Origin of the sequence: Methylobacterium gregans (assembly GCF_022179245.1) — a bacterium.
Taxonomy (GTDB): Bacteria; Pseudomonadota; Alphaproteobacteria; order Rhizobiales; family Beijerinckiaceae; genus Methylobacterium; species Methylobacterium gregans.
Genome location: NZ_BPQM01000011.1, coordinates 1 through 48,631, shown reverse-complemented (window position 1 = coordinate 48,631; position 48,631 = coordinate 1). Strand labels below are relative to the sequence as shown.

Sequence of the window (48,631 nt, the reverse complement as noted above, 5' to 3'; positions counted from 1 at the left end):
GTTGGGGTTTGCTCGGGCGGACCTTCGGAACGCCCGAGCAAACCCCAACAGGAGGTCACGATGACCGATCATGCCATCCCGCTGGATGTACCGAGCTGTCCCGAGAAGCCATGGTGCGACCGGTGAACGGTCTACCCGATGACACTGCCGACGATGCCTCGGGCCGTCCAGAGCACGACCCGCGCAGCTCAGCGCGAGCGTCCGAGGTCGTCGACCGAGAAGTGGGGCCTGAAGCGGTCATTCCCGTCGTCGAGGAACGCGCGTGGGTCGAGAAGCGCGCCGTCGAGACGGGTCGTGTCCGCGTCAGCACGCGCACCGAAACCAGGGAGCAGGTCCTGCGGGAGAGCCTGCGCGGTAACGCGGTGGGCGTCACCCGAATACCGATCGGCCGAACGCTGGCCGAGGGCGAGCCCGTCCCAGTCATGCGCGAGGAGGGCGGGGTGACGATCATCCCGGTCCTGGAAGAGATCCTCGTCGTCGAGAAGCGCCTCGTCCTCAAAGAAGAGGTGCACATCCGCCAGACCACGTCGGGTGAGGACGTCGAGGTGCCAGTGACGCTGCGCCGACAGCGCGCCGTGGTTGAGCGCGTGTCAGCAGACGGGCAGGTCACGCATGAAATCGAAGCACCATCAGATCAGGAGGCATCATCATGACCCAGACGGTTACTGCACTCTTCGACAAGCCCGCTGAGGCGCAGGCCGCGCAAACCAAGCTCGTGGCTGCCGGCATCCCCCAATCGGCAATCCGGCTGGTGCCCGGTGCGCAGACCACGCGCACGACCGGTTCCTACGACTACCAGCGCGACGAGGGCGGCTTCTGGGGAGCGCTCAAGAACCTCTTCATGCCGGAGGAGGACCGCTACGCCTACAGCGAGGGCCTGAGCCGCGGCGGCACGCTCCTGATTGTCTCCGTCGAACAGGGGCAGATCGAGACGGTCTACGACGTCGTCGAGCAGAACGGGTCGGTCGACCTGGACCAGCGCGAGGCTACGTGGCGTCAGGAGGGCTGGAGCGGTTACACGGCCGGCACGACCGCGGGAACTGGCACCACTGCAAGTGGCACCACGGGCGCTGCGGCTCTCCAGAGCGGCAGCGCTGGCACGGCCAAGGCGGGCGAGACCGATTACATCCCGGTCGTCGAGGAACGGCTCAACGTCGGCAAGCGCGTGGCCGAGACGGGACGCGTGCGCCTGCGCTCCTACGTGGTTGAGAAGCCGGTCGAGGAGCAGGTCACTCTCCGTGACGAGGTGGTGCACGTGGATCGCCGTCCCGTGGACCGTGCTCCGACCGCGGCCGACGAGGCCCTGTTCGAGGACAAGGTTATCGAGGCGACCGAGGTGCGTGAGCAGGCGGTGGTGTCGAAGGACGCCCGCGTGGTCGAGGAGGTCGGCATCCAAAAGGACGCCTCCCAGCGCACCGAGACGATCTCCGACACGGTGCGGCGCACCGAGGTCGAGGTCGAGGACGAGCGTGGCAGCGTGAGCCGCACCGGCGCCGAAGGCTCGACGGTCGCCGGCACGCGTAAGCCGGTTTGAGGAGCTCCTGCCGGGTTGCTCAGCCGGATCCCGGTTGAGCAACCTGCAGGACACCTCGTGCGCAGACCAATCCTCCCAAGCAGTCCCACCCGTCAAAATGCGTCAAGGCTTTACTATGCCCATGAACCGCAAACTTCTCTTCCTGCTGCCGGTCCTCGCTGCGTCCCCAGCCCTCGCTCAGACCACGGTGACGGGGAAGCCCGCGACCGGCGGCGCTACGAGCGCGACGCCCGGCGGTCAGAACGCTGTGACACGGCCGAATACGGATCATGCCCAGGACGGCAAGACGGCAAGCGCCGGTGCGTTCACGAACGTCAAGCTCGAGAAGGGAGCCAATAGCTTCACGGAGGGCGAGACACGGCGACGCTTGGAGAGGTCCGGCTTCCGCGAGATCAAGGATCTGAAGAAGGACGCCGACGGCATCTGGCGTGGCGCGGCGATGAGCGGGGACAGGGCGGTGAACGTCGGCCTCGACTTCAAGGGCAATGTTGCCGTGCAGTAGCCGAGATCAACCTGCCCCGCCTTCACCCACACGGAACGGAGATCCCCATGACGATGCGCACGCTCGCGGCAATGTTCGAGTCGTACGATGCGGCGGCTACGGCCGTGACGAAGCTGGAAGCCACCGGAGTGCCGCACAGCGACATCAGCTTGGTCAGCAACAAGGGCAACGGTGAGAGTGAAACGCGTGCGACGGCTGATCATGCGGTGAGCGGCGCAGGGACCGGCGCAACGATCGGCACCCTGGTCGGTGGTGGCGCTGGGTTGCTCGCGGGCCTTGGGTTGATGGCCATACCCGGCGTCGGGCCGGTCGTTGCTGCCGGCTGGCTGGTGGCCACCTTGACCGGTGCGGGCGTCGGCGCAGCCGCGGGTGGTCTCGCCGGATCGCTGACGGACGCCGGCGTCAGCGATGGCGATGCACATGCCTATGCCGAAGGTGTTCGTCGCGGCGGTACGCTCCTGACGGTCCGCGTCGACGAAGCGCGCTCCGATGACGTAGAGCGCATCCTGGTGGGTCACGGGGCGCTCGATCTCGACGAACGAGCGGCAGACTGGCAGCGGGATGGCTGGGCAGGTGAGTCCAACACGGTCAGCAGCGACACAGGCACGTCAGCCGGCTTTGAGACCCAAGCCAGCGCGACCGATCGTGCCGGCGAGATCGACAAGGGCACGCTGATTCGAAGCGACGCACGTCGACCGAGTGCGCGCCGAGTGCGGATCTACGATCATCCCGTTTGAGGTTTGGGTTGCCATCGAGCCGATGGATGAGCGCCCGTGTCTGCTGTGCTTCTCGTCCCGACCTGGCTTGCTCTGGAGATGCAACCCGAAAGAACGCGGCTGCCCCGCACAAGAAGCCATGCCATCGTCCTTTGCTAGCTCTTCGAGGTTCAACCCCTCTGATTTGGGTGGTTGCCCTAAAACATTGCATATCTTCACGCCTTCGTGTCGGATTTGTCGGAGTTGATCATGGAAGACCTTCACCCCAACACGCCGCGCGACCGCGGAGACCACAACGCCCCGCACACCAGCCCCGTCACGCCGGGCGAGGACGCGCGCTCCATCATGCTCAACAAGATCTCCTGGGGCGCGGTGCTTGCGGGTGTGGTCGTCGCCCTTGTGGTGCAGTTGCTCCTCAACCTCCTCGGCCTTGGCATCGGCGCGGCATCGCTCACAGCAGTAGGCGGCGACAACCCGTCCGCTCAGACCTTCTCCATCGGAGCGGGCCTGTGGTGGACGCTCTCCGGCGTCATCGCCTCCTTCGCCGGCGCATACGCAGCAGGCCGGCTCTCGGGCAAGCCGAAGGAGAACACCGCGGCTTGGCACGGGTTGACGGCCTGGGCCTTCACCACCCTGGTCATCTTCTACCTGCTGTCCTCGACCGTCGGCGGCGTGTTGGGTGGGGCCTTCAACTCGCTCAGCAGCGTGGCCAGCGGGTTGGCGAACACGGCCGGCGGTGCGGTGCAGACGGCAGCGCAAACGGCCGCGCCCTCGTTGTCGAAGGTTAGCGACCCGTTCGCCTCCATCGAGCAGTCGGTCCGCGGCGCTTCCGCCGGTCAGGACCCTGCGGCGGCGAAGGATGCGGCCGTCTCGGCCGTGCGTGCCGTCCTCACCGGCAACCCAGCCCAGGCCGACGCGGCGCGCAACCGCGCGGCCGAGGCTCTGGCCAAGGCGCAGAACATCTCGGTCGATCAGGCCAAGGGACAGGTGCAGCAGTACGAGCAGCAGTACCGCCAAGCGGCCGACAGCGCCAAAGAGCAGGCCAAGCAAGCGGCCGAGCTGACACGCAAGGCCGTCTCGCGTGGGGCCCTGTTCGGCTTCTTCGCGCTGGTGCTCGGCGCGGTCGCCTCGTGGTTCGGTGGACGCATGGGCGCTGTCCACCCGACCGTCACGGGCCCGAACCTCAACCCGCTGCAGCGCTGGCCGTGAGGAAAGCCCCTCAAGGATTGACGGGATCTGTCACCTTCCAGCAGGCCGGCGACTGCCTCTTCCATACTCTGCATGTCTGAACTCTCATGCCAGAGAGTTTGACCATTGAGGCGAGCTGGGTTGAAGAGCGCAGCGAGCACGCTCTTCAACCTTCACCGCTCTGCCTCGCGCGCTTGGCTGGTCGTTTCATTGAGAACCCTGACGGCGTCCTCGAAGCGGCCTTCCGCTTCGGCGTTGCGCAGGAAGGTGACCCGTTGCACCAGGATCTCGTGCGGCGTCGGCCGCTGCTGGAGCAGCAGCATGACTTCGTCGATGAACTCGGACAGCGGCATGTAGCCCGTTCGGGTGCTCTGACCAGGAGTGAGGTCGGTCTGCACGGCGGGCGGCACAAGTTCGATGACCTCGATCTTGCCCAACAGAGCTTCGCGTAGAGCAACCGTATAGCTGTGCATCGCGGCTTTGGTCGCCGAATAGGTCGGACTGGCTATCAGCGGGACGAACGCCAAGCCGGAGGTGACGTTGACCAGGGCGGCGTTGGGCTGGCGGCCCAGGTGCTCGACCAGAGCATTCGTCAACCGGATGGGGCCTAGCAGGTTGGTGGTGACCGTCGCCTCGGCGTCCTCAAGCTCGCGGTACCGACCGAGCTCCTCGAAGCGCATGATCCCGGCATTGTTCACCACCACGTTGAGGGCCGGATGCTCGGCTGTGACGCGCCGCACAAAGTCCGCGACGCCCTCGGCGCTGTCGGCATCGAACACCATGGCGTGCATGTTCGGGCGGTCGGCAATCGTCTGTTGCAGCGCCTCGATCCGACGGCCGGCCACGATGACGGTGTTGCCGAGAGCGTGCAAGCGGCGAGCGAGCGCTTGCCCGATACCGGAGCCTCCCCCTGTCACGAGGATAGTATTCCCTGAAATCTTCATAGGAGCGACCTTCGTTGTTGTCGTCGCAGAAATTGTGATCCATGCTCCCCATGCGGAAGGAGGCACTGAAAAGATTTATACGCACCGAACGGAGAGTGTCAGTTGAGCAGGGACTTAGAGGGTGCTGAGGTCAAGGCTCGTCGACAGCAAGAGCTCCCGCCCAAGGCCGATCCGGCCATTGAGGCGTTGGTTCACGACATCATCGGCAAGGTAGCCGATCGGTGGACCATGTTGATTCTCGAAGCCCTTCACGAGCACGGCACACTGCGCTTCACCCAGCTCGGCAAGGCCGTCGGACGTATCAGCCAGAAGATGCTGACGCAGACTGTGCGGCAGATGGAGCAGGACGGATTGGTGCGCCGCACCGTCCACCCGGTGATCCCCCCGCACGTGGACTACACGCTCACGCCGCTTGGTGAGAGCCTGGGGGCGGCGTTCTGCGGAGTGTGGATCTGGGCAGAGACCCACTATGTCGAGATTCAACAAGCACGCGAGGCATTCGCCGCTGGAAGAAGGGGCGCGCCACCGAGATGATAGAACAAGGAGTGAGACCCGCGATCCATCAAACCGGCTTGGGGGACAAACCCGTGAAGAACGGTCGCTCTCGCCGCGGCAATCGCGCCTGAGGTGACGGCGCGCGTGACCGACGTCATGAAGGGAGGGTACCGATGAGGAGCGTTGCCGCCGAACCATGCGCGACATGTCAGGGCCTTGCCTGGATCGCTGTCCGCACCGATGAGGTTAAAGCGTACCGAACGCGCTGGTTCGGAGCACGGCTCGTCCCGGGCCTGAACGACTGTCCAGCCTGCGTGCAGGTCCAATCACAACAAACTCCGTCGCAGCAGGCTCCGGAATTTGCTTCGGGGACACCCTCGCGGTCCGAGCATGATAACCCAAGGCAGGAATCGCGATAGCGACGGATACAAGGTGTAGCGCCGAGGCGAGTATGCCTGCATCAGGGCGTGGACCCGAAGATCCACTCCACTGCGCAACTTCACTGACGCCATTGGGGTAATGGCAGGCACCGCTCAGACGCGGGCCGTCTCATCATCCGCCTGGGGTACAACGCTAAGCCTGGGCTGTTGGGGTGCTCGCTCGCACTCCTGCCGCAAGACGTCGAGGCACGCCTCAACGGCTTGACGCAGCGAGGCGACGTAGTGATCCGCACCGACTTGGCGACGCAGGGTCTGGTCGGTGAGGATCGCGTCCTCGGCAGGCCATAGGCCCACGAGGATCGGCCTTCCTGGAAGCTTGCGCTTCAGCCGATCCAGCAGGAACCGGAGGTGAGCCGGATTCCCGCTGATGTCGAGATAGGAGATGCACACCATCGCCGCTCCCTCAACGTCCAGCGTGCGGATGTTGCCACGTGCGACAGCCTCATGGGGTACGACGCGCGCGCCGATGCCGTGCTTGCCCAGAAGTTGGGCCAGCATCGTGGAAGCGGCCTCGTCCAGCGGACCGCGGCCGGCGATGCACAGCACCGGGGCCTCGCCGCGCCAGATCGGCGGACGCTGCTCGGGCGGCGGGGCCTCACCCGGCACCGCCTCGTTCTTCGGATGCGCCTTCTCCGCGAGCGAACCTTCAGCCTCGCCCTTCTCAGAGCTTTTGCGATCGTCTTCCGGCTCCTCGTCGGAACGCGAGGCGAACTCCTCGACCAGGGATTGGGTGAGCGACCGGATCGTGTCGAGCTGCTGCGGGTTGAGGACGCCGCGCTGGTAGTCATTGGCGGCAAGCTGCAAGGCCTTTAGCGCGACCTCGTCGTAGTAGGAGGAGAGCGAGCGCTCCTTCAGCAGGAGCTCGGCCTGCTCCTGCGCCTCGTCCGGGTCACCCGCCAGCATGCGCTGGTAGAAGTTCTCCACCGGCGTGAGCGGCGGCCGGTCGCCCAGCAGCACGTCGAGGAACTCGAGCCGCTCCACGTGGCGGCCGAGGACGACCAAGCAGACCGTGAAGGGTGTGGCGAGGATGAGGCCGACCGGTCCCCACAGGAAGCCCCAGAACAGGGTCGAGACGATCACCGCGAAGGGCGAGAGACCCGTCGAGTGACCGTAGAGGAGCGGCTCGATGACGTGCCCGAACAGCGGTTCAACGATCAGGAAGAGGGCCGCCGTCCAGATCGCCATCGACCAGCCGGGATCGACGGCCGCCGCCAGCGCGACCGGGAGCAGGCCGGAGATGAAGGCCCCGATGTAGGGCACGAAGCGCATCAGGGCCGAGAACACGCCCCAGAGGATCGGGCTCGGCACGCCGATGGTCCACAGGCCCAGACCGATCAGCACGCCGAAGGCCGCGTTCATGCCGAGCTGTGCCAGGAAGTAGGTGCCGAGCCGGCCTGCGGCCTCATCCATAGCGACGGTGGTGCGGTGAAGGTCGTTGGCTCCGAATACGCGGATGATACGATCGCGCAGGTCCTCGCGCTGCATCAGGATGAACACCACGACGACGAGCACGATGCCGACCGTTGTCAGCGGCTCGACGATCGGGCCGAGCACCTTCTCGGCCAAGGTGATCGGCGAAGGATCGGGCTCCTGCACCTTGACCAGCACCGGCTTCGGGGCCTCGCCACCAGGGCCCCGTGCACCGGCGGCGGCACCCGATGCTGTGTCGGCCTTGTTCTGAGCTTCGCTGACCTGATGGCTGAGCCTGCGGAAAAGATCGTTGGCGCGTCCTAGCACCCCTTGTTGCAAGCCTTCGATCTTCTGCTGCACGGTTGTTTGGTACTGGGGCAGGTTCTTGGCCAAATCCGCCACCTGCAGGCCGATGACGCCGCCGATGCCGAGAATGACGCCGAGGGCGAGCAGCACGGCCGCGATGACGGACGGTACGCGCCCGAGATGGACGCGGCGCAGGAAACCGACGACTGGCGCGAGAACGAAACTCAGCAGGATCGCCAGCACCAGGGGAATGAAGACCTCTCGTCCGAGGTAGAGGGCTGCGACCACGACGACCGCCACCGCGAGTGTTGCGAGCCCAGACATGCCGGGCGTACCCGGCGGCGGAATGCGTGCGGATTGCGGTGAGGCAGCAGCCGGCGTCATGGCCATCAGGAGCTCCGCAGGACCATGGACGACCCGATGCCGTCCCGGTGCTGAGCCCTAACGCGCGAGGCGCTCTACACGTTCGGAAGCGGCGCAGCATCGCTTGTTACGCCTCAGTCGCAGCACGCGTCGCCGTCATCACCTTCTGGTGCCGATCCGGTTCACGCCCAGGCGTGCCAACATCACGGCCAGCCGTATCGAATGCCGTTCCCGCGACAACCCGACGCTACTTGCTGTGTTCAAGAAAAACCCGGCTTCGCGGCAACGCAGCCCCTCAGATCCAGCGGTCGTGGCACGCGTTGAGGGTCTCGGGCAATTTGTCTCACCATGCGATAGTTTGGTTTTAAGGTCGCAGTTTAATCTGTTAAGTACAGCACGTGGGGTGCCCCGGGCTGGAAATACGACTCAGGAATCTTCAGTGGCTACAATCGAATTGATCGAATGTACGGGCGCTATCGTCTGCGCCTACGTCTCGAACAACCCTGTCCCGGCTTCCGAGCTGCCGGCGTTGATCGCGCGCGTGCATGCCACGCTGTTGAGCCTCGGCGGCGAGGTTGCGGTCGCTGCTGCCGTAGAGGTCGGCGTCGCGAAACCGACCGCGGCGCAGATCCGCAAGTCGCTCACGGATGACGGCATCGTCAGCTTCCTGGACGGCAAGACCTACAAGATCCTCAAGCGCCACCTCACGACGCACGGGCTTGATCCACGCTCCTACCGCGAGCGCTACGGCCTGCCGGACGGCTATCCGATGGTGGCTCCAGGCTACGCCGCTCGTCGCTCCGAACTCGCCAAGGCGATCGGCCTCGGCGGTCCGAGAGCTCTGGCCGGAGGCGCGCGGAAGCAGTCCGAGGGGCGCAGCCGTCACGCGCCCTGAGCGCTCGCGCGGATTGCACCACACCCGGGGCACTGTCCGCATTGTTGTTCCGACGGCCGCGCGCCTCCAGCATCGGTGCTCCCGTGAACAACGCTTCGGGGATGGCGCGGAACGCATCCGAAGAAGAGCGGCCCGATGCGTTTCGCGCCAAGCATGTCGGCACCAGCGAACCACACCCTGCTGAATTGAATTTGCAGGGACACTTTCGTCTGTCGAGCCGGACGACATCGTCGGTTGTCAGCAATCGTGCGCGAGAGGCCCCGGCGTTCACGCCTGGGGTGGAAGCACGTCAACCCACGTCGCTGAACAGACGGGGAACCCGTGATGCCTCTCGGCGGGTAGCGGGGACGCATCGCTGTGTCCTCGCTACCCGACTGGAGGATGTCCAGACCATTTGGGGATCGATTTCGGATCCGGGGGAGGCCATTTATCAACCGAGGCTGGAGGATGATCCTGCATCGCGCAGAGACACCATGCCATGCCAGCCCGCTCCGACATCCGCCGCATCGTCGCCTACGCTCGATCACCGCTCTGCCTAGCCGGCTCGAGCCTGCTCATGCTCGTGGGCCTGTGCGCAGTCTCGGCGGTCATGCTCTGGAACATGCGCCTCGATGCCGCCCAGCGTTCCGCGATGGCATCGCACAGCCTCGTTCGCGTGCTCAGCCGGGACATCGCCCGCAACATCGAGATGTATGATCTCTCGCTCCGAGCCATCGTCGACGGCATGAGAATCCCGGCCGTCGCTCAGGCTTCGCCTGAGATCCGTCACATGATCCTGTTTGATCGCGCGACAACCGCGGAGAATTTCGGGCATACCCTTGTGTTCGATGCGACCGGCAAGCTCATCCTCAGCTCGCGCTCACTTGATGCTCCGGACCTCAACTATGCCGATCGCGAGTACTTCCAGTACCATGCGACTCACGCCGATCCGGGGCTGCACATCAGCAAGCCCATCGTCTCGCGCTTGACCGGGCGCAGGGTCTTGGTACTCAGCCGCCGCCTGTCCCACCCCGACGGCTCGTTCGCAGGCGTTGCTCTCGGCTCCGTCTACCTCGACTACTTCCGCCAACTCTTCGTCGCCGCAGGCGCTGATCGGATCGGTACCGTCGTGCTGTACGGGCCCGGAGGCACGATCCTGATGCGCTCGCCCTACGACGAGGAGCAGATCGGCCGCAGCGTGTGGGCCAGCGAGAGTTATCAGCGGTTCCTGGTAGCCAAGGAGGGGACCTTTGTCGGTCCATCCATGATCGTCGATGGGGCACGACGTTTCGTGTACGCTCATGTGGGCGAGTTGCCGCTGCAGCTCAGCATCTCGATCTCGCCGGACGAGATCTACGCCGAGTGGTGGCAAAGAGCGCTGGGTCTCGGCGGTGTGGTCATCGTTCTCTGCGGCCTTGCCGTCGTGCTGACGTGGTCGCTCTGCCATGAGTTGGCCCAGCGCAAGGCGGCCGAGCAGGCGACCGCGGCGCTCAACGCCGACCTGGCGCAAATGGCCATCACGGACTCGCTCACGGGCTTGTACAACCGTCGGCGCTTCGACGAGGTGCTGACGCGCGAGTTGCAACGCGCCGTGCGCGCGCACCAGCCGATCTCCTTGCTGATGCTGGATGCCGATCATTTCAAGAGCTTCAACGATCGATACGGGCACCAGCGGGGCGACGAGGCCCTGAAGCTGATTGCCCGCTCGATCGAGGCCGCGCTGGGCCGTCCATGCGACACGGCCTACCGCATCGGAGGCGAGGAGTTTGCCGTGATCCTTCCCGACACGGCCGAGGCCGGCGCTGAGATCGTCGCGACACGCATCCGGGAGATCGTGGAGGGCAGCCGGATGCCACACTCTGGCAACCCGCACAACGTTGTCACCGTGAGTTGCGGTGTGGTTGCTGCCGCGATGTGCACAATCCGTGATGCGGCGGCTCTGATCGCACTCGCTGACGCCGCCCTGTACGCTGCCAAGGACGCTGGACGGAACCGCATCCACGTTGCCGACCGCATCAAGCACGGGCTCCGGCTCATCGTGACAGGTTGATCACGGATCGGTTCAGATCACGTGACAGCTCCGCCTGCTGAAGCAGGCGGCTTCTCAGGACAGCTCCGCGGCAACCCGCCCGCTTCAGTCCTGAAGGCACGATGTCCCGGCCTTATCCAAAAGCCCGCTGATGCACAATCTTAGCCGCGGCAACGTCACGGTCCAGGACACAGCCACAGGTGCAGCGGTGCTGGCGTTCCTTGAGCGCCTTCGGCTTGATCGCACCACAGGACGGGCACGTCTGCGATGTGCCGCGCGGATCGACCAGCACGATCTCGGCCCCGGCGCTTGCAGCCCTGAACCGGACGAACTGGACGAGCGTACTCCACGCGGCGTCATGAACAGACCGGGCCAGCATACCTTTCTTGAGCCCGGTCAGATTGAGATCCTCAAACGCGATGCCCTGGTACCGTGACACCAGGGTTCGCGAGAGCTTGTGCAGGTGATCGCGCCGCTGCCGTGCGATCTTCGCGGAAGCCGCCGCCAATCGGGCCTTAGCCTTCAGGCGGCGGCGACTGCCGCGCTGGCACCGGGTAAGCGCGCGCTGGCGGCGTCGCTGTGCCGTATGCGCTCGGCGAGACGTGTGACATCAGACATCGCGATTGAGTCGGGTTCAATCAAGGGATGCGGATCGCCCAGCGGATTGCCTCAGGGTGTGTTTCCGAAGCCATTCGAATTCATTGCGGTTCAACGTTTTGCGGAAGGTATCGCTGCGGATCGCCGGCCCTACAAGGGCTTGAGGGACGAGAAACATCGGACCTGTGCGGCTCTCCAACAAAGTTTGCAACAATATGCCGAGCGGCGTGGCCAATCGAAATCTATGAAATTTGAAATCGAATGCATAGCGACGGAGTGCGTCACTTCGTGCGGCATCATCGGCTGCTATAATGGTGCGCCTTAATCGATCATTAGCCTGTTCGGGTTAAGTCTCGAGTGCGCCGACGCGAGCTGCGAGTAGGCCGCGCTCGTTTAACCTCTGCTGTCCATTACTTCGGCTGCCGTAAGGCAGAGCCGCTATCAGGAAAGCCGCGATGTTCTCCAAGCTGCGCGAGCACGCCGACTTCAAGGCCAAGCTGGAAGCGCTCAACCGCTCGCTGGCCACCATCGAGTTCACGCCGGACGGCACCATCCTGGACGCGAACGACAACTTCCTGGCCGCCGTCGGCTACACGCGTGCCGAGATCGCCGGGCAGCACCACCGCATCTTCATGGAGCCGACCGACGCCGAAGAGGCTGCCTACACGGCGTTCTGGGCCGACCTGCGCGCCGGCAAGTTCCAGGCTGCCGAGTACCGCCGCCTCGCCAAGGGCGGGCGCGAGATCTGGATCCAGGCCACCTACAACCCGATCCTCGACGGCGCTGGCCGAACGCGCAAGGTGGTGAAGTTCGCCACCGACATCACTGCCCAGAAGCAGCGCAACGCCGACTATGAAGGGCAGATCGGTGCGATCAACAAGGCGCAGGCCGTCATCCATTTCGCGCTCGACGGCACCATCCTGGACGCCAACCAGAATTTCCTCGACACGGTCGGCTACCCCGTCGAGGCGGTGCGCGGCCAGCACCACCGCATGTTCGTCGCGCTCGAGCATGCGGCCAGCTGGGAGTACGCTGACTTTTGGCAGCGCCTGAACCGGGGCGAGTTCCAATCGGGCGAGTACAAGCGCCAGGCGAAGGGCGGGCGCGAGATCTGGCTGCAGGCGAGCTACAATCCGGTCTTCGACGCGTCCGGCCGGCCCTTCAAGGTCGTCAAGTACGCTACCGACATCACGGCGGAGAAGCTGCGCACCGCCGACGTGGCCGGTCAGATCGAGGCGATCGGGCGCTCGCAGGCGGTCATCGCCTTCACGGTGGATGGTACGATCCTCGAGGCCAATCAGAACTTCCTCGACGCGGTGGGCTACGCACTGACAGAGGTGCAGGGCCGGCACCATCAGATGTTCGTCGAACCCGAGCACGCGGCAAGCCGCGAGTACCAGGCGTTCTGGGCCGACCTGCGCCGGGGCGAGTATCGCTCAGGGGTGTACAAGCGGCGCGGCCGGAACGGACGCGAAATCTGGCTCCAGGCGACCTACAACCCGATCTTCGACATGTCGGGGCGGCCGTTCAAGGTGGTGAAGTACGCCTCCGACATCACCGCCAACGTGCAGGCGCGACTGGAGGCGACAGCTGCGACCAAGCAGACGCTCGACAACGTTCAGGCTGTGGCCTCGGCCGCCGAGGAGATGAGCGCCTCGGTGCGCGAGATCAGTGGCAACATGGCGCAATCGAAGGCGGCGGTGGACGACATCCACCAGCGTACCCAGGCGGCCGACCAGGCGACCACGCAACTGCAGGAGGCAGCGCAGGCGATGGACGGGGTGGTGCAGACCATCACCAAGGTGGCCGAGCAGATCAACCTCCTGGCGCTCAACGCCACGATCGAGTCGGCGCGGGCGGGTGAGGCCGGCAAGGGCTTTGCCGTCGTGGCGGGCGAGGTAAAGAGCCTGGCCAGCCAGACCACGGCAGCGACCGCGCGGATCTCGGACCAGATTGTCCAGATGCAGCGGATCTCGGGCGACGTCGTGGGTCTGCTCGCCACGATCAGCGAGACGGTCACGACGGTGCAGAGCTATGTGACGGGCGTGGCCGGCGCGATTGAACAGCAGAGTGCGGTGACGCAGGAGATCTCGACCAGCATGCAGACGGCTGCGGATGGGGTGGCCAGCATCAGCCGCAGCCTCGACCGCGTCGCGATTGGGGGCATTTGACCGGCTACGTCAACGACGTCGAGTTCGGCGTCACGCGGGACCAGTTCGGCGAGCCCTGCGATGAGGCTGGCCCCACGCTTGAGCGCTACAAGCAGGGGGAGCGCTTTCCGAGCCGGTGGATCGTACAGTGAGCATCACGATGTTCGAACCCGCCGCGAACGCGACGTCCATGACGCCGTCCGGATCGGCAACAAACTTGGGAGGTCGGGTGATCGGCTGTGAACCAGTCGGGCCGTCGGCCTTGTTGTGCGGAACCGCCGCCGCCCTTAAAGGCTACCCGCCCGAAGCGGGAGCGACTCGTGACTCGACCTGCGCCAAGTTCTTTTTCTCGCGAGGCCTTGGAGGCAGAGGTTCTTCGACTGCGCGAGCGCGACGCACGCTTCAGCACGATCTTGCAGACGATTGAGGCTGCGTTCGCCATCATCGAGGTCAAGTTCGACGTCGACGACCGGCCAGTGGACTACCGCTTTCTCGAGGCCAACCCAGCCTTCGAGCGAGAGACGGGCGTCGACCTTCAGGGCAGATGGGTCACTGAGTTCGCCCCGAACCTGGAGCGGTTCTGGTTCGAAACGTACGGACGTGTCGCCAAGACCCGGGAGCCCGAGAACTTCGAGAGCTACGCCGAGGCGTTCCAGCGCTGGTTCGACGTCCGGGCTGTTCCGGTCGGCAATCCGGCCGAGCGACAGATCGCGATCATCTTCAACGACGTGACCGCGCGCCGCGGTGGCGAGGAGCGCCTGCGTGCCAGCGAGGCGCTGGCGCGCGAGAACGTAGAACGCGTGCAACTGGCCCTCGCCGCCGGCGCGATCATCGGGACCTGGCACTGGGATCTGCCGACCGACCAATTCTCGGTCGACGAGGGCTTCGCGCGCTCCTTCGGCCTCGATCCGAATCTCGGCCGGGAGGGCATCCCGCTTGCAAAGATCGTGGAGACTGTCCATCCGGACGATCAGGTCGGCCTCGCTGCAGCGGTTAGTGAGGCGATCGCCCGCGGCGGAGCCTACGCACACCAGTACCGTGTGCGGCGCGCCGACGGACGCTACTACTGGATCGAGGCCAACGGCTGTGTCGACCACGCACCGGACGGCACCCCGCTCTCCTTCCCCGGCGTTCTCCTCGACGTCGAGGAGCGACGTGCCGTCGAGCAGGAGCGTGATCGCGCCGCAGCCGCCCTGCGGGCCCTCAACGAGACGCTGGAACAGCGTGTGGCAGAGCGGACCGCTGAGTTGATGCAGGCCGAGGAGCAACTGCGTCAGTCCCAGAAGATGGAGGCGGTAGGTCAACTGACAGGGGGCCTGGCGCACGACTTCAACAACTTGCTGGCCGGCATCTCCGGCAGCCTGGAGCTGATGAACACGCGCATCAGCCAGGGCCGCTTCGAGGACATCGACAAGTACATGGTCGCCGCACAAGGGGCGGCCAGACGCGCCGCAGCCCTCACGCACCGACTCCTCGCCTTCTCACGGCGGCAGACGCTTGCTCCCAAAGCGACCAACGTGAACACCCTGATCAGCGGTATGCTCGAGCTGATCCAGCGCACCGTGGGCCCGAGCGTGAAGGTGGAGACGGTCTACATGCCCGGCTTATGGCCGACGCTGGTGGACGCCTCGCAGCTCGAGAATGCGCTCTTGAACCTCTGCATCAACGCGCGCGACGCGATGCCGGAGGGCGGCAGAATTACGATCGAGACCGGCAACCGCTGGATCGATCGGCATGCGGCCAGGCAGCACGACACTGCAGCGCATGCGGAGCGGACCACGACCGCAACGCTGCCCAGAACATCGCTCATCTCGGATGCGAGACGCCGCGTCCGTCCGGGAATGGAAGCCCCGGCTTCTAAGCCGGTGAGGCATTACGACCAGCTGAAGAATCCTCCCGCCCGGCCGCGTACACATCAGGCCTGAGCACGATGCCAGTCGCTCCGTCGTCGCGGACGATCTCCTCGACACCGCCCGCTCTCAGAGCTGCGACCAGGCATCCCATCGTCCGGGGGTGTGGGACCTGTGTACCGTTCTCGTAGCGGACGACCACGAGCCGCTGCACGCCCGCCCGCTCAGCCAAGTCTGCTTGTGACCATCCGAGCGCGGTTCGTCCAGCCTTCAACAGACGGCGATCCATCCTATGAGGCCCGCTCACGAAAATGTGATCGCCGAAAAACGATACACTGTGTATCGTTTTCCACAGGCCGAGCTATCTTATGATGGTCCGCAACCGACGGAGCACCCAAGATATGCTCGATATCGATCCCGAACTCGTCGCCACAGCCCTCGAGCGAAACGGCGACTATCGTGTCTTGCGTCGTCACAAGCCTCGCCGCTCGTTTGATGTCCCTGGTGATGCCGAGGTCCGAAATGGCCTCATCATCGACTTGGAGACCACTGGCCTCGACCCCGCCTATCACGAAATCATCGAAGTGGGGATGTTGCCTTTCACTTATACTGTGGACGGGCGTTTGGTCGCGGCTGGCGTGCCATACGGCTCGTTTCAGCAGCCTTTCGGCCCGATCCTGCCCGAGATCACCCGGCTGACGGGAATCGATGCGGCCATGGTCGAGGGCAGGATGATCGATCGATCCCGGGTCGCTGCAATGGTGCACGAAGCCGATCTGGTGATCGCGCACAACTCGGCATTCGACCGGCGTTTCGCGGAAGACCTTTGCCCAGCGCTCGCGACGAAGCCGTGGGGGTGCTCGCTAACGATGGTGCCTTGGGCGGCAGAAGGCATGGGCAGCAAGCTCTGCTACATCGCGGCGGATCTCGGCTTCATCTACTCCGCGCACCGCGCGGTGGACGATTGCCAAGCCACGCTCGAGTGCCTCGCGCGCCCGCTGCCACAGTCTGGGCGGACAGGGTTCAGCTTCTTGCTAGAGCAGGCCTTTGAACCGGTCTATCGCCTCAAGGCCATTCGTTCTCCGTTCGAGGCAAAAGACGCGCTTAAGGCACGGCGCTACCGATGGGACGACGGCAGCATCAGCAAGATGCGCTGCTGGTACAAAGATGTCCCTGAGGAAGAGATCGCCAGCGAACTCGCCTGGCTACGTCTCGAGGTTTATCGCCACGAAGTCGACATTCCGATCGTACGGGTCACGCCCTACGACCGCTTCTCCAGCCGGGCCTGATCCGATGACAGTCCGCTCCAACCAAACCCTTGCCCTGACCCAATCGGGGTTCAGCGAGGCGCAGGCCAACGCGCTCGCCACCACAATCGAGCGTACAGCCGCAGGCGCAGTCAACGATCTACGCCACGACCTCGAAGCCTGGCACGTCTATCTGGCGATGTACCTCCTGATCCAGATCAGCATCGTCCTACTCGTCATGCTGTTCGTGCAAGCCTTACGGGAGCCCGCATATCGAGCCGTCACAGGCTTCGCGGCCCCTCAAACCGGTCTCATGAGCCGGCCATCATCGGCGATTCATGGTGAATCGCCAGTAAACCTTACTCGATTCGTAACGTCCCAAACCTGAATCGTCCTGTTCCGACGCAAAAAGTCGAGTCGGGGCAAGCGCTTGAATCGAAAGCGATTCCTGACGAATCGCATCGGTCATGGCGTTCCTGATCGTCGCCCACGAGGATGATGCTGCTGGTAGCAAGCCGAGTTTTACGCTTAAGTTTCGGAGCCAGCGGCGGCAGAGGCCCGCCAACCACGAGACAGGAGACCACACCGCGCAACGCAGACTGTGATCCAGCGGGATCACCAGGGGACACCCGACAGCAATCGGATGCACCCCGTCGGTGATGACCCGAATGCCGACTCGCAACCCCAAGAAGCCTGTCGGCCATCCCAACCAAGAGGATGCTGTGACCGCTCGGTGCGTTGAATCGCACCGGACTGGCACATGCTGAAGCGTCGCATGTCGATGCCAGCGATGCAAGCACCTGCGCCAGGTTTTGAGGGCCGAACCGGCTCCCAGACAGTCCCGGCATCCTCCCGTCCACCGAAGCCCGGCCGTCATCCAGCCTGCGACGCATCGTGTCGCAGATCCCTGACGGCTGTCCGCTCCCCTCGCGTCGCCGACCGGCAACGCGATCCCAAACGAGAGGATAACCCATGGCCACGGTTCAAAACCCCGCCAACGTGACCGCTACGAACTGCCATACCGACGCGAAGCCCTATACGCCCGTGCAACTCAGCAGGGCATCCCGGAAGCCCTCCTTGCGTTCGAAAGGCTCACTCAGAGGAGCCTTCGTCATCCCCGGCGAACTGCGCCAGATCCTCGTTGAAAGTCGCATCGAGAAGACCTGCGCGCTCTGGCTCTCGACACTCTCGGATGTCGTCCAGCTCGACGACCAGCCCGCCGCCGTTCACTTCGTCCGTCCAGACGGCACGCTCAACCAGCACACCTTCGACTTCCTGGCTCATTTCAGCAATGGCCGGCGGATCTTCTTCGCGGTCAAGGATGAAGCGCGCGCCGTCAAGTACGACGCCATGGGCTTCCTGGCGCACATTGCTCCCCAGATCCCGAAGAGCCGCGCCGATGGCGTGATGCTCTACACGGAGCGGACGATCTCGCCGGCCGCGCAGCACAACGCGAGCCTGTTCCACGCCGTCCAGCGCGATCGCGAACACCCCGCCGACGCGGTCGTCGGCGATGTCATCGCGACGATCCAAGGCGCGGTGCAGATCGCCGACATCGTTCGGGCTAGCGGATACGGGGCGTTGGCGTTCCGCGCTGTCGTCCGCCTTATACAGCAGCGTGTGCTCCTGCTGACTGCGGACGAGCGAATTGACTACGCAACGCGTGTCACGGTCGCCGCCCGCCACATCGGGGAGGGCGCATGACGAGCCCAAAGCCTCTCTCGGCCGGGGCGCGTCAGCGCCTCGGCGTCACGGATGCGATCACCATCGACGGCGTCGCATATCGCGTCACCGGCGAGGCGGACGGTGGCTACGTTCTTCAAAACGTGGAGACCGCGCTGCACGAGAGCTTTGAGCACGCGCGCTTGGCGGCCCTTTCGCTGGCCGGTCGTCTCGAGATCAGCGTCGGGCACTACGCCCCGATCACAGTGCGGACCCGCATGATGGCGGGTGCGGGATCGGTTGCGGCACTGCCGGTCAAGGACCAGCAGGCGATCGCCTGGAAGCTCGAATGGATCACCACGTTTCTCGAGGTCGAAGCCGAGCAGCACAACGAAGACGCGAATAGGCCGCCACGCGAGCGCAAGGCGCGCCGAATGCGCTCGAACAAGGGTCTGGAGGAGGCTCTTGTCGAAGTGGGTGCGAGAGTTCAGGCGCGCGCCAACGCCCGCGCACAACCGCTCGCCGAAGACGGCACCCTGCGCAAACCGCGCAAGACCCGCGCCGGCACCAGGGTTGATAGCTGCTGCGGCCCCGGGCCTCGCAGGTTTCGGGAGTGGCTCAACGACTACGAGGCGGCCTGCCATAATCCGCTCGTGCTCCGCCCGAAGACGGCACGGTGCGGCAATCGTACGCCCCGCTATGCGGCGGAGGTCGAACGTGTCCTGCAAGAACATGCGGAGATGTTCGCGCAGGAGAAGAACCGGTCCGTAGCGCAGTGTCACCGGAAACTGCGGGCTGCCCTCGACGCGCTCAATGCCAAGCGCAAGGCTGAGGGCCTCCCGCCCTATCCCGTCCCGTCGGACCGGACGCTCTCCCGGCGGATTGACGCCCTCGACGTGTTCCTCGTGGAGGCCAAGCGCCTGGGCGTCGACCGGGCGACCCGCAAGCATCGCTTCATCGTCGGCAAAGCCGAGGCGCTGCGTCCAGGCCAAAGGGTCGAGATGGACGAATGGAAGATCGACCTGTTCTTCCTGCTGTCCCAGACCGACCTGCTGAAGGATTTGACCGAGGAGCAACTCGATGAGCTGAAGAAGCGCCGCTGGTTCCTGTGCGTCGCCATAGACGTGGCCACGCGCTGCGTCCTCGGCATGCGGGTCGACGAGACGGCTTCCGTGCGCAATGCCATCTCGACCCTTGAGATGGTCGTGTCCGATAAAGGCGACCTCGCAGCCGCCGTCGGGGCGGTCACGCCATGCCGCCACATGGCCCTGCGCCCGGAGGACGTGGCCACCGACAGCGGCGGTTCGTTCATCGACCCCCGGTTTCACCTCGCGGTGATCGGTCTCGGCAGCGGTCACGACATCCCGCCGGCCGGGATGCCACACCTGCGCGGCACCATCGAGCGCCTGTTCCGGACGCTGTCCTTACAGCTCGTGCGAGAATTCACCGGGCAGACGTTCAGCAACGTGGTCGCCCGAGGCGATTACCCGGCTCTGCAAAGGGTGAGCATAACAGTTGAGGACTTCGTCCTCGCCGCCCTGCGCTACGCTCTGGACGTCTACCACAACACGCCGCATGCGGGACTCGGTGGCGAGACACCGGCCAACGCTTGGAACCGGCTGACCGACCTCTACGGCGTGATTCCGATCCCCGGCCGCAACGAGCGGCGGGCGATCTTCGGACTGCGTTTCGAGCGCGTGCTCGGTCGGCACGGCCTGCGCTTCATGGGCCTGCACTACGGCGGCGACGTCCTGCGCGACCTCTACCTGAAGCGCGGGGGCATCCGCGTGCCCATACGGGTCGACCCCCAGGACATCGGCGCGCTCTCGGTCGAGATCGAGGGCACTTGGCACGAAGTCCGGGCGGCTACGACAGGCTTCGACGGCGTCAGCCTCGCCGAGCATCAAGCGCTCTGCGAACAGCTCGCCAAGCGCTACGCCAACGAGGCGCTGCTGACGCAGGACATCGTCTTCGAGGCGCTCCGAGCCATCCAAGGGCGGGCGTCCGCGGCGGAAAAAGCGGCGACCTTTCTCGCGCGCTTCGCGGAGCCGGAGGACGTCGCCCGGGCAGAACACAACCTGCGCACGTTCACGATCCCGAGCGACGCGGATTTCGCCAACGCGCCCGCCGTGGATCCGTTCACCAGCGTCATTCCGACCAGTGGCGCACCACTTCCCGACCCAGTCGAGGACACGCCGGCGACACCGAAGCCGAAGCTGTCGCGGCGGCCGTCCACGCCTGAGGCCCCAACGACGCCTGCGCCCCGGAAAGGCCCCGGCATCGGCTTCGAGGACTGACGTCCAACGACGCGCCCGTGCCGACCGGTACAGGAGCACCCCCAACCCCATGCACCTGCTGGAGCCAACCGTGTTGACGCCCGAGGACCACCAGAACACCGACCCGTCCGCCAACCTCTTCAGCGACTTGAACCCGAACGAGCTCGAACGCCTGCAGCGCCTTGAAATGGTCAAGAGCAAGTACGTCACCTCCGCCAACGACGCACGATTGAGATACGAGTTCAATCGCCTGCTCAGGCATGCTGGCTTCCGGGCCAACACGACGATGGCCCGTTCGCGAAACAACCGGCGGGAAGGCCGCTTGCTCGTGCTGACCGCGCCCAGTGGGGCCGGCAAAACCCGCAGCTTGCTCAGGACGATCCGGCGGCATCCAAAACTGGCAGGCTACGATCCGGAAGGCACGGACGGACCGGTCACACTCGTCAACGTTCCCTCACCATGCACGCTCAAGCAACTCGGACGGGATACCATCGCCCGGGCCGGATACCCGCTCGCGCGCGATTTGCCCGAAGCCATGACTTGGGAGAAGGTCCGAGACCAGCTTGATGCCGGCAATAAGCTCATCGTCTGTTACGACGAGATGCAACACATCACACAGACTCCGAACATCGACGAGCACCGGAAGGTCGCAAACACCATCAAAGACATGATGATCAACCCGGATTGGCGCATATCCGTAATCGTCTGTGGCCTGCCGAGCGTCGCCCAGTTCATCCGTAGTGAGATCCAGCTCGAGCGCCGCGCCCGCTTCGTCACCCTCAAACCCCTTCGCTCTCCCGACGACAATGCCGACATCGCCGCAGTGATCGCGGGCCTCGCGCAGATTGCCGGCCTCTCGGTCGAAGCCGGTGTCGAGGCGGACCTCGCACCACGTCTGATCCACGCGGCCGGGAACCTGTTCGGGATCGCCATCGAGATCACGCACGATGCGATCGAGGTCGCACTGGATGCGGAAACCTTCGACGCTGACCCAGCCGATGACACGCTCTCGCTGCGCGCTGCCCCGTTCGCTGCACCCAGGGCCATCCTCACGCGCGATCACTTCGCCGAGGCGCTGGAGAGACGCATCGGCTGCAGCGATGAAGAGAACCCCTTCGTCAGCGGCGATTGGCTAGCGACGCTCGCGCCCAAGCCTGAGCCGGCTGCAAAGACGCCGCGCAAAAAAGCGTCCTCACCGCGCCCGCAGGAACGTCGCCCGTGAGACCACGCCTTGCCATCCGCTGCGATCTCATCGCCGACGAGTCCGTACCGAGCTGGGTTTCACGCTTGGCAGCGTGCAATCGCGTCAGATCTGCGAATGAGTTCTGCCTGGATATGGGCTTGAAGTTCCAAGCCTGCGCTAACGGTAGGCCGGAGGCTTTGGTCAAGCTTAGCAAGTTGACCGGGACCTCCCTGGACGCATTGGAGCGGGCCAGCATCGTCCAGTCCGGTCAGAACTTCATGCTCCGTGGCGAGCGCTTCACCAAGCGCATGCTCCGCCGCCTCAAAGTCCGTGTCTGCCCGTCTTGCCTGAACACCGATCTCGAAGTGGCGGCGGCCACGCGCGCGCACGCGATCTACGGCCGCACTCTCTGGCAGCTCTCCGTCATTCGCACATGTCCCATCCACACATGCGCGCTCGTTCCAATCGCGGACAGCGCCGCCCATGCACGACACGACTTCACTCTGAACTTGCGGGATCACCAGAAGCGTATTCGAGAGCTCGCTCAGAGACCGATCCCACAACACCCCTCCGCCCTCGAGGCCTACGTGATGGATCGGCTGGACCGTCGGCCGACCGGAGCACCCTGGCTGGATCACCTGGATCTCAACATCGCGATCGCGACGTGCGAGTTGCTCGGAGCCTCGATGACCCTCGGCGCGACCGCCGATATCTCGACCCTATCGGACACCGAACTGCACGGCATCGGCCATGCCGGCTTCGAGGTTGCACGCACGGGTGAAGCCGGCATCCGAGCCGCGCTCTCACAGATGCAAGCGAGCTACGTCTCGCGACGAACTGGGCGCACAGGCCCGCGCGCCGTCTTCGGTCCGATCTACTGGTCCGTCGCGCACAAGAACCGGGATCCCGGCTTCGGGCCCGTCCGGGACCTCTTACGCCGTCACATCATCGAGACGATGCCCGTCGGCCCGGGCGACGTCGTTCTCAACCACCGTGTCGAGAAAAGGGTTCTCCACTCGATCCGTACCGCGGCCCGTGAAACGGGACGCCATCCCAAGCGGCTCAGGAAGATTCTCGCCGCCGCCGGGCTGATAGCGAGCGACCACAGCAAGTACTCCAGCCGGAACGTTCTCTTCGATGCCGAGGCCGCTCGCCATCTTCTCGGCGAGAGCGACAATAAAATCAGCATCGCAGCGATTGCGAGTTACTTGGGCAGTGATCGCCGACAAGCCAACATGCTCATTCGCGGGGGCTACATCCGGCCGCGCATCGACCACTCTGGCAAACACGATACGCATCGGAAAACCTACGCAAAGCGTGACTTGGACGCTCTTTTCGGTGATATCTATCGTCGCGCGCACGTCACAAAGACATATGACGAACCCATCTGCGATGTCCTGCGCGCGGCCTCGAACAGCGGCATTCCCGCCGTGGACATCCTTGCGCTCATCCAACAGGGCAAACTGTCCTGGATCGGTAGAAAGCCCGGGCCAACGGGTTACCCATCGGTCCTCGTCGATAGCTCCGAGATCAAGCGGATCGTCTGGGGGTCGGGGTCCGAGGGGGTGACGATGGCGGATGCCACCGCCAGCTTGGCCACATCGCGATCGGTCGTCGTCGCGCTCGTCCGAGAAGGCTATCTGTCGCAAAGCGCGGCCAGCCGCCCCGCATCCAGTCGCGGACTTCGGATGGTCGACCGGCAGAGTCTCGAGGAATTTCAGAGGACGTACGTATCGTTTACCGAGCTTTGCCGAACAAAAAAACTGCGCTACACCGATATCATCGATCGGTTGAAAGAGACACCTCCCGCGATCGATAGGACAAGCGTCGGCGCGACATATTACTTGCGAGAACGCCTACCAGATCTATGAAACGCGAACGTCTTGATGAGATGCTTCGATCAGCCTCGGCAGCGCCGGGGCTTTTTTGTTATCTGCAGGAGAGGGCAGGAGAGGGCAAAGAGGGGAGGCGAGGCGTTCGGGCTGGGGTATGGTTCGTTCCCACCCATTGTATGCGTCGCTTTGGGGGGCTTTATGGGTAGGAATGAGAGACAGACCCCAAGAATTACAGCGCCTTACGAACAGGTGATGGAAATTCAATGGTTCGCGTTACAACGGGATCGTGTCGTCGAGCAGCAGCGTCGTCCGGTCCGCGACCGCGTCGAGCTTGACGAGCGCCAGACCGCCCTGCGCCAGCGCCAGGACGAGCATCAGCCCGAACAGCCCTGCCAACCATTGCTTGAGGTTGAGCGCCATCACACGATCCTTATAGTCCTAGGTCAAATTCGGAACGTAAAACCCTTAGAGATTCTGCGTTAACAATTATCAAATGGGCAAGCAGACCGAGAAACGGAGAAACAAAATTCGCCCGCGTTACACAGACGTTAATTCTGCTTACCCCCCCCAACTCCGAGCATTCGTCTCCGTATTCATTCAAGTCCCGGACCGGCAGTCTCCGGATACCTGCGCAGTCAGACCGGTCGCCATGGCGCGAACCAGTATCTCGAGTTGGACCCGCAGGGTCGCGACCGGCAGCGCCATGCGCTGCTCGTCAAGGCCGAGGGCGACGATGCCGTGGGTGGCCGAGAACAGGCTGCGGGCGAGCAGCCGGCATTCCGGCTCCGGCAGGTCGGGACGGAGCGCCGCCAGGGGACGCTCGATGCGGCTGAACAGGCGCGCCTGCTCGGCCACGTACCAGTCGGGCGCCCGCTGCCCCGGCGGCGGACGATGCCGGAAGAGCGCGTCCCAGCGCAGCGGATGCGCCCCGGCGAAGGCCAGATAGGCGAGGCCCAGCCGCACCAGTTCGTCGGCGGCCGCGGCCGGTCCGTCGATCGCACCGTCCGGCCGTTCCGCCGGCCCGAGAGCCGCATCGAACAGGTTCAGGGTGCGCAGGTTCACCGCGAGCGCCAGGGCGTCGAGGTCGGGGAACACCGTGTAGATCGCCCCGACCGCGCAGCCCGCCTCCCGCGCGAGGTCCCGCGCCCGGAGCGCGGCCAGCCCCTGCGCCGCGATGGTGCGCTCGGCGGCGGCCAGCAGAGCCTCCCGCAGGGCCGCGCGGCGCTCCTCGCGCCGATCCTCAGGCGCGTTGCCGGGGCGATCACCGACGCTCACGCGCCCGCTCCCGCGCACAGCAAATCCGGCGGCAAAGGTGTCGCAGCGCACTGAACATCGTTCATAACTCTGCGATCAAGCATTTCGTGAACGACGTTCAGAACATCGTTCGCGGAGTGGAGCGACCCCATGTTCAAGCTGTTCGAGACCTTGTTGCGTGGCCAGGCGGCGCGGGCCGCCGAGGAGATCTTCGATCGTAACGCGCTGCTGATCCTGGACCAGCAGATCCGCGAGACCCGGGCCGGGCTGGAGCGGGGTCGGCAGGCGCTCGCCGTGGCGGTGGCGGGCGACCGGGCCGAGGCACGCCGTCTGGAGGAGGCGGAGGCGCGCATCGTCGCGCTGGAGGCGCAGGCGGTCTCGGCCCTCCGGGGCGGTCGCGAGGATCTGGCCGGGGAGGCGGCCGCGGCGATCGCGGATCTGGAGGCCGAGCGCGACGCGCTCAAGGCGGCCCGGGCCCGCTTCGCCGCCGAGATCGGCCGGATCCGGGCGCGTGTCGCCGACGCGACGCGGCGGCAGGCCGAGCTGGAGCGGGGCCGGCGCGTCGCGGCCGCGCAGGAGGCGGTCCGACGCCTCGGCGCGGGGGCGCCCCGGCAGGACGCCGCCACCCTGCGCGAGGCCGAGGCGACGCTGGCGCGCCTGCGCGCGCTCCAGGCCGAGGCTGCCGATGCCGAGGCCGCGCTCGCGGAGGCCGAGCCCGGCCGGGACATCGGCGCGCGCCTGGAGCGGGCGGGGTTCGGCCCGGCCGGCGGACGGGCAGGGGGTGCCTCCGGGACGCCGACCGGCGGCGCGGTGCTGGAGCGCCTGCGCCGGCGCGCCGCCGAGCCGGCCTCCGAGCCCGCCTGACCCGACCGACGCATCCGTCCCTCCGATCCGACCTTCCGATCCGTCCCCGATCCGTCCCTCCGATCTCTTGGAGACACGACCATGACCCACGAGCAGACGCAGCAGCACTCCTCCGGCTGGGTGAGCTTCACCTACGCCTCGTTCATCGGCTCGGTCGCGATGGTGGCGCTCGGCATCGTGTTCATGCCGATCGACATCTGGCTCAAGGGCTACTTCGCCATGGGCACCGCGATGCTGATCCAGTCCTGCGTGACGATGACCAAGACGGTGCGCGACGTCCACGAATCGCGCCGCATGGTCAACCGCATTGAGGACGCCCGCACCGAGCGCCTGCTGATGACGGCGGGCAAGGAGTAGGGCAGGGCGCGCAGCGCCCCCGCTTGAGCGGCCCCCCGCATCCGCGGATACCGCGGGGGCCGCCGCGCGGAGGGCGGCGTTCGCGTAACGGATCTTCGTCCGGAATCTTCGGAGAGGCCTTTTGGAGATGCCTTTGGACGGAGTCTTGCGAGGAGGCCGCGCACGGACCTCGACACGGCCGGCAGCGCGCCGGGACATCGCCGCATGAGTCAGATCGCGAGCCACATCGCATGAGCCACACGGCCGCCGAACTCGAACATGCCGTGCGCGAGATCGCCGAGGAGATGCGGGAGCGGCCCGACCGCGGCGCGGTCGCGGACTACATCCCGGAACTCGCCACCGTCGATCCGCGCCGCTTCGGCCTCGCGGTGACCGACGCGGAGGGCCGCGTCGCGGCCGCGGGCGATGCGGACGTGCCCTTCTCGATCCAGAGCATCTCGAAGGTCTTCACCCTGACGCTGGCGCTCGGCATGGTCGGTGATCGGCTCTGGCGCCGGGTCGGGCGCGAGCCCTCGGGCAGCCCGTTCAACTCGATCGTCCAGCTGGAGCGCGAGCGCGGCATCCCGCGCAACCCCTTCATCAACGCGGGCGCGATCGCGGTGACCGACGTGATCCTCTCGGGCCATCAGCCGCGGGAGGCGCTCGGCGAGATCCTGCGCTTCATGCAGTTCCTGGGGCAGGATCCCGGCATCGTCATCGACGAGGCGGTGGCGGCCTCCGAGCAGCGCACGGGCTTCCGCAACGCGGCGCTGGCCAACTACATGAAGTCCTTCGGCGTGCTCGACAATCCGGTGGTCTACACGCTGGGCGTCTACTTCCACCACTGCGCCATCGCGATGTCCTGCCGCCAGCTCGCCACGGCCGGGCAGTTCCTGGCCCATGCGGGGCGCAACCCCGCGACGGGCCACTCGGTGATCTCCGCCGAGCGGGCGCGCCGCATCAACGCGATCATGCTCACCTGCGGCCACTACGACGGCTCGGGTGACTTCGCCTACCGGGTCGGCCTGCCCGGCAAGAGCGGGGTCGGGGGCGGCATCCTGGCGGTCGCTCCCGGCAAGGCCTCGATCGCGGTCTGGTCACCGGGGCTGGATGCGGCCGGCAACTCCCATCTCGGCCGCATCGCGCTGGAACACCTGACCAAGCGCATGGGCTGGTCGATCTTCGGGGTGTGAGGCGGGATCGGGTCGAACCGCTCGATCCGTCGAGCATGAAGCGTGACGTTCTCCCGGACGCCTGAGCATCAGCGGACGGTGATCCGCGATCCGGCGAAAGAGGTGCCGCGCAGCGGCTCGATCGTCAGCAACGTTGCAGGGTTCGGGCGTTTCGCGTCGTCCTGCACAGGATCCCCGCTCGCATTCCGCTCGCGCGCCAGGCGCCCGGGGAAGCGACAGCGCTCAGGCGGGAGCTGCAGCGCAAGCTCGGCGTCCCGTACGCCCCTACCGCCCCCGCGGGGTACGGTTGCGCTCGGCCTCTTCCTGGATCGCGGCCTCGTGGTACCCGCCGCTGTCGGCGGCGCAGACCTGCGGGGCCGGGACAGGCGCCGTCGCGCGAGCGGCCTGGCCGGCCCGGCCCCCGATCGGGAAGGTGTAGATCTCGGTGGTCGGGCGGTGAAAATCCGTGTTCATGAGGCTCGGCGCTCCCTGTCGGCGATAGGGTCCAACGCATCGGCGGCGCTGTCGATACGAAGATGCCCACTCTTTGCGCGTTCTGCACCCCATAAATCACTATTTGCCGGCAATTTGCGCACCAGGCCTCTTGCGAAATTCTCTGACGCCTGATCGCTCACGATTCCAAAGAACGCTGCCTCTTCGGTGTGCGATTTTGAAGCTTCCCTGACACTGCCCAGAAGGTAGGCATTAACCCGCATCGGGCAGAGGATGCCTCACCCGGGCGATATCAAGTCGCGGCGTTCCGGGCGGTTCCGTCGCCGAGGCGCCTTGTCCATCGCGGTCCGCGCCCGGACCGGAGGGTTTGGCACGGGCCGTGCTAGAGGGGCGCCGAGCCGTCGCTGGCGCGCGAGGCCGGCGTGCAGGGTCCGCGTTCTCCAGGACTTTTGTCAGGGTTTTGACGAGAGAATCACGATGACGAAGTACAAGCTCGAATATATCTGGCTCGATGGCTACACGCCGGTCCCGAACCTGCGCGGCAAGACCCAGATCAAGGAATTCTCCGAGTTCCCGACCCTCGAGCAGTTGCCGATGTGGGGCTTCGACGGCTCCTCGACCAAGCAGGCCGAGGGCGGCTCCTCCGACTGCATGCTGAAGCCGATCCGCCACTTCCCCGATCCGGCCCGCACCAACGGCGTGCTGGTGCTCTGCGAGGTGATGATGCCGGACGGCGTCACGCCGCACGAGTCCAACAAGCGCGCCACCATCCTCGACGACGAAGGCGCGTGGTTCGGCTTCGAGCAGGAGTACTTCCTCTACCAGAACGGCCGCCCGCTCGGCTTCCCCGAGAGCGGCTACCCGGCCCCGCAGGGCCCGTACTATTGCGGCGTCGGCGCCTCGAACGTCGGCCCCGTGGCGCGCAAGATCGTCGAGGAGCATCTCGACCTCTGCCTCGCCGCCGGCATCAACCACGAGGGCATCAACGCCGAGGTGGCCAAGGGCCAGTGGGAGTTCCAGATCTTCGGCAAGGGCTCCAAGAAGGCCGCCGACGAGATGTGGATGGCCCGCTACCTGCTCCAGCGCCTCTGCGAGACCTACGAGATCGACATCGAGTACCATTGCAAGCCGCTCGGCGACACCGACTGGAACGGCTCGGGCATGCACTGCAACTTCTCGACCGCCCATCTGCGGGAGGTCGGCGGCAAGGCCTATTTCGAGGCCCTTATGGCGGCCTTCGAGAAGAATCTGCACGACCACATCGCCGTCTACGGCCCGGACAACGACAAGCGCCTGACCGGCAAGCACGAGACCGCGCCCTGGAACAAGTTCTCCTACGGCGTGGCCGACCGCGGCGCCTCGGTCCGCGTGCCGCACTCCTTCGTGAAGAACGACTACAAGGGCTATCTCGAGGATCGCCGCCCGAACTCCATGGGCGACCCCTACCAGATCGCCAGCCAGGTGCTGAAGACGATCTCCGAGGTTCCGACCGGCGCCGCCGCGGCCGCCGCCTGATCTTCGCGGTGCCTTCGGGCGCCGCACCCGTGCCAGAGGGGGCCGGCGATCCGCGAGGGTCGCCGGCCTCTTCGTCTGTCGAGGCACCCTCGCGATGCCAGGACAGCGCAACCTGAGGGCTCCCGGTTAAGCCTAACCAAGCATAAACACCCCCGGGGAGCGTGACTTTCTTCCCAGCTCCGCCAAAACCTAAGATGGTCGATCGATCAGGGGAGCAGGACATGGACGAGCGGCGGCGGCACGGGCGGAACCGGACCTATCTGGGCGGCACGCTCACCTTCAACCATGGCCAGCAGACCCTGCCCTGCCACGTGCGCAATCTCGGCACGGCGGGCGCCCGGCTCGATTTCAGCGGGTCCGTGCCGCTGCCCGACGAGATCGATCTGGTGATCCCGCGGCGCGGGGAGCGCCACCGCGTGCGGATCGTCTGGCGGCGCGCGGACTGCCTCGGCGTGGCCTTCCTGCCGCGCGCCGCGAACCTGATCGACTTCGGCGAGGCGCGCCGCGCACGGACCTGACCCCTCGGGCGCGCGCCGCGAGGCTTGGCGCACTCCGCGCCGCACGGGGCGCGCGGTTCGGCGCAAGGACGGGGGGACCGGGAGGCCCCCGCGCCGCGCGACCCGAACGGCTCTAGCGGCGGTGCTTCGCCCGGCGCATGCAGGCGTGGTAGATCTGCCGCCCCAGGGCCTCGGGATCCAGGCCGCGCGGATTGGGCGCCGAGAAGACACGGCCGCGGGCCTCGTTGCGGCAGGCCGCGTCCTGCGGCCCGCGGATCGGCGGCTCCGCCCGCGCCCCGTCCGCGGCGAGCGCCGCCAGCGTCATCCCGAGACAGGCCCCGATCATCGCGCGCGTGCTGACCATTGTACGGTTCACCTCCCTGCGGCCCACGAGGGGCCGGTCCTGCGGCCCACGAGGGGCCGGTATTGCGGCCCGATGCGGGCCGGCGCCCGGAACAATAGTGCGTCCTGGCCGCGGAGGAAGCGGAGCCGGCGCGATATCGGTAGCCGCCTGCCCGCGACCCGCCACCGCCCCGCGATCGGCCGGTGCCGCACCGCCTCGTGCGCCGCATCAAGCCTGTACACCAACACTCTGGCAAAATGAGTGTTTCCATGCTTTGAAACAGCCTCTCGCGAGCGGCCGCAGCGGAGTCCTGCAACCCGCTGGGAAACCCTGTCTTTCGTGGCCTGGAGCGGCCCCGGGACGGATAGCCCCCCAACAGGACGGGCGCCGCGGATCGGGACCTCAGGGCATCACCCACAGGCAGCCGCCTGTCGCCTGGGCGAGGCACTCGTAGGGCGCGCCACCCACCATCGCGCGGTGCTCGACCGCGCCGATCGCGTCGCGCGGGACGAGGCGACAGCCGGGCTGGCTGGAGACCGCGGCGGCGGCGCGCACACGGTCCTCTCCCACGCGCGCGGCGAGCTGGCGCAGGGCAACGAGGCTCTCGCAGACCGGAACCGCATCGCGTGGCGCCTGGGCCGCCGCCGGATCAGCGGCGAGCAGCAGCAGGAGCGTACAGGGCAGGCGGCGCATCGCTCGTCTCCGCGCGGGTCGGGAGGCGGGGAGATGGAACGCGCCGGCCGAGCGCCAAGGGGCGCCCTCCACCGCGGATCCGTGGGTCCCGACACGGAAACGCCGCCCGTGCCCGGGAGGCGCGGACGGCGTTGACGGATCGTCGATCCGGAGCCGGGGCAGCGGCCCGAGCGGGCCGTGCCGTCTCAGCGCTTCGCCTTCGCCTTGGCCTTGCGGGCGGCGTAGCGGGCGTCGCGCGCCTCCTTCTTGGCGGCAAGCTCGGCGGCCTTGCGTTCCTGCAGGGCCTGGGCCTCCGCCTGCTCGCGGGCGATCTGGGCGGCGAGCTCAGCCTCCTCGCGGGCGCGCTTCTCCTCCGCGGCCTTCAGCTCGGCGGCGACGCGGGCGGCCTCGCGCTCGCGGGTGCGCTCCTCGCGGGCACGGGTCACCGCGGCGCGGGCCTCGGCCTTGGCCCGGACCTCAGGGTCGTCGGCCGGCGGCCGGGCCTTGAACTTGGCCAGCAGGGCGGCCTTGGCATTGGCGGAGTTCTGGCGGCGGTCGTCGAAGTTCCTGTAGTCGAATGCGCTCATCTGGCCTTTCTCGATCGGTGTTCGATAGCTCGTGCTGGCCCGCAGCCCCGCCGGACCGGATGGGTCGGGCTGGACGGTGGGCGCGGACCGCGAGCCGTAGGCTCGGTCCGTTCTCGAAGTGGGACGGACTGCCAATGACCCATGCGCCCGTCCGGCGCAACCGATGCCGGGCCCTGCGGAGCCCGTCTCGGTAACATTTGTCGTCCTTCCGACGAAAGTTTTCGCGACGGATGCCGAAATACCTCAGGCACGCGCCGATGGAGGCCCGGGCGTTCACCGCGTCGGGCCGCCACTTTGAATGGTATTGGAGGTAGGGTGTCGTACCCGCTCTCGCAAGGCTGCGCCGCCTCGTCCGGCGCAGCCCAGCCATCCCTCTATCGCGCGGGCGCGCGTCGGAAGGCTTGTGGACAGCCCTGTGGACGAGGCTTGCCGGGACCTCGGACGCGGGCGGCGCGTCCGGCTCGAGCGCGGCCTGCGGCGGCGTGCCAGGGGCACCCGAGGTTGCCGGGGCGGGCCCGCGCGGCTAGGCTCTTTCCCTCGCGGGTGGGGGCCTGCCTCGGATCGGACGGGCGCCAGCCCCCGCGGCCGGCCTCCCGGTCGCGGCGCGTCCGCGGTGCCGCTCGCCCCGAGCGCCCGCGCCGTGCCGGCACCTGAAGCGGGGGGCTTCAACCATGACGACCGCTCTGGCGGCTGCGAGCCCGCGGCCGGACCGCGCGTGAGGATGCGTGCACAGGCCGCGATCCGCCGGCCCGCGATCCGCGGGCTCGGTGGCGCCTGGGTCCTGGCGGCCGGGCTCGCGCTCGGCGGCCCGGCGCCGGCCGGCGCCTTCGACCTGTTCGGCCTGTTCGGCGAGAGCGAGGAGCCGCTCCAGCCCTCCGCTACGGCGCTCCCCTACGACGTGAAGATGCGCGGCGCGGACGACGACGCGCTCGTCACCGCCCTGCAGGACGCCTCCAGCCTGTACAAGCTGCGCCGCGAGCCGCCCCCGGACGGGGAGGGACTGGCGCGCCGGGGCGAGGCGGACCTGCGCAAGCTGCCGGAAGTCCTGGAGGGCTACGGCTACTACGCGGGCCGGGCCGCGGTGCGGGTCGGCGACGTGACGCTCGCGGGCGAGGCCTCGCTGGACCGGGCCGCCCGCTCGGCCGAGACCGACCGGGGCCGCGCCCTGGTGCCGGTGAAGATCGCGGTCGATCCGGGGCCCCTCTACCACCTGCGCCGCGTCGCGGTGCTGGACCGGGCCGGCCGGCCGCTGCCGCCCGAACTGATCCCCGAGCGCCTGACCCGGATCGAGCCCGACACCCCCGCCCGCTCGGCCGCCGTGCTCGCCCGGGAGGCGGCCGTGGTCGACCGCCTGCGCGGGCTCGGCCACCCCTTCGCCAAGGTGGTGACGCGCGACCCCGTGGTGGACGACGCCGCCCGTGTCATGGACGTGACCCTGACGGTCGATCCCGGGCCGAAGGCCGGGCTCGGGCCGGTCGCGGTGCGGGGCGCCGAGGGCGTCGACCCAGGCGTGATCCGCTCCTTCATCTACACGGAGCCGGGCGATCCCTACGCCCCGAAGGCCCTCGCCGACATGCGGAAAGCGCTGGCGAAGGTCGAGGCGCTGGGCTCCGTGCGGGTGCGCGAGGGGGAGGCGCTCGATGCCGAGGGCAACCTGCCGATCTTCGTGGACCTCACCGAGCGGCCGCAGAACCTGATCGGCGTCTCGGCCCGCTACTCGACGGTCGACGGGCCGGGCGTGCGGGCGACCTACACCAACCGCAACCTGTTCGGCGGGGCCGAGACGCTGCGTATCGACGCCGACCTCTACTATCTCGGCAACGACCTCTACGCGCGCCAGCGCAAGCTCGCAGGCATCGAGTCGAACGGGCTCGGCGGGCGGCTCGGCGCAACCTTTGTGAAGCCCGCCCTCTGGGGCAGCCGCACCGACCTCGTGATGAGCGCCTTCGCGGGCCGCGAGGCGCAGCAGAGCTACGTGGTCGATGCGGGCGGCGGCACGGTGGGCCTGCGCCAGCGCTTCTCCGATACCTTCTTCGCGCAACTGAACGTCGAGGGGCAGGCCGGCCGCTCGCAGGACGCGCTCGGCAAGGTCGATTACCGGCTGGTGGGCCTCGGCGCCTCGGTCGCCTACGACTCGACCGACAGCCTGCTCGACCCGACCCGGGGCGTGCGGCTCACGGCCTCCGCTACACCCTACGCGGGCTTCCTCGGCTCGGACCCGGCGATCTTCGTCGCGAAGGCGCAGGGCTCGACCTACTGGGCGCTCGACGAGGAGGCCCGCTACGTGCTCGCCGGCCGCCTCGGCTTCGGCTCGATCTCCGGCGCCTCGCTGGAGGAGATCCCGGCCAATATTCGCTTCTTCGCGGGCGGCGGCGGCTCGGTGCGCGGCTTCCCCTTCCGCACGCTGGGCCCCCGCGGGCCCTTCGGCCTGCCGGTCGGCGGCAAGAGCCTGCTGGAAGCCTCCGTCGAGGCGCGCATCAAGGTCACGGACACGATCGGCATCGTGCCCTTCTTCGACGCCGGCACGGCCTTCGCGGGCGCGCTGCCCGACTTCGACGAGCGCATCCGCACGGCGGTGGGTCTGGGCCTGCGCTACTATACCGGCATCGGCCCGATCCGCGTCGACGTCGCCTTCCCGCTCGACCGGATCAAGGGATACCGCGAGCCCCCGGCCGCCCTCTACATCAGCCTGGGACAGGCGTTCTGATGGTGTTCTCGAGGATTTTCGGACGGCACGCGCAGCTCTCCCTCCCCCCTCTGCGGGGGAGGGCGGCCCCTGTGTCAGCAGGGGTCGGGAGAGGGGAAGCCGGCTTCCGGCATGGGCGCAACGTCGATGCCGAGAGCAATCCTGCACCGTCGCTCCCCTCTCCCGTCGCCCTTCGGGCGCCACCCTCCCCCGCAGAGGGGGGAGGGCGGGTGTGGGTGGTCATCCTCGCGGGCCTTCTGGTCTTCACCCTCGCCGCGCCCGCAACCCGCGCCGCCGACGAGGGCGAGAAATCCGTGCTCGGCGGGCTCCTCTCCAAGGCGCTCTCGACCCCGTCCTCGCGCGTCGCCATCGGCGCGGTCGACGGGGCGCTCTCCTCCGACGCCACCATCCGCGACGTCGCGATCAGCGACCGCGACGGCGTCTGGCTGCGGCTCGACCGGGCCCGCATCGTCTGGCGGCGCCTCGCCCTGCTGTCGGGCCGATTGGAGGTCGACAGCCTGGAGATCGGCCGGATCGCGGTGCTGCGCCGGCCGATCCCCGCCGCCCACCCGCCGACCGAGGAGCCCGACGGCACCCTGCTGCCGGACCTGCCGGTCAAGGTCGAGGTGAAGGGCTTCCGCCTGGGCGAACTGGTCCTGGCCGAGCCCGTCGCGGGCCAGAACGCCCGGCTCGCGGCGAGCGGCAAGGTCAAGCTCGGCAACCCGGCCGAGGGGCTCGACCTCGACGTCAGCGTCAACCGGCTCGACGCGGGCGGCACCTTCGCGGCCCGGCTGCTCTTCGTGCCGCAGGGCGAGCGGCTGGAGGTGAAGACCGTGCTGAGCGAGCCCGCGGGCGGCCTGCTCTCCAAGGGTCTCAACGTGCCGGGCGAGCCGCCGATCGCCCTCGATCTCGACGGGCGCGGCACGCTCGACGCCTGGAACGCCCGGCTGACCTTCGACGCGGGCGAGGGCATCGGCGCGAAGGGCGGCGCCCGGATCTCGCGGGTCGGGGCGGAACGGCGACTCGCCCTCGATCTCGCGGCCCGGATCGAGGGCCTGCTGCCGGGCCCCGCCGCCGCGGTCTTCGCCGGCACGACGAAGCTCGACGGGGCGCTGGGCTTCGCCGACAGCGGGGCGCTGCGGATCGACCGGCTCGAACTCGCCTCCCGCACCGCGCGGCTGGAGGCCCGGGGCGCCCTGGACGCCGCGCGCAACGCCGATTTCCTGCTCCAGGCCCGCGCGGTGCCCACCGAGGGCGACGTCACCAAGACCGAGCGGGCCGAGATCCGCACGCTGGTGCTGGATGCCAGCCTCAAGGGCCCATTGAGCCGGCCCAAGGTGCTCGGCACGCTGCGCGCCGCGGGCCTGCGCGCTGAGGACAGCGCGCTCGACCGGATCGAGGCGAACATCCGGGCCGAGCCCGCCGACGCGCAGCGCTTCGCGCTGGCAGTCGACGCGAAGATGGAGGGGTTGGCGCTCGCCGACCCGGCCCTGCAGCGGGCGATCGGCGGCCGCGCCGCCCTCGATTTCGCCGGCAGCCTCGACCCCGACAACGTGCTCACCGTCGCGCGCCTCGCCCTGGAGGCGCCGACGCTCACCGCCACCTATGCGGGCCGAATCGGCCGCAACACCCTCTCGGGCACGGCGGAGGGCCGGCTCGGGGACGTCGCGGCCTTCTCCGGCCTCGCCGGGCGGCGCCTCGCGGGCAGCCTCGCGGGCACGGCCAGGCTCGGCGGCGACCCGGCCCGAAAGGCCGTCTCGGCCGAGGTGGACCTGCGCGCGGGCGACCTCGCGCTGGGCGAGCCGGTGCTCGACCGGCTGCTCGGCGAGACCCCGCGCTTCACGGGCCGCCTCTCCACCGTCTACGACGGCTACGGCTTCGATGCGGTGCGGCTCGAAGGCGCCCGCATGATCGCCCGCCTGGAGGGCCGCGCCACCGCGCGGCTCGCCGACGCCCGGACTGACATCGACCTGAAGGACCTCGCGGGGCTCGACGCGCGGCTCGGCGGCCGGGCCACCCTGTCGGGCCGGCTCACCGGCACCCTGGAGCGCCCCAACATCGCCGCCGTGATCGAGGCGCCGGAGGCGAGCGCGCTCGGCCGCCCGGTCCGGGCCCTGCGGGCGGACGCCACGGTGACGGACGCGCTGGGGCAAGCGGACGGCACCCTCAAGCTCGGCGGCAGCGTCGGCGGCAAGGTGCTGGCGGGCGACCTCCACCTCGCCCGGGCGGGAGCCGACTGGCAGCTCGACCGGCTGAATCTCGGCCTCGGCTCGGTGAATCTTGCCGGGCAGGGACGGCTCGCCGCGGAATCCTGGCTCGCCGAGGGCAATCTCGCCCTGAAGGCCGGCGACCTCGACGACCTCTCGGCCCTGGCGCTGACCCGCCTGGGCGGCAGCCTGGAGGCCGACCTCGCGCTCTCCCGCGCGGGCGGGCGCCAGGACGCAACGCTGAAGGCGCGCGGGGACCGGGTCCGCGCCGGGGAGATCGGCCTCGCCCGGCTCGACGCCGACATGCGCGGCACGGACCTGCGCGCCGCACCGCGCCTCGACGGGCGCCTGGAGGCCGACCGGCTGATCGCGGCGGGCGAGAGCCTCGACACGGTGCGCCTCACCGCGACCGGCGGCGGCCAAGCGACCGACCTTGTGCTGGCGGCCAAGGCCCGCGGCTTCGACCTCGACGGCGCCGCCCGGCTGATGCCGGGCCCGCCGCTCCGGCTGGCGCTCGCGCGCTTCAGCGCGGCGCGCGGGGCCGACCGGCTGGCGCTGGCGGCCCCCGCCACCCTGACCTTCGCGGAGGGCGCGGTCGCGGTGGACGACCTCGCGGTGATTGCGGGCACCGGCCGCCTGACGCTGGCCGGCCGGGCGGGGCGCGATGCCCTCGACCTGAAGCTCGGCATCCGGGCCCTGCCGCTGGCGCTCGCCCGCATCGCCAGCCCGAAGCTCCAGGTCTCCGGCACCCTCGACGGCGAGGCCGATCTCTCCGGCACGCCGGAGCGGCCGCGCGGCCGCTACAGCCTGAGCCTCGCCCGGGTGGTGACGCCCGAGACCCGCCGGGCCGGCCTGCCGCCCGTCGAGGCGCGCGCCGCCGGCACGATCAGCGACGGCCGCATCGGGATCGACGGGCGGGTGAGCGCGGGCCGGGGTGCGGAACTCACCCTCGGCGGCTCGCTGCCGATCGATCCCGACGAGGCCCTGGCCCTGACCGCCCGCGGCAGCCTCGACGCCGCGCTCGCCAACAGCCTGCTCAGCGCCACCGGCCAGCGGGTCGGCGGGCGCGTGGCGCTCGATGCCCGGATCGGCGGCACGCCCGCCGCGCCGCGCGCCGAGGGCGCCGCGACGCTCTCGGGCGGCAGCTTCACCGACCCGCTTCAGGGCATCCGCCTCACCGACATCCAGGGCCGGGCGGTCGGGCGCGGCGACACGATCGTGCTGGAACGCCTCACCGCCGCGACCCGCAACGGCGGCACGCTCGGGGTCGAGGGTCGCGTCGCGCTGGAGCCGGCCCGGGGTTTCCCGGGCAGCCTTCGCATCACCGGCCGGAACGCGGAGCTGGTCTCGAGCCCCCTCGTCACCGCGGTGGCGGGGCTCGACCTGAGCTTGAGCGGACCGCTCGCCGAGCGGCCGAAGATCACCGGCCGGGTCGATCTCGCCTCGGTCGAGGTCTCGGTGCCGGACCGACTCCCCGCCACCGTGAAGCCGCTGCCGGGCACGCGCCGGGTCAACACCACGCCGGAGGTGCGCGCCCGCCTCGCCAGCCGGCCGCAGGGCCGGCAGCTCGCCGCGGGCAAAAGGGGCCGGGCCGGGGCGCCCTTCGACGCCGCCCTGGATATCCAGGTGGAGGCGCCGAACCGCATCTTCGTGCGCGGGCGCGGCATCGACGCCGAGCTCGGCGGGTCGTTGCGCATCACCGGCTCCTCGCGGGATCCGGGGGCGACCGGCGCCTTCGCGATGCGCCGCGGCCGGCTCCAGATCATCGGCCAGCGCCTCGACTTCACCCGCGGGCGCCTGACCTTCGGGGGCGAGCTGACGCGGCCGGACCTCGACTTCCTGGCCGAGACCAAGGCGACCGACATCACGGCCCGCATCGCGGTGACTGGGCCGGCCAACCAGCCGAGCTTCGACATCTCCTCGGACCCGACCCTGCCGCAGGACGAGGTGCTTTCGCGGCTGCTGTTCAAGAAGGCCTCGGGCAGCCTGTCGCCGTTCCAGGCGCTGCAGCTGGCCCAGGCCGTGTCGCAGCTCTCAGGGGGAGCCGGGGGGCCGGACGTGTTCGAGGCGGCGCGCAAGGGGCTCGGCCTCGACAGCCTCGACGTCTCGACCGGCACCAGCGGCGGCCCGGCGGTCGGGGCCTCGCGCTACCTCTCGGACCGGCTCAGCGTGGGCGTGAAGGCTGGCGCCAAGCCCGCCGACACGGGGGCGGTCATCAACTACGACGTGACGCGCCGCGTGAAGGTCCAGGGCGAGGCCGGCAGCGACGGCCGCACAAGCCTCGGCGTCGGCGCCGAGTGGGAGTGGTAGGGCACTGAGCTGAAGTCCCGGATTCCAAAGGTCGAGACCTTTGGCGGGTGCAGGGTGGAACCCTGCATTTGCCTTCTCCGCCCCGGCAAAGCCGGGGCGGAGAAGGCAATCCCGGGGCTGCGCGCCCCGGACCCCGCCTGCAGCGCCTTTAGGCGCCGAAAGGGCCTTGGCCCTTGGGGATCCCAGACCTTGGGCTCCCCGGAACCTCAGATCGAGAACGACGTGCCGCAGCCGCAGGACGCCGTGGCCAGCGGGTTCACGATCTTGAAGGACTGGCCGATCAGGTCGTTCACAAAATCAATGGTCGAGCCGCTCATGTACTCGAGCGACACCGGGTCGATCACCACGGTCGCGCCGTCGCGCTCCACCGCCACGTCTTGGTCGACGCGGTCGCGGGCGATGTCGAAGGCGTAGGAGAAGCCCGAGCAGCCGCCGCCGTTGACGCTGATCCGCAGCACCGAGCCGGGCGGCTCGGCGCCCATGATCTCGTTGATGCGCCGGGCGGCGCGGGGGGTCAGGGTGATCTCGGTCATTGATGCACCGGACATGGGCTACCGGAAGGTGCTGTGCGTAAGCGGGCGCCCGGCGATTGCCGGACGCGCCGCGGCCCACAAGATATGGGCGACGGACGGGCCCCGCAACGCGGGCGAGGTTGGGGGTGTCATGCGGGTATCGGAGCGGAGAGGATCGCGTGCGGCCACCCGGTGAGCGCTGGCGCGCACCCTACGCCACGGATCCGGCGCGCACGCGCGGGCGGCTGATCCCCGAGCCGGCCTCGCCGACCCGCAGCGCCTTCCAGCGCGACCGCGACCGCATCGTCCACGCCACCGCCTTCCGGCGGCTCAAGCACAAGACCCAGGTCTTCGTGCACCACGAGGGCGACCACTACCGCACCCGCCTGACCCACACCCTGGAGGTCAGCCAGATCGCCCGCGCGCTCGCCCGCGCGCTCGGCCTCGACGAGGATCTGGCCGAGGCGCTCGCCCTCAGCCACGACCTCGGCCACACCTGCTTCGGCCATACGGGCGAGGACGCGCTCGACGCCTGCATGGCGCCCTACGGCGGGTTCGACCACAACGCCCAGGCCCTGCGCATCGTCACGCGGCTGGAGCGGCGCTACGCCGGCTTCGACGGGCTGAACCTCGCCTGGGAGACGCTGGAGGGGCTGGTCAAGCACAACGGCCCGCTGCTGGAGGCCGACGGCACGCCGACCCCACGCTACCGACAGGCGGGCATCCCGGCGGCGATCCTGGAATTCGACGCGCTCTTTCCCCTCGAACTCGCCCTCCACGCGGGCCCCGAGGCGCAGGTCGCCGCGCTCGCCGACGACATCGCCTACGACAGCCACGATCTCGACGACGGCCTGCGGGCCGGGCTGTTCGAGCTGGCGGATCTCGCGGAGGTGCCGTTCCTGAAGGGGCTGCTCGACGAGATCGACGGGCTCCACCCGAACCTCGAAACATCGCGCAAGATCCACGAGCTGGCCCGCCGGGTGATCACCCGCTTCGTCGAGGACCTGATCGGGCAGGGGGAGCGCCGCATCGCGGAACTCGGGCCGGCAAGCGTCGCGGACATCCGCGCGGCGGGCGCGCCGGTCATCGCCTTCTCGCCCGCCATCGCGGCGGCGGACGCCGACATCAAGCGCTTCCTCTACGCCCGGATGTACCGCCATCCCGGCGTGATGGCGGTGCGCGCCAAGGCGAACGCCATCGTGGCCGACCTGTTCGCGGCCTTCTCGGCCGACCCGGCCCGGATGCCCGAGGAGTGGAGCGCGGGGCTGAGCAACGCCTCCGAGGCCCGGGTAGCGCGGCGGATCAGCGACTACATCGCGGGCATGACCGACACCTACGCGGTGCTCGCCCACCGGAGCCTCTTCCGCTCGACGCCGGACCTGCACTGGTCCCCGCCGAGCCGCGGCCTGCCGCTCGCCGAGCCCTGAGGCCGGCGAGCGGGCGCGCGCCTACCAGCAGCCGCAACCGGCGCCGTAGCTGTAGCCGTAGGTAGGGGCGGCGTAGCCGTAGGACGGGTAGCTGTAGCCGACCGGGGCGTAGCCGTAGGAGCCGTAGCCGTTCGTGCCGTAATAGGGCGCCCCATAGCCGTAGGAGCCGGCCGCGAGCGTGCCCGCCGCCAGGCCCACGCCCAGGCCGATCCCCGCGCCGGCAAGACCAAGGCCGAGGCCCCGGCCGTAGCCGCGGCCACCGTAGAAGCCGCCGCGATAGCCGTAGCCGGCCGCGCGGTAGCCGTAGCCGCGCCCGCCATACCCGCCGTAGCCGAAGCCCCGGCCCGCGTAGCCGCGGTAGCCGCCATAGCCGAAGCCACGCCCGCCGTAGACGCCGCGGTGGCCCGCGAAGCCCCCGCCGTAACCGCCGCGATAGCCGCCGTAGCCGTAGGGGCCGGCCTCGGCGCTCGGCATCATCATCAGGCCGGCGCCGAGCGCCGCGCCAGCCAGAACAAGGGCCTTCATCTCGTGGTCTCCAGCGCGCGAAAACGGCGCGACACGCCAGTCAACGCAAACTTGGCCGTATCGGTTCAAGCCGGAACTCTACGCAGATCTTTGCGTCTCCGTGGACAACACAGTCCTGGCGAACCGTCCGACACCCGGCCGGGCAAGGGCGGGCGGCCCGCCATGATCGCGCCGCCGAGGTCCCCTGCCGTGACTTGAACCCGCCCCCTTGCTATGCGCGGGCGAGAGAAGGCACGCGCCGCCGCCCGTTCCAGGCGGCCCCTGCGACGGATCCGACGACACGACCATGAACATCTTCGCCCTGTTCGAGGCGCGCGTGCGCGAGGCCCTCGAAGCGCTGACCCGTTCCGGCACCCTGCCCGAGGGGCTCGACCTCGCCCGCGTGGTGGTCGAGCCGCCGCGCGACCCCGCCCACGGGGATCTGGCTACCAACGCCGCCCTGGTGCTGGCCAAGGAGGCGCGCGCCAACCCGAAGGCGCTCGGCGAGGCGCTCGCCGCGGAGCTGCGCGCCGACCCGCGGGTGACCGAGGCGAGCGTGGCCGGCCCGGGCTTCATCAACCTGCGGCTGGCGCCGCACGTCCTGCAGGACGTGGTGCGCTCGGCACTCGCCGACCCGGCGGGCTTCGGCCGGGCCAGGATGCCGGGCGGGCTCGTCAACATCGAGTACGTCTCGGCCAACCCCACGGGGCCGATGCATGTCGGCCACGGCCGCGGCGCGGTCTTCGGCGACGCGCTGGCGAACCTCCTCGTCGCGGCGGGCCGCGAGGTCGTGCGCGAGTACTACATCAACGACGCGGGCGCGCAGGTCGTGGTGCTGGCCCGCTCGGCCTACATCCGCTACCTCCAGGCGCTCGGCCGAAGCGACGCCGTGGTGGGGGAGGGGCTCTACCCGGGCGACTACCTGATCCCGGTGGGGCAGGCGCTGGCCGAGCGCCACGGCGATTCGCTCGCCGACACGCCGGAATCCGAGTGGCTGCCGGTCGTGCGCGACGCCGCGCTCGGCGCCATGATGGAGATGATCCGCGACGACCTCGCGGCCATCGGCATCCGGCACGACGTGTTCTTCTCCGAGCGCAAGCTCCAGGATAGCGGTGCGGTGGGCGAACTCCTCGGCGCGCTGCGCGCCCGCGGCCTCGTCTACGAGGGGCGCCTGCCTCCGCCCAAGGGCCAGTTGCCGGAGGATTGGGAGGACCGCGAGCAGACCCTGTTCCGCACGCGCGAGTTCGGCGACGACACCGACCGGCCGCTGCTGAAGTCGGACGGCACCTACACCTACTTCGCGGCCGACATCGCCTATCACCGGGACAAGTTCCTGCGCGGCGCCCGTGAGATGATCGACGTGCTGGGCGCCGACCACGGCGGCTACGTCAAGCGCATGCAGGCGGCCGTGAAGGCGGTGTCGGACGGCGAGGCCACCCTCGACGTGAAGCTCTGCCAGCTCGTGCGGCTGCTGCGGGCGGGCGAGCCCGTGAAGATGTCGAAGCGCGCGGGCGAGTTCGTGACGCTGCGCGAGGTCATCGACGAGGTCGGGCGCGACGCGATCCGCTTCATGATGCTCTACCGGAAGAACGACGCCACCCTCGATTTCGACCTCGCCAAGGTGGTCGAGCAGTCGAAGGACAACCCGGTCTTCTACGTGCAGTACGCCCATGCCCGGGCCCGCTCGGTGCAGCGGCAGGCGCGCGAGGCCTTCCCCGATACGGACTTCGCGGACGCCGCCGCGCTGGCGGAAGCCGACCTCGGCCGGCTCATCGATTCGGGGGAGATCGAGATGATGCGCCTCGTGGCGCAGTACCCCCGGGTGCTGGAGGCGGCCGCCGCCGCGCACGAGCCGCACCGCATCGCCTTCCATCTCTACGAAGTCGCAAGTTCGCTGCATAGTTTCTGGAACAAGGGCAAAGACTTGCCGCAATTACGGTTTGTTAATGCAACCGACCGAAAGTCGACCGAGGCGAGGCTGGCCCTCGTCGAGGCCGTGCGGAGCACGCTCGCTTCCGGTCTCGCAGTGCTGGGCGTCACCGCACCCGATGAGATGCGCTGAGGCCCGGATCGGCGTTAGAGGGAGATTGCTGCCATGACGAATGCCGCGCGCGCCCAGCTCGACCTCGAAGCCTTCGCGCGCGAGCTTCAGCAGCAGACCGGGGGCAAGCCCGGCGCTCCGGCGGGCAAGGATCCGCTCGCCGAGCTCGCCCGCATCGTCGGGCAGGACGACCCCTTCCGCGCCCTGCTGGCCGCCCGCGACGAGCGGCGCGGCGAGCAGGACCGCGCGGCGGAGCAGCCCGCCGCCCATCCATCCTGGCAGGGCCGCGCCGAGCCGAGCTTCGCCCCGGAGCAGCACTACGCCCCCGAGGCATCGCGCCCCACCCCGGCCGACGCCTTCGATCAGTATCTCGCCTCCGTCGAGCAGGCGCCGCCGGAGAGCTACGGCGAGGAGCCCGTCGTCGCCGACCAGCGCGGCCTGAAGCGTGTGCGGCCGCGCCGCCGGCTCGCCACGGTGGGCGCGGGCGTGGCCGTCGTCGCCGTCGCGGTGAGCGGCGCGCTCGCCTACAAGGGCCTCAGCGGCGGCCATTCGGGCGGCGTGCCGGTGATCCAGGCCGACACCGCCCCGCTCAAGGTCGCCCCGAAGGTCGCCGACGGCGTCGAGATCCCGGATCAGAACCGGCAGATCTACGAGCCGAAGGCGAAGGACAGCCAGATCCGCATCGTCAACCGCGAGGAGCAGCCGATCGACATCGGCCAGGCCGCCCGCGCGGCCCAGACCGGCACCGTGACCCCGGGCAGCGCCCCGCTCGACGCCTTCGGCGAGCCCCGCCGCGTGCGCACCGTGGCGGTGAAGCCCGACACGCCGCCGTCCACGGCGCCCGCGCCCCAGCGCCAGGCCGCCGACGAGGCGCCCCCCGCCTCGCCGATCCCCACCATGACGATGCCGACCGAGGAGCCGGCCCCGCGCGCCCGGCCCGCGCGCCTCGCTGCCGCGACGCCTCAGGCCCCGGCTCAGCCCGCCGCGCAGCCGGCGCCCGCGCCCGTCGCCCAGGAGGCCGCCGAGCAGCCGCGTCCGGCGCCGTCGATCCGCAAGGCGCCGCAGCGCCTCGCCTCCGCCTCGCCGGAGGCCGGCATCCCGGCCGAGCCCACCACCACGGCCGCGGCCGACACCCCCGCCGTGAGCAACGCCGCGGTCGGCGGCTTCTCGGTGCAGCTCGGCGTGCGCAACAGCGCGGGCGACGCCCAGGCGGCGTTCCGCGAGATGCAGCGCAAGTACAGCCAGCTCGCGGGCAAGCCCGAGCTGATCCGTCAGGCCGAGGTCAACGGCAAGAGCATCTTCCGCGTCCGCGTCGGGCCGCTCGCCAAGGCCGAGGCGACGAGCCTCTGCAGCGCGCTGCAGGGTGCGGGCGGCCAGTGCTTCGTGGCCAAGAACTGAGCCCGAAACCGAGCCGCGGCGCCTAGCGCGCCGGCCGCCCCTTCCCCCGAGTCCGGAACGCAACACCCGCCGGGCGGCATTGCCCGCGGGCGAGCGCTGCCCCGCTTTCGCCTTGCGGGCGGGGTTCCTCCGGCGGATCCTCCTCGGCTTCCCGGATCCCGATCCGGTCCCGTCCACCCCGCGCGAGCCCGTCCCGATGTCCTCCCGTGCCCTGATCCTCGGCTGCGCCGGCCGGACCCTCGCGCCGGAGGAGGCCGCCTTCTTCCGGGACGTGCGGCCCTGGGGCTTCATCCTGTTCAAGCGCAACATCGGCACGCCCGACGAGGTGCGGGCGCTGACCGCGGCGCTGCGCAACACGGTCGGCCGGGCCGACGCGCCGATCCTGATCGACCAGGAGGGCGGCCGGGTGCAGCGCATGGGCCCGCCGCACTGGCCGTCCTACCCGGCGGGCCGGGCCTACGCGCGCTTCGACGGGGCGGCCGCGGCGCTGGCCCGCCTCGGCGCCCGGCTGATGGCGCACGATCTGGCCGATGTCGGCATCAATGTCGATTGCGCGCCGGTGCTCGACGTGCCGGTGGCGGGCGCCCACGACATCATCGGCGACCGCGCCTACGGCACCACGCCCACGGCGGTGGCGGAGATCGGCCGGGCGGTCGCCGAGGGCCTGATGGCGGGCGGCGTGCTGCCGGTGATGAAGCACATCCCCGGCCACGGCCGCGCGGCCTGCGACAGCCATCACGGCCTTCCGCTGGTCGAGACCGACCTCGCCACCCTGGAGGCGCAGGATTTCGCGCCGTTCCGGGCGCTGGCCGACCTGCCGATGGCGATGAGCGCCCACGTGGTGTTCCGGGCCCTCGATCCGGAGCGGCCCGCGACCCAGTCGGCCACAGTGATCGAGCGGGTGATCCGCGGCGCCATCGGCTTCGACGGTCTGCTGATGACCGACGACCTCTCGATGCACGCCCTCCAGGGTCCGTTCCGGGCCCGCGCCGAGGCGGCCTTCGCGGCCGGCATCGACGTGGCGCTCCACTGCAACGGCGAGCGCGCCGAGATGGAGGCGGTCGCCGAGGGCGCGCCGCTGCTCGCGGGCGAGGCCCTGCGCCGGACCGAGGCGGCGCTCGCCCGCCTGAGCGGGGCGGGGGAGGGGCTCGACCTGCCCGAGGCCCGCGCCCGCTTCGCGGCGGCTTTGGGTCTGGCGGCCTGATTCGGGGCAAGGGCTCGCCGCGTATTCCCTCCCCCATCCCCGCCCTTCACAGCCGCGCCGGAGTGTCACCGCGCGCCCGGTAGCGGGCAGATTCGAAACGTTCTATACGGGCGCCAGGCTGCGCCGCGCGATCCCGGGTCGTCCAATTCGACCCTCGCGCACCTCCTGCTCGGGCACACCCGAGGCGGCGCGCGCTCCCGGGAGCGCAGTCCGGCCGAACACAGTCTTCGTGGCGCAGGATATGCCTGCGCGTGTTCGACAATCGCCAGCGAGGAAGACTCTAGCCGTGGCATCACTCGACAGCTTCAAGTCCCGCCAGACCCTGGAGGCCGGGGGCAAGACCTACACCTACTACTCGATCCCCGAGGCCCAGCAGAACGGCCTCGCCGACGCGGCCTCGCTGCCCTTCTCCATGAAGGTGCTGCTGGAGAACCTGCTGCGCTTCGAGGACGACCGCTCGGTCCGCAAGGCGGACGTCGAGGCCGCCGTGGCATGGCTCGGCAACCGCGGCAAGACCGAGACCGAGATCGCCTTCCGGCCCTCGCGCGTGCTGATGCAGGACTTCACCGGCGTGCCCGCCGTGGTGGATCTCGCCGCCATGCGCGATGCGATGGTCAATCTCGGCGGCGACCCGCAGAAGATCAACCCGCTCGTCCCCGTCGATCTCGTCATCGACCACTCGGTGATCGTGGACGAGTTCGGCACCCCGAAGGCGCTCGACGAGAACGTCGCGCTCGAATACGCTCGCAACGGCGAGCGCTACACCTTCCTAAAGTGGGGCCAGTCGGCCTTCGACAACTTCTCGGTCGTGCCGCCCGGCACCGGCATCTGCCACCAGGTCAACCTCGAATACCTGTCGCAGACCGTCTGGACCAAGAGCGAGGACGGCGCCGAGATCGCCTATCCGGACAGCCTCGTCGGCACCGATTCGCACACCACGATGGTCAACGGGCTGGCCGTGCTCGGCTGGGGCGTCGGCGGCATCGAGGCCGAGGCCGCGATGCTCGGCCAGCCGCTCTCGATGCTGATCCCCGAGGTCGTCGGCTTCAAGCTCTCCGGCAAGCTGCCCGAGGGCACGACCGCGACCGACCTCGTGCTCACCGTCACGCAGATGCTGCGCAAGAAGGGCGTGGTCGGCAAGTTCGTGGAGTTCTACGGCCCCGGCCTCGACGACATGCCGGTCGCCGACCGCGCCACCATCTCCAACATGGCGCCCGAGTACGGCGCGACCTGCGGCTTCTTCCCCGTCGATCAGAAGACCATCGACTTCCTGAAGGTCACCGGCCGCGCCGACGACCGCATCGCGCTGGTCGAGGCCTACGCGAAGGCGCAGGGCATGTGGCGCGACGCCGACACGCCGGACCCGGTCTTCACCGACACGCTCGAGCTCGACATGGGCGACGTGCAGCCCTCGCTCGCCGGCCCGAAGCGCCCGCAGGACCGCGTGCTGCTCGCCGACGCCAAGACGGGCTTCGCGGCCTCGATGGAGAGCGAGTTCAAGCGCGCCGCCGACATCGCCTCGCGCTACGCGGTGGAAGGCACGAACTACGACATCGGCCACGGCGACGTGGTGATCGCCGCGATCACGAGCTGCACCAACACCTCGAACCCGAGCGTGATGATCGGCGCGGGGCTGCTGGCCCGCAACGCGGTCGCCAAGGGCCTGACCTCGAAGCCCTGGGTGAAGACCTCGCTCGCGCCCGGCAGCCAGGTGGTCGCCGAATACCTGGAGAAGGCCGGCCTGCAGAAGCCCCTCGACCAGCTCGGCTTCAACCTCGTGGGCTTCGGCTGCACCACCTGCATCGGCAATTCGGGCCCGCTCCCGGCCCCGATCTCGAAGGCGATCAACGACAACGACGTGGTCGCGGCGGCCGTGCTCTCGGGCAACCGCAACTTCGAGGGCCGCGTGAACCCGGACGTCCGGGCGAACTACCTCGCCTCGCCGCCGCTGGTGGTGGCCTACGCGCTCGCCGGCTCGCTCCAGGTGGACCTGACCAAGGAGCCGCTCGGCAAGGGTAGCGACGGCCAGCCCGTCTACCTCCGGGACATCTGGCCCTCCTCGGCCGAGGTCGCCGCGTTCATCGAGCAGAACATCACCTCGGAGCTGTTCAAGAGCCGCTACGCCGACGTGTTCGGCGGCGACCAGAACTGGCGGGACGTCGAGGTCACCGAGGCCGAGACCTTCGCCTGGAACGGCGGCTCGACCTACGTCCAGAACCCGCCCTACTTCGTCGGCATGGAGAAGACCCCGGCTCCGGTCACCGACATCGAGGGCGCCCGGATCCTGGGCCTCTTCCTCGACTCGATCACCACCGACCACATCTCGCCCGCGGGCAACATCCGCGCGGCCTCGCCGGCCGGCGAGTACCTGCAGTCGCATCAGGTGCGGGTGCAGGACTTCAACCAGTACGGCACCCGCCGCGGCAACCACGAGGTGATGATGCGGGGCACCTTCGCCAACATCCGCATCAAGAACCAGATGGTGAAGGACGCCGCCGGCAACGTGGTCGAGGGCGGGTGGACGCACTTCCAGCCCACCGGCGAGAAGATGTTCATCTACGACGCGGCGCAGAAATACGCCGAGGCCGGCACGCCGCTGGTGATCTTCGCCGGCAAGGAGTACGGCACCGGCTCGTCGCGCGACTGGGCGGCCAAGGGCACGAAGCTGCTCGGTGTCCGCGCCGTGGTGGCGGAGAGCTTCGAGCGCATCCACCGCTCGAACCTCGTCGGTATGGGCGTGGTGCCGCTGGTCTTCCAGGGCGACACGAGTTGGCAGTCGCTCGGCCTGAAGGGCGACGAGACCGTCACGATCAAGGGGCTGGCCGGCGAGCTGAAGCCGCGCCAGACGCTGACCGCGGAGATCACGTCCGCCGACGGCTCGGTCAAGGAGGTCCCACTGACCTGCCGGATCGATACGCTCGACGAGCTCGAGTACTTCCGCAACGGCGGCATCCTTCCTTACGTGCTGCGCTCGCTCGCGGCGTAAGGCGGAAGCAGACCGCGATGTGACGAGGGCCGCGCCGGATGACCCGGCGCGGCCCTCGTCAC

The 48,631-nt window shown here is 68.6% G+C and carries 41 protein-coding genes and 1 pseudogene; 30 read left to right on the top strand and 12 right to left on the bottom strand.

Annotated features, from left to right (window positions below; all coding sequences use genetic code 11):
• The 5 genes from MFF54_RS02935 to MFF54_RS02915 form a co-directional block, all read left to right on the top strand.
• The coding region (locus MFF54_RS02935; RefSeq protein WP_373321087.1) for a YsnF/AvaK domain-containing protein at positions 1-653 on the top strand (653 nt) is incomplete at its 5' end.
• Positions 650-1,534 (top strand): YsnF/AvaK domain-containing protein, encoded by an 885-nt coding sequence (locus MFF54_RS02930; protein ID WP_238301152.1) that lies wholly within the window; start codon positions 650-652, stop codon positions 1,532-1,534. The genes MFF54_RS02935 and MFF54_RS02930, both read left to right, overlap by 4 nt.
• A gap of 34 nt (positions 1,535-1,568) precedes the next feature.
• On the top strand, positions 1,569-2,036 hold the full coding sequence (locus MFF54_RS02925; protein WP_306423946.1) for a hypothetical protein: 468 nt from the start codon (positions 1,569-1,571) through the stop codon (positions 2,034-2,036).
• 47 nt (positions 2,037-2,083) lie between these two features.
• Positions 2,084-2,773 (top strand): hypothetical protein, encoded by a 690-nt coding sequence (locus MFF54_RS02920; RefSeq protein ID WP_238301151.1) that lies wholly within the window; start codon positions 2,084-2,086, stop codon positions 2,771-2,773.
• Positions 2,774-3,001: 228 nt separating this feature from the next.
• Complete coding sequence (locus MFF54_RS02915) at positions 3,002-3,961, top strand: ATP synthase subunit B family protein (protein ID WP_238301150.1); 960 nt, start codon at positions 3,002-3,004, stop codon at positions 3,959-3,961.
• 152 nt (positions 3,962-4,113) lie between these two features.
• On the opposite strand, the gene MFF54_RS02910 is transcribed toward MFF54_RS02915, so the two are convergent.
• A complete protein-coding gene (locus MFF54_RS02910) occupies positions 4,114-4,884 on the bottom strand; it encodes an SDR family oxidoreductase (protein ID WP_238301149.1) in 771 nt (256 codons plus the stop codon).
• A 102-nt stretch (positions 4,885-4,986) separates the two neighbouring features.
• On the opposite strand from MFF54_RS02910, the gene MFF54_RS02905 reads away from it, so the two are divergent.
• Positions 4,987-5,418, top strand: coding sequence for a winged helix-turn-helix transcriptional regulator (locus MFF54_RS02905; RefSeq protein WP_238301148.1), 432 nt, complete (start codon positions 4,987-4,989; stop codon positions 5,416-5,418).
• Between the two features lie 494 nt (positions 5,419-5,912).
• Here the strand turns inward: MFF54_RS02905 and MFF54_RS02900 are convergent, their stop codons facing one another.
• Complete coding sequence (locus MFF54_RS02900) at positions 5,913-7,925, bottom strand: AI-2E family transporter (protein ID WP_370880124.1); 2,013 nt, start codon at positions 7,923-7,925, stop codon at positions 5,913-5,915.
• Between the two features lie 412 nt (positions 7,926-8,337).
• Between MFF54_RS02900 and MFF54_RS02895 the strand changes: the two genes are divergently transcribed.
• Both MFF54_RS02895 and MFF54_RS02890 read left to right on the top strand, forming a co-directional pair.
• Entirely contained in the window at positions 8,338-8,793 is a 456-nt protein-coding gene (locus MFF54_RS02895) for a Ros/MucR family transcriptional regulator (protein WP_238301146.1), read from the top strand.
• A 556-nt stretch (positions 8,794-9,349) separates the two neighbouring features.
• On the top strand, positions 9,350-10,822 hold the full coding sequence (locus MFF54_RS02890) for a sensor domain-containing diguanylate cyclase (RefSeq protein WP_238301145.1): 1,473 nt from the start codon (positions 9,350-9,352) through the stop codon (positions 10,820-10,822).
• Positions 10,823-10,934: 112 nt separating this feature from the next.
• Here the strand turns inward: MFF54_RS02890 and MFF54_RS02885 are convergent.
• Positions 10,935-11,339 (bottom strand): annotated as a pseudogene (locus MFF54_RS02885) (RNA-guided endonuclease InsQ/TnpB family protein); the annotation flags it as partial.
• Here MFF54_RS02885 and MFF54_RS02880 point away from each other — a divergent pair.
• From MFF54_RS02880 to MFF54_RS02870, 4 genes are all read left to right on the top strand, one after another.
• On the top strand, positions 11,265-11,723 hold the full coding sequence (locus MFF54_RS02880) for a hypothetical protein (RefSeq protein WP_238301144.1): 459 nt from the start codon (positions 11,265-11,267) through the stop codon (positions 11,721-11,723). The pseudogene MFF54_RS02885 and the gene MFF54_RS02880 sit on opposite strands and share 75 nt — an antisense overlap.
• Positions 11,724-11,853: 130 nt before the next feature.
• The gene (locus tag MFF54_RS02875; protein WP_238301143.1) at positions 11,854-13,569 is read left to right on the top strand and encodes a methyl-accepting chemotaxis protein; all 1,716 of its coding nucleotides are present in this window, start codon (positions 11,854-11,856) and stop codon (positions 13,567-13,569) included.
• Positions 13,566-13,700 (top strand): hypothetical protein, encoded by a 135-nt coding sequence (locus tag MFF54_RS27585; RefSeq protein ID WP_283206245.1) that lies wholly within the window; start codon positions 13,566-13,568, stop codon positions 13,698-13,700. The genes MFF54_RS02875 and MFF54_RS27585 overlap by 4 nt, the downstream gene beginning before the upstream one ends.
• 207 nt (positions 13,701-13,907) lie before the next feature.
• Complete coding sequence (locus tag MFF54_RS02870) at positions 13,908-15,473, top strand: PAS domain-containing protein (protein ID WP_417568570.1); 1,566 nt, start codon at positions 13,908-13,910, stop codon at positions 15,471-15,473.
• On the opposite strand, the gene MFF54_RS27765 is transcribed toward MFF54_RS02870, so the two are convergent.
• A complete protein-coding gene (locus tag MFF54_RS27765) occupies positions 15,406-15,687 on the bottom strand; it encodes a helix-turn-helix transcriptional regulator (RefSeq protein ID WP_370880123.1) in 282 nt (93 codons plus the stop codon). The two genes, MFF54_RS02870 and MFF54_RS27765, sit on opposite strands and share 68 nt — an antisense overlap.
• A 79-nt stretch (positions 15,688-15,766) precedes the next feature.
• Between MFF54_RS27765 and MFF54_RS02865 the strand changes: the two genes are divergently transcribed.
• From MFF54_RS02865 to MFF54_RS02840, 6 genes are all read left to right on the top strand, one after another.
• Positions 15,767-16,687, top strand: a complete 921-nt coding sequence (locus MFF54_RS02865; RefSeq protein ID WP_306423945.1) for a 3'-5' exonuclease — start codon at positions 15,767-15,769, stop codon at positions 16,685-16,687.
• Between the two features lie 4 nt (positions 16,688-16,691).
• A complete protein-coding gene (locus MFF54_RS02860; protein ID WP_238301141.1) occupies positions 16,692-17,033 on the top strand; it encodes a hypothetical protein in 342 nt (113 codons plus the stop codon).
• A 584-nt stretch (positions 17,034-17,617) separates the two neighbouring features.
• Positions 17,618-18,349: a hypothetical protein gene (locus MFF54_RS02855; RefSeq protein WP_238301140.1), complete on the top strand. Its 732-nt coding sequence runs from the start codon at positions 17,618-17,620 to the stop codon at positions 18,347-18,349.
• The gene (locus MFF54_RS02850; protein WP_238301139.1) at positions 18,346-20,604 is read left to right on the top strand and encodes a TnsB C-terminal domain-containing protein; all 2,259 of its coding nucleotides are present in this window, start codon (positions 18,346-18,348) and stop codon (positions 20,602-20,604) included. The genes MFF54_RS02855 and MFF54_RS02850 overlap by 4 nt, the downstream gene beginning before the upstream one ends.
• Before the next feature lie 49 nt (positions 20,605-20,653).
• Entirely contained in the window at positions 20,654-21,805 is a 1,152-nt protein-coding gene (locus tag MFF54_RS02845) for an ATP-binding protein (protein ID WP_238301138.1), read from the top strand.
• On the top strand, positions 21,802-23,637 hold the full coding sequence (locus tag MFF54_RS02840; protein WP_238301137.1) for a TniQ family protein: 1,836 nt from the start codon (positions 21,802-21,804) through the stop codon (positions 23,635-23,637). Before MFF54_RS02845 ends, MFF54_RS02840 begins: the two co-directional genes overlap by 4 nt.
• A gap of 237 nt (positions 23,638-23,874) precedes the next feature.
• On the opposite strand, the gene MFF54_RS02835 is transcribed toward MFF54_RS02840, so the two are convergent.
• Together MFF54_RS02835 and MFF54_RS02830 are read right to left on the bottom strand one after the other, a co-directional pair.
• Positions 23,875-24,021 (bottom strand): hypothetical protein, encoded by a 147-nt coding sequence (locus MFF54_RS02835; RefSeq protein ID WP_238301136.1) that lies wholly within the window; start codon positions 24,019-24,021, stop codon positions 23,875-23,877.
• 177 nt (positions 24,022-24,198) lie between these two features.
• Positions 24,199-24,876 (bottom strand): TetR/AcrR family transcriptional regulator, encoded by a 678-nt coding sequence (locus MFF54_RS02830; protein ID WP_238301135.1) that lies wholly within the window; start codon positions 24,874-24,876, stop codon positions 24,199-24,201.
• A gap of 129 nt (positions 24,877-25,005) precedes the next feature.
• On the opposite strand from MFF54_RS02830, the gene MFF54_RS02825 reads away from it, so the two are divergent.
• The 3 genes from MFF54_RS02825 to MFF54_RS02815 all read left to right on the top strand — a co-directional run bounded on the left by MFF54_RS02825 (position 25,006) and on the right by MFF54_RS02815 (position 27,248).
• The gene (locus MFF54_RS02825; RefSeq protein ID WP_238301134.1) at positions 25,006-25,719 is read left to right on the top strand and encodes a PspA/IM30 family protein; all 714 of its coding nucleotides are present in this window, start codon (positions 25,006-25,008) and stop codon (positions 25,717-25,719) included.
• 81 nt (positions 25,720-25,800) lie between these two features.
• On the top strand, positions 25,801-26,076 hold the full coding sequence (locus tag MFF54_RS02820) for a YiaA/YiaB family inner membrane protein (RefSeq protein WP_238301133.1): 276 nt from the start codon (positions 25,801-25,803) through the stop codon (positions 26,074-26,076).
• A 230-nt stretch (positions 26,077-26,306) separates the two neighbouring features.
• Complete coding sequence (locus MFF54_RS02815) at positions 26,307-27,248, top strand: glutaminase (RefSeq protein WP_238301132.1); 942 nt, start codon at positions 26,307-26,309, stop codon at positions 27,246-27,248.
• 264 nt (positions 27,249-27,512) lie between these two features.
• Here MFF54_RS02815 and MFF54_RS02810 read toward each other — a convergent pair whose 3' ends face one another.
• The gene (locus MFF54_RS02810) at positions 27,513-27,701 is read right to left on the bottom strand and encodes a DUF2735 domain-containing protein (protein WP_238301131.1); all 189 of its coding nucleotides are present in this window, start codon (positions 27,699-27,701) and stop codon (positions 27,513-27,515) included.
• A gap of 456 nt (positions 27,702-28,157) precedes the next feature.
• Here MFF54_RS02810 and MFF54_RS02805 point away from each other — a divergent pair, with 456 nt between their 5' ends.
• Together MFF54_RS02805 and MFF54_RS02800 are read left to right on the top strand one after the other, a co-directional pair.
• Complete coding sequence (locus MFF54_RS02805) at positions 28,158-29,195, top strand: glutamine synthetase beta-grasp domain-containing protein (protein WP_238301130.1); 1,038 nt, start codon at positions 28,158-28,160, stop codon at positions 29,193-29,195.
• A 221-nt stretch (positions 29,196-29,416) separates the two neighbouring features.
• A complete protein-coding gene (locus MFF54_RS02800; protein ID WP_238301129.1) occupies positions 29,417-29,713 on the top strand; it encodes a PilZ domain-containing protein in 297 nt (98 codons plus the stop codon).
• A 112-nt stretch (positions 29,714-29,825) separates the two neighbouring features.
• Here MFF54_RS02800 and MFF54_RS02795 read toward each other — a convergent pair whose 3' ends face one another.
• From MFF54_RS02795 to MFF54_RS02785, 3 genes are all read right to left on the bottom strand, one after another.
• On the bottom strand, positions 29,826-30,056 hold the full coding sequence (locus MFF54_RS02795) for a hypothetical protein (protein WP_238301128.1): 231 nt from the start codon (positions 30,054-30,056) through the stop codon (positions 29,826-29,828).
• A 381-nt stretch (positions 30,057-30,437) separates the two neighbouring features.
• Complete coding sequence (locus MFF54_RS02790) at positions 30,438-30,728, bottom strand: hypothetical protein (RefSeq protein WP_238301127.1); 291 nt, start codon at positions 30,726-30,728, stop codon at positions 30,438-30,440.
• A 185-nt stretch (positions 30,729-30,913) separates the two neighbouring features.
• A complete protein-coding gene (locus tag MFF54_RS02785; protein ID WP_238301125.1) occupies positions 30,914-31,294 on the bottom strand; it encodes a DUF6481 family protein in 381 nt (126 codons plus the stop codon).
• A gap of 721 nt (positions 31,295-32,015) precedes the next feature.
• Here MFF54_RS02785 and MFF54_RS02780 point away from each other — a divergent pair.
• Positions 32,016-34,001: an autotransporter assembly complex protein TamA gene (locus tag MFF54_RS02780; protein ID WP_238301123.1), complete on the top strand. Its 1,986-nt coding sequence runs from the start codon at positions 32,016-32,018 to the stop codon at positions 33,999-34,001.
• A 209-nt stretch (positions 34,002-34,210) separates the two neighbouring features.
• On the top strand, positions 34,211-38,497 hold the full coding sequence (locus tag MFF54_RS02775) for a translocation/assembly module TamB domain-containing protein (RefSeq protein WP_370880122.1): 4,287 nt from the start codon (positions 34,211-34,213) through the stop codon (positions 38,495-38,497).
• A gap of 206 nt (positions 38,498-38,703) precedes the next feature.
• On the opposite strand, the gene MFF54_RS02770 is transcribed toward MFF54_RS02775, so the two are convergent.
• The gene (locus MFF54_RS02770) at positions 38,704-39,030 is read right to left on the bottom strand and encodes a HesB/IscA family protein (protein ID WP_109952327.1); all 327 of its coding nucleotides are present in this window, start codon (positions 39,028-39,030) and stop codon (positions 38,704-38,706) included.
• Positions 39,031-39,188: 158 nt separating this feature from the next.
• Between MFF54_RS02770 and MFF54_RS02765 the strand changes: the two genes are divergently transcribed.
• Complete coding sequence (locus MFF54_RS02765) at positions 39,189-40,436, top strand: deoxyguanosinetriphosphate triphosphohydrolase (RefSeq protein ID WP_238301122.1); 1,248 nt, start codon at positions 39,189-39,191, stop codon at positions 40,434-40,436.
• 21 nt (positions 40,437-40,457) lie between these two features.
• Here the strand turns inward: MFF54_RS02765 and MFF54_RS02760 are convergent, their stop codons facing one another.
• Entirely contained in the window at positions 40,458-40,961 is a 504-nt protein-coding gene (locus tag MFF54_RS02760; protein ID WP_238301120.1) for a hypothetical protein, read from the bottom strand.
• 286 nt (positions 40,962-41,247) lie between these two features.
• Here MFF54_RS02760 and argS point away from each other — a divergent pair, with 286 nt between their 5' ends.
• The 4 genes from argS to acnA all read left to right on the top strand — a co-directional run bounded on the left by argS (position 41,248) and on the right by acnA (position 48,569).
• Positions 41,248-43,002: an arginine--tRNA ligase gene (argS, locus tag MFF54_RS02755; protein WP_238301118.1), complete on the top strand. Its 1,755-nt coding sequence runs from the start codon at positions 41,248-41,250 to the stop codon at positions 43,000-43,002.
• A gap of 33 nt (positions 43,003-43,035) precedes the next feature.
• Entirely contained in the window at positions 43,036-44,379 is a 1,344-nt protein-coding gene (locus MFF54_RS02750; RefSeq protein ID WP_238301117.1) for an SPOR domain-containing protein, read from the top strand.
• 196 nt (positions 44,380-44,575) lie between these two features.
• Positions 44,576-45,583 carry a beta-N-acetylhexosaminidase gene (nagZ, locus tag MFF54_RS02745; RefSeq protein WP_238301116.1) on the top strand — a complete coding sequence of 336 codons (1,008 nt, stop codon included), beginning with the start codon at positions 44,576-44,578 and terminating at the stop codon, positions 45,581-45,583.
• Positions 45,584-45,869: 286 nt separating this feature from the next.
• The gene (gene acnA, locus MFF54_RS02740) at positions 45,870-48,569 is read left to right on the top strand and encodes an aconitate hydratase AcnA (RefSeq protein WP_283206244.1); all 2,700 of its coding nucleotides are present in this window, start codon (positions 45,870-45,872) and stop codon (positions 48,567-48,569) included.
• Positions 48,570-48,631: the final 62 nt, after the last annotated feature.

Excerpts from the sequence above, each read along its gene's own strand:
- MFF54_RS02930 (WP_238301152.1), top strand. The coding sequence starts at position 650 with ATGACCCAGACGGTTACTGCACTCTTCGACAAGCCCGCTGAGGCGCAG.
- MFF54_RS02920 (WP_238301151.1), top strand. The coding sequence starts at position 2,084 with ATGACGATGCGCACGCTCGCGGCAATGTTCGAGTCGTACGATGCGGCG.
- MFF54_RS02915 (WP_238301150.1), top strand. The coding sequence starts at position 3,002 with ATGGAAGACCTTCACCCCAACACGCCGCGCGACCGCGGAGACCACAAC.
- MFF54_RS02910 (WP_238301149.1), bottom strand. The coding sequence starts at position 4,884 with ATGAAGATTTCAGGGAATACTATCCTCGTGACAGGGGGAGGCTCCGGT.
- MFF54_RS02900 (WP_370880124.1), bottom strand. The coding sequence starts at position 7,925 with ATGGCCATGACGCCGGCTGCTGCCTCACCGCAATCCGCACGCATTCCG.
- MFF54_RS02890 (WP_238301145.1), top strand. The coding sequence starts at position 9,350 with ATGCTCGTGGGCCTGTGCGCAGTCTCGGCGGTCATGCTCTGGAACATG.
- MFF54_RS02875 (WP_238301143.1), top strand. The coding sequence starts at position 11,854 with ATGTTCTCCAAGCTGCGCGAGCACGCCGACTTCAAGGCCAAGCTGGAA.
- MFF54_RS27765 (WP_370880123.1), bottom strand. The coding sequence starts at position 15,687 with ATGGATCGCCGTCTGTTGAAGGCTGGACGAACCGCGCTCGGATGGTCA.
- MFF54_RS02865 (WP_306423945.1), top strand. The coding sequence starts at position 15,767 with ATGATGGTCCGCAACCGACGGAGCACCCAAGATATGCTCGATATCGAT.
- MFF54_RS02860 (WP_238301141.1), top strand. The coding sequence starts at position 16,692 with ATGACAGTCCGCTCCAACCAAACCCTTGCCCTGACCCAATCGGGGTTC.
- MFF54_RS02855 (WP_238301140.1), top strand. The coding sequence starts at position 17,618 with ATGGCCACGGTTCAAAACCCCGCCAACGTGACCGCTACGAACTGCCAT.
- MFF54_RS02850 (WP_238301139.1), top strand. The coding sequence starts at position 18,346 with ATGACGAGCCCAAAGCCTCTCTCGGCCGGGGCGCGTCAGCGCCTCGGC.
- MFF54_RS02845 (WP_238301138.1), top strand. The coding sequence starts at position 20,654 with ATGCACCTGCTGGAGCCAACCGTGTTGACGCCCGAGGACCACCAGAAC.
- MFF54_RS02835 (WP_238301136.1), bottom strand. The coding sequence starts at position 24,021 with ATGGCGCTCAACCTCAAGCAATGGTTGGCAGGGCTGTTCGGGCTGATG.
- MFF54_RS02825 (WP_238301134.1), top strand. The coding sequence starts at position 25,006 with ATGTTCAAGCTGTTCGAGACCTTGTTGCGTGGCCAGGCGGCGCGGGCC.
- MFF54_RS02820 (WP_238301133.1), top strand. The coding sequence starts at position 25,801 with ATGACCCACGAGCAGACGCAGCAGCACTCCTCCGGCTGGGTGAGCTTC.
- MFF54_RS02815 (WP_238301132.1), top strand. The coding sequence starts at position 26,307 with ATGAGCCACACGGCCGCCGAACTCGAACATGCCGTGCGCGAGATCGCC.
- MFF54_RS02810 (WP_238301131.1), bottom strand. The coding sequence starts at position 27,701 with ATGAACACGGATTTTCACCGCCCGACCACCGAGATCTACACCTTCCCG.
- MFF54_RS02805 (WP_238301130.1), top strand. The coding sequence starts at position 28,158 with ATGACGAAGTACAAGCTCGAATATATCTGGCTCGATGGCTACACGCCG.
- MFF54_RS02800 (WP_238301129.1), top strand. The coding sequence starts at position 29,417 with ATGGACGAGCGGCGGCGGCACGGGCGGAACCGGACCTATCTGGGCGGC.
- MFF54_RS02795 (WP_238301128.1), bottom strand. The coding sequence starts at position 30,056 with ATGGTCAGCACGCGCGCGATGATCGGGGCCTGTCTCGGGATGACGCTG.
- MFF54_RS02790 (WP_238301127.1), bottom strand. The coding sequence starts at position 30,728 with ATGCGCCGCCTGCCCTGTACGCTCCTGCTGCTGCTCGCCGCTGATCCG.
- MFF54_RS02785 (WP_238301125.1), bottom strand. The coding sequence starts at position 31,294 with ATGAGCGCATTCGACTACAGGAACTTCGACGACCGCCGCCAGAACTCC.
- MFF54_RS02780 (WP_238301123.1), top strand. The coding sequence starts at position 32,016 with ATGCGTGCACAGGCCGCGATCCGCCGGCCCGCGATCCGCGGGCTCGGT.
- MFF54_RS02770 (WP_109952327.1), bottom strand. The coding sequence starts at position 39,030 with ATGACCGAGATCACCCTGACCCCCCGCGCCGCCCGGCGCATCAACGAG.
- MFF54_RS02760 (WP_238301120.1), bottom strand. The coding sequence starts at position 40,961 with ATGAAGGCCCTTGTTCTGGCTGGCGCGGCGCTCGGCGCCGGCCTGATG.
- argS (WP_238301118.1), top strand. The coding sequence starts at position 41,248 with ATGAACATCTTCGCCCTGTTCGAGGCGCGCGTGCGCGAGGCCCTCGAA.
- MFF54_RS02750 (WP_238301117.1), top strand. The coding sequence starts at position 43,036 with ATGACGAATGCCGCGCGCGCCCAGCTCGACCTCGAAGCCTTCGCGCGC.
- nagZ (WP_238301116.1), top strand. The coding sequence starts at position 44,576 with ATGTCCTCCCGTGCCCTGATCCTCGGCTGCGCCGGCCGGACCCTCGCG.